Source organism: Mesorhizobium sp. M0052 (assembly GCF_040323255.1).
Taxonomy (GTDB): Bacteria; Pseudomonadota; Alphaproteobacteria; order Rhizobiales; family Rhizobiaceae; genus Mesorhizobium.
Map to the genome: position 1 here is coordinate 1 of NZ_JAMYUS010000032.1, position 54,952 is coordinate 54,952.

General features: G+C 62.7%; 57 protein-coding genes, 1 other RNA gene and 1 pseudogene (1 of these 59 cut by a window edge). 23 read left to right on the forward strand and 36 right to left on the reverse strand.

Translation table 11 applies throughout. The features are described from left to right. On the forward strand, window positions 1–695 hold a 695-nt coding region (locus NKJ77_RS29480; protein ID WP_352536191.1), incomplete at its 5' end, for an integrase core domain-containing protein. 202 nt (window positions 696–897) lie between these two features. On the opposite strand, the gene NKJ77_RS29485 is transcribed toward NKJ77_RS29480, so the two are convergent. The 7 genes from NKJ77_RS29485 to NKJ77_RS29515 all read right to left on the reverse strand — a co-directional run bounded on the left by NKJ77_RS29485 (window position 898) and on the right by NKJ77_RS29515 (window position 8,925). After that, on the reverse strand, window positions 898–1,245 hold the full coding sequence (locus tag NKJ77_RS29485) for a nitrile hydratase accessory protein (protein WP_031196003.1): 348 nt from the start codon (window positions 1,243–1,245) through the stop codon (window positions 898–900). Beyond that, entirely contained in the window at window positions 1,232–1,891 is a 660-nt protein-coding gene (nthB, locus tag NKJ77_RS29490) for a nitrile hydratase subunit beta (protein WP_031196002.1), read from the reverse strand. Before nthB ends, NKJ77_RS29485 begins: the two co-directional genes overlap by 14 nt. Next, window positions 1,888–2,511 carry a nitrile hydratase subunit alpha gene (gene nthA, locus NKJ77_RS29495; RefSeq protein ID WP_023832901.1) on the reverse strand — a complete coding sequence of 208 codons (624 nt, stop codon included), beginning with the start codon at window positions 2,509–2,511 and terminating at the stop codon, window positions 1,888–1,890. Before nthA ends, nthB begins: the two co-directional genes overlap by 4 nt. A 64-nt stretch (window positions 2,512–2,575) precedes the next feature. Then, on the reverse strand, window positions 2,576–5,737 hold the full coding sequence (locus NKJ77_RS29500) for an efflux RND transporter permease subunit (protein WP_023832900.1): 3,162 nt from the start codon (window positions 5,735–5,737) through the stop codon (window positions 2,576–2,578). After that, window positions 5,734–7,023 carry an efflux RND transporter periplasmic adaptor subunit gene (locus tag NKJ77_RS29505; protein ID WP_023832899.1) on the reverse strand — a complete coding sequence of 430 codons (1,290 nt, stop codon included), beginning with the start codon at window positions 7,021–7,023 and terminating at the stop codon, window positions 5,734–5,736. Before NKJ77_RS29505 ends, NKJ77_RS29500 begins: the two co-directional genes overlap by 4 nt. A 225-nt stretch (window positions 7,024–7,248) precedes the next feature. Then, on the reverse strand, window positions 7,249–7,845 hold the full coding sequence (locus NKJ77_RS29510) for a LysE family translocator (RefSeq protein ID WP_023682076.1): 597 nt from the start codon (window positions 7,843–7,845) through the stop codon (window positions 7,249–7,251). A gap of 123 nt (window positions 7,846–7,968) precedes the next feature. Continuing rightward, the gene (locus tag NKJ77_RS29515; RefSeq protein ID WP_023832897.1) at window positions 7,969–8,925 is read right to left on the reverse strand and encodes an acyl-CoA desaturase; all 957 of its coding nucleotides are present in this window, start codon (window positions 8,923–8,925) and stop codon (window positions 7,969–7,971) included. Window positions 8,926–9,081: 156 nt separating this feature from the next. Between NKJ77_RS29515 and NKJ77_RS29520 the strand changes: the two genes are divergently transcribed. After that, entirely contained in the window at window positions 9,082–9,462 is a 381-nt protein-coding gene (locus NKJ77_RS29520; RefSeq protein ID WP_023702997.1) for a metalloregulator ArsR/SmtB family transcription factor, read from the forward strand. An 11-nt stretch (window positions 9,463–9,473) separates the two neighbouring features. Here the strand turns inward: NKJ77_RS29520 and ilvN are convergent, their stop codons facing one another. From ilvN to NKJ77_RS29535, 3 genes are all read right to left on the reverse strand, one after another. Further along, the gene (gene ilvN, locus NKJ77_RS29525) at window positions 9,474–10,046 is read right to left on the reverse strand and encodes an acetolactate synthase small subunit (protein WP_023668352.1); all 573 of its coding nucleotides are present in this window, start codon (window positions 10,044–10,046) and stop codon (window positions 9,474–9,476) included. Window positions 10,047–10,127: 81 nt separating this feature from the next. Beyond that, window positions 10,128–11,924 carry an acetolactate synthase 3 large subunit gene (locus tag NKJ77_RS29530; RefSeq protein ID WP_023668351.1) on the reverse strand — a complete coding sequence of 599 codons (1,797 nt, stop codon included), beginning with the start codon at window positions 11,922–11,924 and terminating at the stop codon, window positions 10,128–10,130. A gap of 331 nt (window positions 11,925–12,255) precedes the next feature. Then, window positions 12,256–13,218, reverse strand: coding sequence for a DUF1236 domain-containing protein (locus NKJ77_RS29535; RefSeq protein ID WP_023668350.1), 963 nt, complete (start codon window positions 13,216–13,218; stop codon window positions 12,256–12,258). 583 nt (window positions 13,219–13,801) lie between these two features. Here NKJ77_RS29535 and NKJ77_RS29540 point away from each other — a divergent pair. From NKJ77_RS29540 to NKJ77_RS29550, 3 genes are all read left to right on the forward strand, one after another. Beyond that, window positions 13,802–14,104 (forward strand): DUF1236 domain-containing protein, encoded by a 303-nt coding sequence (locus NKJ77_RS29540; RefSeq protein ID WP_023731684.1) that lies wholly within the window; start codon window positions 13,802–13,804, stop codon window positions 14,102–14,104. A gap of 162 nt (window positions 14,105–14,266) precedes the next feature. Further along, a complete protein-coding gene (locus NKJ77_RS29545) occupies window positions 14,267–15,658 on the forward strand; it encodes a sensor histidine kinase (protein WP_023690914.1) in 1,392 nt (463 codons plus the stop codon). Then, window positions 15,655–16,302, forward strand: a complete 648-nt coding sequence (locus NKJ77_RS29550) for a LuxR C-terminal-related transcriptional regulator (protein ID WP_023682079.1) — start codon at window positions 15,655–15,657, stop codon at window positions 16,300–16,302. Before NKJ77_RS29545 ends, NKJ77_RS29550 begins: the two co-directional genes overlap by 4 nt. A 49-nt stretch (window positions 16,303–16,351) precedes the next feature. On the opposite strand, the gene NKJ77_RS29555 is transcribed toward NKJ77_RS29550, so the two are convergent. From NKJ77_RS29555 to tmpA, 3 genes are all read right to left on the reverse strand, one after another. Beyond that, complete coding sequence (locus tag NKJ77_RS29555; RefSeq protein WP_023699032.1) at window positions 16,352–16,780, reverse strand: hypothetical protein; 429 nt, start codon at window positions 16,778–16,780, stop codon at window positions 16,352–16,354. A 392-nt stretch (window positions 16,781–17,172) separates the two neighbouring features. Next, complete coding sequence (gene tmpB, locus NKJ77_RS29560) at window positions 17,173–17,757, reverse strand: (R)-1-hydroxy-2-trimethylaminoethylphosphonate oxygenase (protein ID WP_023832895.1); 585 nt, start codon at window positions 17,755–17,757, stop codon at window positions 17,173–17,175. Continuing rightward, window positions 17,754–18,905, reverse strand: coding sequence for a 2-trimethylaminoethylphosphonate dioxygenase (gene tmpA / locus NKJ77_RS29565; protein ID WP_023682082.1), 1,152 nt, complete (start codon window positions 18,903–18,905; stop codon window positions 17,754–17,756). Before tmpA ends, tmpB begins: the two co-directional genes overlap by 4 nt. A 121-nt stretch (window positions 18,906–19,026) precedes the next feature. Here tmpA and NKJ77_RS29570 point away from each other — a divergent pair, with 121 nt between their 5' ends. Both NKJ77_RS29570 and NKJ77_RS29575 read left to right on the forward strand, forming a co-directional pair. Continuing rightward, window positions 19,027–19,917: a LysR family transcriptional regulator gene (locus NKJ77_RS29570; protein WP_023712476.1), complete on the forward strand. Its 891-nt coding sequence runs from the start codon at window positions 19,027–19,029 to the stop codon at window positions 19,915–19,917. Between the two features lie 138 nt (window positions 19,918–20,055). Then, entirely contained in the window at window positions 20,056–21,858 is a 1,803-nt protein-coding gene (locus NKJ77_RS29575) for an NAD(P)/FAD-dependent oxidoreductase (RefSeq protein ID WP_352536192.1), read from the forward strand. On the opposite strand, the gene NKJ77_RS29580 is transcribed toward NKJ77_RS29575, so the two are convergent. From NKJ77_RS29580 to NKJ77_RS29590, 3 genes are read right to left on the reverse strand one after another with little or no spacing between them, the layout of a single operon-like run. Further along, window positions 21,855–22,376 (reverse strand): GNAT family N-acetyltransferase, encoded by a 522-nt coding sequence (locus tag NKJ77_RS29580; RefSeq protein ID WP_352536193.1) that lies wholly within the window; start codon window positions 22,374–22,376, stop codon window positions 21,855–21,857. The two genes, NKJ77_RS29575 and NKJ77_RS29580, sit on opposite strands and share 4 nt — an antisense overlap. 15 nt (window positions 22,377–22,391) lie before the next feature. Then, window positions 22,392–22,700: a hypothetical protein gene (locus NKJ77_RS29585; RefSeq protein WP_352536194.1), complete on the reverse strand. Its 309-nt coding sequence runs from the start codon at window positions 22,698–22,700 to the stop codon at window positions 22,392–22,394. 4 nt (window positions 22,701–22,704) lie between these two features. Continuing rightward, window positions 22,705–23,271, reverse strand: a complete 567-nt coding sequence (locus tag NKJ77_RS29590) for a helix-turn-helix domain-containing protein (RefSeq protein WP_352536195.1) — start codon at window positions 23,269–23,271, stop codon at window positions 22,705–22,707. A gap of 151 nt (window positions 23,272–23,422) precedes the next feature. Between NKJ77_RS29590 and NKJ77_RS29595 the strand changes: the two genes are divergently transcribed. Then, entirely contained in the window at window positions 23,423–25,255 is a 1,833-nt protein-coding gene (locus NKJ77_RS29595; protein ID WP_352536196.1) for an ATP-binding protein, read from the forward strand. A gap of 287 nt (window positions 25,256–25,542) precedes the next feature. Here NKJ77_RS29595 and NKJ77_RS29600 read toward each other — a convergent pair whose 3' ends face one another. Then, a complete protein-coding gene (locus tag NKJ77_RS29600; RefSeq protein ID WP_352536197.1) occupies window positions 25,543–26,334 on the reverse strand; it encodes a GGDEF domain-containing protein in 792 nt (263 codons plus the stop codon). A 131-nt stretch (window positions 26,335–26,465) separates the two neighbouring features. Further along, window positions 26,466–27,449 (reverse strand): tRNA (adenosine(37)-N6)-dimethylallyltransferase MiaA, encoded by a 984-nt coding sequence (miaA, locus tag NKJ77_RS29605; protein WP_352536198.1) that lies wholly within the window; start codon window positions 27,447–27,449, stop codon window positions 26,466–26,468. On the opposite strand from miaA, the gene serB reads away from it, so the two are divergent. Together serB and NKJ77_RS29615 are read left to right on the forward strand one after the other, a co-directional pair. Continuing rightward, window positions 27,439–28,326 (forward strand): phosphoserine phosphatase SerB, encoded by an 888-nt coding sequence (gene serB / locus NKJ77_RS29610; RefSeq protein WP_352536199.1) that lies wholly within the window; start codon window positions 27,439–27,441, stop codon window positions 28,324–28,326. The two genes, miaA and serB, sit on opposite strands and share 11 nt — an antisense overlap. Next, on the forward strand, window positions 28,323–28,892 hold the full coding sequence (locus tag NKJ77_RS29615) for a GNAT family N-acetyltransferase (protein ID WP_023707730.1): 570 nt from the start codon (window positions 28,323–28,325) through the stop codon (window positions 28,890–28,892). Before serB ends, NKJ77_RS29615 begins: the two co-directional genes overlap by 4 nt. Window positions 28,893–28,942: 50 nt before the next feature. Here the strand turns inward: NKJ77_RS29615 and NKJ77_RS29620 are convergent, their stop codons facing one another. The 6 genes from NKJ77_RS29620 to NKJ77_RS29645 form a co-directional block, all read right to left on the reverse strand. After that, the gene (locus NKJ77_RS29620) at window positions 28,943–30,460 is read right to left on the reverse strand and encodes a DegQ family serine endoprotease (protein WP_352536200.1); all 1,518 of its coding nucleotides are present in this window, start codon (window positions 30,458–30,460) and stop codon (window positions 28,943–28,945) included. A gap of 231 nt (window positions 30,461–30,691) precedes the next feature. Continuing rightward, window positions 30,692–30,877, reverse strand: coding sequence for a DUF2065 domain-containing protein (locus tag NKJ77_RS29625; RefSeq protein WP_023668333.1), 186 nt, complete (start codon window positions 30,875–30,877; stop codon window positions 30,692–30,694). A gap of 4 nt (window positions 30,878–30,881) precedes the next feature. Next, a complete protein-coding gene (gene hflC / locus NKJ77_RS29630; protein WP_023668332.1) occupies window positions 30,882–31,859 on the reverse strand; it encodes a protease modulator HflC in 978 nt (325 codons plus the stop codon). Then, complete coding sequence (gene hflK / locus NKJ77_RS29635; protein WP_352536201.1) at window positions 31,859–32,974, reverse strand: FtsH protease activity modulator HflK; 1,116 nt, start codon at window positions 32,972–32,974, stop codon at window positions 31,859–31,861. Before hflK ends, hflC begins: the two co-directional genes overlap by 1 nt. 145 nt (window positions 32,975–33,119) lie before the next feature. Then, a complete protein-coding gene (locus tag NKJ77_RS29640; RefSeq protein ID WP_352536202.1) occupies window positions 33,120–33,638 on the reverse strand; it encodes a dihydrofolate reductase in 519 nt (172 codons plus the stop codon). Next, window positions 33,638–34,654: a DUF4424 domain-containing protein gene (locus NKJ77_RS29645; RefSeq protein WP_352536203.1), complete on the reverse strand. Its 1,017-nt coding sequence runs from the start codon at window positions 34,652–34,654 to the stop codon at window positions 33,638–33,640. The genes NKJ77_RS29640 and NKJ77_RS29645 overlap by 1 nt, the downstream gene beginning before the upstream one ends. 147 nt (window positions 34,655–34,801) lie before the next feature. On the opposite strand from NKJ77_RS29645, the gene cobF reads away from it, so the two are divergent. After that, window positions 34,802–35,563: a precorrin-6A synthase (deacetylating) gene (gene cobF / locus NKJ77_RS29650; RefSeq protein WP_023827573.1), complete on the forward strand. Its 762-nt coding sequence runs from the start codon at window positions 34,802–34,804 to the stop codon at window positions 35,561–35,563. A 50-nt stretch (window positions 35,564–35,613) separates the two neighbouring features. On the opposite strand, the gene NKJ77_RS29655 is transcribed toward cobF, so the two are convergent. From NKJ77_RS29655 to modA, 4 genes are all read right to left on the reverse strand, one after another. Further along, a complete protein-coding gene (locus tag NKJ77_RS29655) occupies window positions 35,614–35,955 on the reverse strand; it encodes a winged helix-turn-helix domain-containing protein (protein WP_023827574.1) in 342 nt (113 codons plus the stop codon). A gap of 69 nt (window positions 35,956–36,024) precedes the next feature. Continuing rightward, window positions 36,025–37,137 (reverse strand): molybdenum ABC transporter ATP-binding protein, encoded by a 1,113-nt coding sequence (gene modC / locus NKJ77_RS29660; RefSeq protein ID WP_023668327.1) that lies wholly within the window; start codon window positions 37,135–37,137, stop codon window positions 36,025–36,027. Next, window positions 37,134–37,838 (reverse strand): molybdate ABC transporter permease subunit, encoded by a 705-nt coding sequence (modB, locus tag NKJ77_RS29665; protein WP_023667413.1) that lies wholly within the window; start codon window positions 37,836–37,838, stop codon window positions 37,134–37,136. Before modB ends, modC begins: the two co-directional genes overlap by 4 nt. Before the next feature lie 15 nt (window positions 37,839–37,853). After that, on the reverse strand, window positions 37,854–38,648 hold the full coding sequence (gene modA / locus NKJ77_RS29670; protein ID WP_155922541.1) for a molybdate ABC transporter substrate-binding protein: 795 nt from the start codon (window positions 38,646–38,648) through the stop codon (window positions 37,854–37,856). Window positions 38,649–38,805: 157 nt separating this feature from the next. On the opposite strand from modA, the pseudogene NKJ77_RS29675 reads away from it, so the two are divergent. Further along, window positions 38,806–39,003 (forward strand): annotated as a pseudogene (locus NKJ77_RS29675) (TOBE domain-containing protein). Between the two features lie 28 nt (window positions 39,004–39,031). Here the strand turns inward: NKJ77_RS29675 and NKJ77_RS29680 are convergent. Together NKJ77_RS29680 and NKJ77_RS29685 are read right to left on the reverse strand one after the other, a co-directional pair. Beyond that, complete coding sequence (locus NKJ77_RS29680; RefSeq protein WP_023827576.1) at window positions 39,032–39,826, reverse strand: thymidylate synthase; 795 nt, start codon at window positions 39,824–39,826, stop codon at window positions 39,032–39,034. A gap of 341 nt (window positions 39,827–40,167) precedes the next feature. After that, window positions 40,168–40,479: a DUF2853 family protein gene (locus NKJ77_RS29685; RefSeq protein WP_023668323.1), complete on the reverse strand. Its 312-nt coding sequence runs from the start codon at window positions 40,477–40,479 to the stop codon at window positions 40,168–40,170. 168 nt (window positions 40,480–40,647) lie between these two features. Here NKJ77_RS29685 and ssrA point away from each other — a divergent pair. Beyond that, window positions 40,648–41,006: a transfer-messenger RNA gene (gene ssrA / locus NKJ77_RS29690) on the forward strand. Between the two features lie 212 nt (window positions 41,007–41,218). Here the strand turns inward: ssrA and NKJ77_RS29695 are convergent. Beyond that, window positions 41,219–42,424 (reverse strand): multidrug effflux MFS transporter, encoded by a 1,206-nt coding sequence (locus NKJ77_RS29695; protein WP_023712465.1) that lies wholly within the window; start codon window positions 42,422–42,424, stop codon window positions 41,219–41,221. Between the two features lie 187 nt (window positions 42,425–42,611). Here NKJ77_RS29695 and NKJ77_RS29700 point away from each other — a divergent pair, with 187 nt between their 5' ends. From NKJ77_RS29700 to NKJ77_RS29715, 4 genes are all read left to right on the forward strand, one after another. Then, window positions 42,612–43,295, forward strand: a complete 684-nt coding sequence (locus NKJ77_RS29700; RefSeq protein WP_023832881.1) for a TetR/AcrR family transcriptional regulator — start codon at window positions 42,612–42,614, stop codon at window positions 43,293–43,295. Between the two features lie 130 nt (window positions 43,296–43,425). Continuing rightward, on the forward strand, window positions 43,426–43,971 hold the full coding sequence (locus NKJ77_RS29705; protein ID WP_023667419.1) for an SspB family protein: 546 nt from the start codon (window positions 43,426–43,428) through the stop codon (window positions 43,969–43,971). An 18-nt stretch (window positions 43,972–43,989) separates the two neighbouring features. Continuing rightward, window positions 43,990–44,184, forward strand: a complete 195-nt coding sequence (locus NKJ77_RS29710) for a DUF4169 family protein (RefSeq protein ID WP_023667420.1) — start codon at window positions 43,990–43,992, stop codon at window positions 44,182–44,184. Between the two features lie 13 nt (window positions 44,185–44,197). After that, complete coding sequence (locus NKJ77_RS29715) at window positions 44,198–44,419, forward strand: ribbon-helix-helix domain-containing protein (RefSeq protein WP_023668319.1); 222 nt, start codon at window positions 44,198–44,200, stop codon at window positions 44,417–44,419. A 7-nt stretch (window positions 44,420–44,426) separates the two neighbouring features. Here the strand turns inward: NKJ77_RS29715 and NKJ77_RS29720 are convergent, their stop codons facing one another. From NKJ77_RS29720 to NKJ77_RS29730, 3 genes are all read right to left on the reverse strand, one after another. Continuing rightward, window positions 44,427–48,368: an AsmA family protein gene (locus NKJ77_RS29720; RefSeq protein ID WP_023832880.1), complete on the reverse strand. Its 3,942-nt coding sequence runs from the start codon at window positions 48,366–48,368 to the stop codon at window positions 44,427–44,429. Between the two features lie 157 nt (window positions 48,369–48,525). After that, on the reverse strand, window positions 48,526–49,005 hold the full coding sequence (locus NKJ77_RS29725) for a hypothetical protein (RefSeq protein ID WP_023667425.1): 480 nt from the start codon (window positions 49,003–49,005) through the stop codon (window positions 48,526–48,528). Between the two features lie 20 nt (window positions 49,006–49,025). Continuing rightward, entirely contained in the window at window positions 49,026–50,435 is a 1,410-nt protein-coding gene (locus NKJ77_RS29730) for an FAD-binding oxidoreductase (protein ID WP_023725338.1), read from the reverse strand. A gap of 102 nt (window positions 50,436–50,537) precedes the next feature. Between NKJ77_RS29730 and NKJ77_RS29735 the strand changes: the two genes are divergently transcribed. From NKJ77_RS29735 to NKJ77_RS29755, 5 genes are all read left to right on the forward strand, one after another. Further along, on the forward strand, window positions 50,538–51,023 hold the full coding sequence (locus NKJ77_RS29735; protein WP_023699589.1) for a thioesterase family protein: 486 nt from the start codon (window positions 50,538–50,540) through the stop codon (window positions 51,021–51,023). 146 nt (window positions 51,024–51,169) lie between these two features. Then, window positions 51,170–51,367 (forward strand): hypothetical protein, encoded by a 198-nt coding sequence (locus NKJ77_RS29740; protein WP_013531006.1) that lies wholly within the window; start codon window positions 51,170–51,172, stop codon window positions 51,365–51,367. Next, window positions 51,354–51,572 carry a hypothetical protein gene (locus NKJ77_RS29745; protein WP_155929625.1) on the forward strand — a complete coding sequence of 73 codons (219 nt, stop codon included), beginning with the start codon at window positions 51,354–51,356 and terminating at the stop codon, window positions 51,570–51,572. Before NKJ77_RS29740 ends, NKJ77_RS29745 begins: the two co-directional genes overlap by 14 nt. 55 nt (window positions 51,573–51,627) lie before the next feature. Continuing rightward, a complete protein-coding gene (locus NKJ77_RS29750) occupies window positions 51,628–52,776 on the forward strand; it encodes a histidine kinase dimerization/phosphoacceptor domain -containing protein (RefSeq protein WP_023682107.1) in 1,149 nt (382 codons plus the stop codon). Continuing rightward, window positions 52,773–53,222 (forward strand): response regulator, encoded by a 450-nt coding sequence (locus tag NKJ77_RS29755; RefSeq protein ID WP_023668313.1) that lies wholly within the window; start codon window positions 52,773–52,775, stop codon window positions 53,220–53,222. Before NKJ77_RS29750 ends, NKJ77_RS29755 begins: the two co-directional genes overlap by 4 nt. A gap of 3 nt (window positions 53,223–53,225) precedes the next feature. Here NKJ77_RS29755 and NKJ77_RS29760 read toward each other — a convergent pair whose 3' ends face one another. Beyond that, window positions 53,226–54,131 carry a dienelactone hydrolase family protein gene (locus tag NKJ77_RS29760; protein ID WP_023682108.1) on the reverse strand — a complete coding sequence of 302 codons (906 nt, stop codon included), beginning with the start codon at window positions 54,129–54,131 and terminating at the stop codon, window positions 53,226–53,228. A 135-nt stretch (window positions 54,132–54,266) separates the two neighbouring features. Between NKJ77_RS29760 and NKJ77_RS29765 the strand changes: the two genes are divergently transcribed. Further along, window positions 54,267–54,767: a hypothetical protein gene (locus NKJ77_RS29765; protein ID WP_155923825.1), complete on the forward strand. Its 501-nt coding sequence runs from the start codon at window positions 54,267–54,269 to the stop codon at window positions 54,765–54,767. 12 nt (window positions 54,768–54,779) lie between these two features. Here NKJ77_RS29765 and NKJ77_RS29770 read toward each other — a convergent pair whose 3' ends face one another. Continuing rightward, window positions 54,780–54,952 carry the final stretch of a glucose/quinate/shikimate family membrane-bound PQQ-dependent dehydrogenase gene (locus NKJ77_RS29770; RefSeq protein ID WP_352536204.1) on the reverse strand. It continues 2,140 nt past the right edge of the window, so the window shows 173 of its 2,313 coding nt (coding positions 2,141–2,313); its start codon lies beyond the right edge, outside the window; its stop codon occupies window positions 54,780–54,782.

Genomic DNA, 54,952 nt, shown 5'->3' on the forward strand with positions numbered 1-54,952 from the left:
TGACGGTGATGGATGCGTCGAGCCGCTATCTTCTGGCGCTCGAAGCGACGGGGTCGACGGCCGATAGCGAAGCCTGGCCGGTGTTTGAGCGGCTGTTTGAACAGCATGGCCTGCCGGATCGCTTCAGAAGCGACAATGGCCCGCCCTTCGCATCAGCCGGCGTCAGCGGGCTGACGCCGCTTGTCGTGCGCTTCATCAAGCTTGGCATCACGCTGGAGCGGATCGCACCCGGCAGGCCACAGCAGAACGGACGTCACGAGCGCTTTCACCTGACCATGCTGCCGATGGCCGAGGCACCGGAAGCCGACCGAACGGCACAGGGCCAGGCCTTCGAGACCTTCCGGCAAAGCTACAATGAGGAACGTCCCCATGAGGCGCTGGGCATGGATACGCCCGCCCAGCACTACCGGTCCTCACAGCGCGCCATGCCCAGGACACCACCCGAGCCCGTCTATCCGGCCGAGGCCTCGGTCCGCCGCGTGCGCCACAATGGCGAGATCCGATGGAATGGCGGCTTCATATATGTCTCGCAAGCGCTGGCGGGCGAACCGGTCGCTGCGTTGGAGACCGAAGACGGACAATGGACACTCTCATTCCATGCCCACCCGCTCGGCATCATCGACACACGGCACATGAAGCTTGTCCGCCGCAGCGCCGCGCCAACCAATCCGCTTGGCGCTGCGGCGGACGCATAGGGGGAGAGAAGTGTCACCTATGTATCCGGTTCAAAGTGTTACCCATCTATCGGCTGGACAGCTGGCCGCAGCCTCGGCGCCATCATGAGATGCTTGAGATTGGCGAAACCATGGACGCGAGCGACCCCTCTCCCCGTCGTACGGGGAGAGGATGCCGGCAGGCAGGTGAGGGGCGGCGCAAACATCGCGAGGACTTCATCCCTCACCAATCCACGGGATCGTTCTCCAACAAAATCGGCTTGCCGTGCGGGGTTGCATGCGCGGCGCGTTCCCAGGCGGCGGCGAGCGTGTCGACATCGTTTTTGCCGGCGACGCCCTTGGCCGCCAGCAGCGTTTCCAGCGCCGCCAGCCAATGCTCGTAGTAGTCGTGGCCGTCGCTTGCGGCGCCCGGCTTCTTCACTTGCGCCGACAGCGCATCGGCCCATTCGCTCCACGAAAACAGGCCCTTGTCATGCAGCGCCACCGTCATGGCGAAGGCTTCGGCCTGCCAGGGTTCGGCGAATACCGGTTCGTCCAGACCCGCCGGCAATGCACCTTCAGGCCGGCTCAAGATAGCTCTCCCAGGCATCGATCGAGACGGTCAGCGTCGAGTCGGCGCCCTCGCCCCAGATTTCCGAGCCATCGAAGACCACGGTATAGACCCATTGCGGGTTTTCACCGTTGCCATGCGCGTTGCTGTCGGGGAACACAAAACCGTCACGCACGGCCTCGATAACTCCGTGCTTGCCGCGCGCATAACGCGGTAGCCTTGTGTGGCCGGTGGGATTGAAATTCTTTGTCCGCACCGGGTCGCCGGCCTTGAAGCGCGGCGCCGTCTCAACCGGCCGGTCGCAGGGACTGCCCTTGGCCAGTACCGCCGGCACGTCTTCGGCCTTCAACACCCTTTTGGGCGTCGCCGCCGGATCGACCGCCCGACCTTCCGTCAGATCGCGCTCGCTGACGAAGCCATGGCGCTTCAGCAGCACCTCGAGCGCTTTGATCCATATCTGGTAGTAGCTTGAGGAATAATAGACGGCCGGATGCAGCGATTCCCTGGCGTGCCGGCTCTCGTCGATGTTCCACGCGCCCATGGCGCCGGCAGTCAGCGTCACGCCGAGCGCCCGCCTCTCCCAATCCGCATGGAAGTAAGGCTCGTTCCTTTCGGGCGCGACCGGCCCGAAACCCATCTGTCCACCTAGATCCTGCGGCCCGTTCATGCCGGTACCTTCTTTGTCCCGGGTTCTTTGGCCACCGCCGTGCCGATCATGGCATCGCGGCTGACCAGTTCGGCGAGTTGGTCCTCGCTCCAGCCTTCGGTACCGCCAGGCCGCATCGGCACCACGAGATAGCGCAGTTCGGCAGTCGAATCCCAGACGCGGATGTTTTTCTCCGCCGGTAAGGTCAGCCCGAACTCCTCCAGCACGCCGCGCGGATCGATCACGGCGCGCGAGCGATAGGGCGGCGCCTTGTACCAGACCGGCGGCAGCCCGAGCACCGACCACGGATAGCAGGAGCACAGCGTGCAGACGACGAGGTTGTGCGTCTCGTCCGTGTTGAACACGGCCTGCATGTGCTCGCCCTGGCGGCCGCTATAGCTCAGCGACGCGATCGCTTCCGTCGCGTCGCGCTTCAGCCACTCGGCAAAGGCCGGATCGCTCCAGGCTTTCGCCACCACCCTGGCGCCGTTGCGCGGCCCGATCTTGGTCTCGTAGGTGTCGACGATGACGTCGATCGCCGCCGGATCGATCAGGCCTTTTTCGGTGAGGATAGTTTCCAGCGCGCGCACGCGCGCCGCAAACGAGTCGAGTTCGTTGTCGTGGTCATGATCATGGGACATGACCTCAGATTAGGATCGGCGGCACGCGGCCGCAAGCATGACAGCTTGGGCCACGGGCCATCGCCTATTCGGCGGCGGCCCTTTGCGGCTCGAGCCGATCCTCGGGAGCGAACAGCGAGGCCTGCTCGCCGCTCTCGACCGCATGCAGCTCCGGCCTGTTCTTTTTCGAAGAGAAGAAGCTCATCAGCCAGCCGGAGAAATTCTCGAAATAGACATAGATGACAGGGGTGACGAACAGCGTCAGCGCCTGGGAAGCGAGCAGCCCGCCGACGACCGCGACACCGAGCGGTTGGCGCAGCTCAGCACTGGCGCCGGTGCCGAGCGCGATCGGGAACGTGCCCATCAGCGCCGCCAACGTCGTCATCATGATCGGCCTGAAACGCATCAGGCACGCCTTGTGTATGGACTCCTTGGCCGACATGCCTTCTCGTCGCAGCTCCAGCGCGACGTCGACCATCATGATGCCGTTCTTCTTGACGATGCCGATCAGCATCAGGATGCCGATCACCGCGATCACCGACAGGTCCATGCCGGCAAAGCGCAGCGCGACCACCGCGCCCAGCACCGCCGAAGGCAGGCCGGTCAGGATGGTGAGCGGATGAATGAAGCTCTCATAGAGGATGCCGAGCACGATATAGATGGTCAGAATGGCGCCGCCGATCAGCAGGCCCTGATTGGCGAGCGAATCCTGGAAGGTCTTGGCGGTGCCGGCAAAGCTGGTCGAAATCGCCGGCGGCATGCCGATCTGCTCCTTCAGCGCGGCGATGCGGGCCGTGCTGTCGCCCAGCGCCACGCCTTGCGGCAGATTATAGGAGATGGTGACCGCCGGCAGCTGGCCGAGCTGGTTGACCGTCAGCGCGCCGGCGGTGCGGTCGACGCGGGCAAAGGCGCCGAGCGGCACCAGGCTGCCGCTTGCCGTCCTGACCTGGATGGCCAGCATGCGCTCGGGCGACCATTCGATGTTGGGATCGAGCTCCATGATGACTTCGTAGCTGTCGGCCGAGCCGAAGATCGTCGAGACCTGCTCCGTGCCGAAGCCGCCATAGAGACTGGAGCGCAGCGTGTCGGTGTCGATGCCGAGCGACGCCGCCTTGTCGCGATCGACCACCAGCGTCGCCTGCAATGAATTGTTCTGCAGATCGCTGGTGACGTCGGTGAAATTCGCATGATCGGCCGCCATCGCATCGTTGAGCTTTTGCGCCCATGTGTCGGTCAGGCCGGTATCGAGGCCCTGAACGACGAGCTGGTAGGCGCTGGCGGAAGAACGCGCGCCAAGTCGCAGGTTCTGCACCGGCTGCATATAGGCATCGATCCCCGGCACGACGGCCAGCTGCCGCCGCAGATCCGACAGCACCTTATCGATGTCGGGGCGCTGGCTCTTGTCCTTCAGCTGCACATAGAGCTGGCCCTGGTTCAGCGCATTGTTGCCGCCGCCGGCTGACCAGGCCACATGCGAGACATAGGGCGAACGCGAGAAGACACTTGCCGCCTGGTTCTGCAGCTTGACCATGGCGTCGTAGGAGATGTCCTGCCTGGCGATCGTCGTCACCGAGATCTGGCCGATATCCTCTTGCGGGAAAAAGCCTTTCGGCGAGACCTCGATCAGCCAGACCGACCCTGCCGCCGTGCCGACGAAGACGAGGAACACCAGAAAAGTGTGGCGCAGGCAGAAGGTCAAAAGCCGGTCATAGCCGCGGGTGACGATATCGTGCTTGTGGCCGGGGGCATGCTTGTCGCGATCGGCCTTGGTCACCGACAGCAAGCGCGAACACAGCATCGGCGTCAGTGTCAGCGACACGAACATCGAAGCCAGGATGGCGACCGTCACCACGACGGCGAATTCGTTGAAGATGCGGCCTATGACGCCGCCCATCAAAAGCACGGGGATGAACACCGCCACCAGCGAGATCGAGATCGAGATGATGGTGAAGCCGATCTCGCGCGCGCCTTTCAGCGAGGCATCGAAGGCCGAGAGACCGTCCTCCTCCATGTGGCGAAAGATGTTTTCCAGCATGACGATGGCGTCGTCGACGACGAGGCCGACTGCGAGCGTCAGGCCCATCAGCGAGATGTTGTCGATGGAAAAGCCGAACAGGAACATGGCGCCGAGCGTCGCGATCAGCGAGATCGGCACCGCCACGGCCGGAATGATGGTTGCGGTCACCCGGCGCAGGAAGACGAAGATCACCGTCACCACCAAAGCGATCGTCAGAAGCAGCGTGAACTGGACGTCGTCGACGGCCTGGCGGATCGAGGTCGAACGGTCGTTGAGCAGCTTGATGTCGGCGGCGGCCGGCATTTGGTCCTTGAACGACGGCAGCATCGCCTTGACCTTGTCGACGACGTCGACCGTGTTGGCGTCGGGCTGGCGCTGCACCGCCAGGATGATGGCGCGCGTGCCGTCGTACCAGCTTGCGGTCGTCGTGGTCTCGACCGAGTCGATGACGCGCGTCACCTCGCCCAGCCGCACCGGATGGCCGTTCTTGGTGGCGATGATGAGGTTGGAGAACCCGGCGGCATTGGTGAGCTGCGTGTTGGCCGTGATGGTCAGCTGCTGCTTGTCGTTCTGCAAGACCCCGAGCGGCGTGTTGGAATTGGCCGAGGCGATCGCCGTCTGCAGCTGGTCGATCGAAATGCCGCGCGCCGCCAGCGCCGTCGGGTCGATCTGCACGCGCACCGCATATTTCTGCTGGCCGAAGATCGACACCTGCGCCACGCCGTCGATGGTCGACAGCGAGGGCGAGATGACGTTTTCGGCGAAGGCGTCGAGGTCGGTGAGCGGAACCGTGTCGCTGACCAGCGACATCAGAAGGATCGGCGCGTCGGCCGGATTGACCTTGCGATAGCTCGGCGGCGACGTCATCTCCGGCGGCAACTGCCGCTGCGTGCGCGCGATCGCCGCCTGCACGTCGGCGGCCGCCGCGTCGATATCCCGGTTGAGCACGAACTGGATGGCAATGGACGTGCGTCCCAGCGAATTGCTGGTCGAGATCGAATCGATGCCGGCGATGGTGGCGAACTGCTTGATCAGCGGCGTCGCCACCGAAGTGGCCATGGTTTCGGGCGAAGCGCCGGCCAGGGTGGCCGAGACGTTGACGACCGGGAATTCGGCGCTCGGCAGCGCCGCCACCGGCAGGAACTTGTAGGCAAACAGCCCGCCCAGCACGAGGGCGAACGACATCAGCAGCGTGGCGACAGGCCTGCGTATGCAGAATTCGGAAATCATTGGGCAGCCGCCTTGCCGGCCTCGGCGACCTTGGGAGCAGCTTGATCACCGCTGGCCGCCTTGCCTTCGTGAATGGCGGCGCCGTCCTTCAGCCTGGTCTGGCCCTCGACCACCACCTTCTCGCCTGATTTGACGCCCTCGCTGATGGCGCTGTTTTCGCCTTCGGTCAGCGCCACCTGCACCGGTCGCATCTCGACCGTGTTGTCGGGCTTGACGACATAGACGAACGGTCCCTTTTGGCTAGGCTGCACGGCCACGGTCGGGATGGATGTCATCTGCGGCATGATGCCGGCGTCGAGCACGACATTCACATATTGCCCGGGCCACAGCGAAAGATCGGCGTTGGGGATGCTCGCCCGTGTCGCGATGGTGCCGGAAGCGGTGTCGACGCTGGAATCGACGAAGTCGAGCGTGCCTCTGCCGATCGGCGTCGGGTCGCCGTCCTTGGTCAGCGTGACTGCCCCCTGCTGCGGGTTGGCCAGCGCCTTGTGCAGCAGCGCCAGGTTGCTCTCCGGCAGGTTGAAGTTGACTTGCAGCGGATCCATCTCGGTGATCGTCACCAGCGGCGTGGCCGTGCTCGAGTTGCCGTTGCTCAAGGTGACGAGGTCACCGACCGAAACGTTGACCGCCCCCAGCCGGCCGGCAATCGGCGCCTTGATGCTGGCAAAGCCGAGCTGGACATTGTCGGCGTCGATCGTCGCCTTGTCGGCATCGACCGTCGCCGCGGCAGCCTTTTGCGCCGCCACCGCCTGATCGTAGGTCTGCTGCGTGCCGGCCTGCTTGGCGACGAGATCCTTGGCGCGCTGGAGGTCGGAGCCCGAACTGGTCAGCAGGGCCTGGTCCTTGGCGAGCGTCGCCTGATCCTTGGCAAGCTGCGCCTTGAGCGCCCTGTCGTCGAGCGAGAACAGCAGGTCGCCGGCCTTCACCATCTGGCCGTCCTTGACGTCGATCGATACGATCTGGCTGGACACGCGGGCGTTGATGTTGACCACGGCCGGCGAAGACACGAAGCCGATGGCGTAACGGCGGATTGGAAAATCGGCCATTGTCGCAGTGGCCGAGACGATCGAGGCCGAACGGGCGGCATTACCGCCGGCGCCGGATTTGCCCCCAGCCTTGTCGGCCGAAGCCTTGTCCGATCCAGCCGGCTTGTCCGTTGCTGCCGCCTGCCTGGCGCCCGGCAGCATCTGCTGCAGACTGCTCATTGCCGCCGGCGAAAAATAGACCCATGCCGCGGCGACACAGGCCGCTGCCACCACCACCGCCAGAACGACTTTTCCGCGCATCGACTAAAAGCCCTATGATCCGACACGCCGAACCCGGTGGTCTCATTCTACCCAATCACGGCGCCTTGCCGCGATCTCGCCGAAGTAGATAGGACGCACATTTGTCGGAAAAGGGCCAAAACACGGCATTACGAAGATTTAATGTGCACTGCACAATGACTATGCAGCCGGCTCAGCAGTCGGAAAACCAGCCAGGATGCGGTTGAGATTTCAGGCCGGATGCGTCTATTTCAGCATCGGCCAGAGCGTCGCCGCCAGGAGCACGCCCATGGCGATGTTGAACCATTTCAGCCGCACCGGATCCGACAGGAATCCGCGCAGCGCCGTGCCGAAGCCGGCCCACACCGAGACGCTCGGCAGGTTGACGACGGTGAAGGCGATCGCGATCAGCGCCACCGACAGGAACGGGTGGTCCGGATTGGAGTAGACGGCCATGGCGGTGATCGCCATCACCCAGGCTTTCGCATTGACCCACTGGAATGCGGCTGCCTCGATGAAGCGCATCGGCCGTGCCTCCGTCTCACCCTTGCTGGACAGCGAGCGCGACATGGCGATCTTCCAGGCGAGATAGAGCAGATAGGCAGCGCCGGCGATCTTCAATCCGGTGTGCAAGGCCGGAAACGCCGTAAGCACCGCGCCCAGGCCAAAGCCGACAGCAAGCAACAGCACCAGGAAACCCATGCTGATGCCCAGCATATGCGGAATGGTTCTGACCAGGCCGAAATTCACGCCCGACGCCAAGAGCATGAGGTTGTTCGGCCCCGGCGTGATCGAGGTCACGAAGGCGTAGACCAAAAGGGCAAGGAAAGCGTCGAGGGTCATGACGGCTCACAAAGGTCAGCAATGCTGACTTAAATCGACAGAGCGCTGGACGCAACCTCATTCCATTGGTCCAAAGCGCTCCGCCGTGATCCGTCTATCCCGAGCCAGCCAGGCCGGCACAGTCTACCTGCCGTGGGCCCGCGCCGACAACAGGCTGGGAGCGGCGGCCGCCTCCTGACGGCCAGCCACACGCCGCAGGCCTTTGCGCCTCGGCGTGTTCCCGGGAAGCTTCACGCCATGCGCGAGGCCGAGGGCAGCCAGGATGCGGATGAAGAGCCAGCCGAGATCGATCTGCCCGAGTTCCAGGCCGAGCTTTGCGGATTCGGGAAACGCATGGTGATTGCCGTGGAAACTCTCGCCAAAGGTCACCAGGCCGAAACGCGGCAGGTTGTAGCCCTGCACGGCAACGCCATCGACGCGCCAGCCCTGCTGCCCGCTGCGATGTGCGAAATGCCCGACCAGCCAATGCCCGGTCAGCGACACGGAGATACGCACCGCAATGCCCCAGACCACCCAGCTCCACCCGCCGAGGAGCAAGAAAAGGATCGCCCACGGCAGTTGCTGCAGCATCCAGGTCCGCTCGACGAATTTGTAGAAGCGGTCGTTTCTGATCGACGGCTCGATGACGAAGTCAGGCGGATTGCGCAACGCTACGGCGCAATGCATTTGCCAGAAAGCGTCGGTGAAGAAAGGCCGGCGGTGGGCGTGCAGGTCGTGACAAGCCGTCTGGCGCTGCGCCCAGTCTCGTATGTCATGCGCATAGATCATGCCGAACGGACCGGCCATGCCGACGAGCGTCCCGAGATAGACCAGCGCGTGTTCGAGCCAGATGTGAACCTTGAACGAGCGATGGATGAGCAGGCGATGCATGCCGACCGAGTGTCCGGCGCAGATCGTCACCGCCGTCGTCGCTACGAACAGGGCGAAAGCGCTCCAGCTGAAGGTCAGCGGCCCGAACACCAACGCAATCAGCGTCATCGCACCGACCCAGATCGACTTGGCCGGCATCCAGACGACCTCGCCATCTTCGGCATCGCTCAAGGGCTGCGAGATCATTCTGCCTGTGGATATGGTCTTCATCGGCACCCCTCCTCTGCAGGAAACATTTCCGGACCAAAGAGCCTTGCCTTCCGGCGCGCCGGCGCTTATTTAGGCAATAAGCTAACTATCTACTATTCCGATTTAGGTATTTAGGCAATAGACTAAATACCGGAAGCGAAACGACAGAGGCAGGCGGTGATCGAAGACAATGCAGCGGATGGCGACACGGCTATCGGGGCAAGCAGCGCCATACAGCGCGTGTTCGAGGCGCTCTCATCGCAGCCGAGGCGCAAGATCCTCGCCTATCTCGCCCACTCCTCGCTGACCGCGGGCGAGATCGCGGCGCGCTTCGACATGTCGAAGCCGTCGATCTCGCAGCATCTGAGCATCCTGGAGACGGCCGGCCTCATCGCCAGGGAGCGGCAGGGACAATTCATCCGCTACTCGCTGGTCCAGAACAATCTGGTTAACACGCTGAACGGCTTCGTCCAGGACGTCTGTCCGGTATCGCGCCCGATCAAAAGGGAGAGTAAGAATCTGGCGAGCGGCAAGGTCGATCCCAAGCCGGTAAAATAGTTGGACTGAGACTACATCCCTTGCGGGCCGCGGTTCATCGCCGCCACGCCGGTGCGGCAGATCTCGACCAGGCCGAGCGGCTTCATGATGGCGATGAACTGGTCGAGCTTCGAACCCTTGCCGGTAATCTCGAAGATGAAGTGCTCGGTGTTGGCGTCGATGACCGAAGCGCGAAAAGCGTCCGCCAGACGCAGCGCCTCGACGCGGGCTTCGCCGGTGCCGGCGACCTTGACCAGCGCCAACTCGCGTTCCAGCGGCCGCTCCTGGCCGAACTCGTGCGAGCGCACGGTGAGATCGACGACGCGATGCACCGGTACGATGCGTTCGAGCTGGTGCTTGATCTGCTCCAGCACATGCGGCGTGCCGCGCGTCACGATGGTGATGCGCGACAGGTGCTTCTCGTGTTCGGTCTCGGAGACGGTGAGGCTCTCGATGTTATAACCGCGGCCGGAAAAGAGGCCGATGACCCGGGCAAGCACACCGGGCTCATTGTCGACCAGCACGGAGAGCGTGTGGTTCTCCGGCTTTTCCGTTTCCTTGGCGATGAAATAGGCGGAGCCGGTCGGTTGAAGCTGTGCGTTCATGACATGAATCTCGATTTCAGACTTTGAGCTAATTCTCTGTTTGCGCACGGCTTCTCGCGACAGCCCTGCCCCGGCTTGGACCTAGACCAGTTCCCTGCCCTTGGCGTCGATGGCGTTGGCCACGGCTTCGTCGGTCGCCTCGTCGGGCAGGAGCATTTCATTATGCGCCTTGCCCGACGGGATCATCGGGAAGCAGTTGGCGAGCGTCGCCACCCGGCAATCGAACAGCACCGGCTTCTTCACCGCGATCATCTCCTTGATCGCATCGTCCAGCTCGTCCGGTTTCTCGCAGCGAATGCCATGACCGCCATATGCGTCGGCCAGCTTGACGAAGTCGGGCATCGCTTCGGTGTAGGAATGCGACAGACGGTTGCCGTGCAGCAGCTGCTGCCACTGGCGCACCATGCCCATATACTGGTTGTTGAGGATGAAGATCTTGATCGGCGCATTGTGCTGCACCGCCGCGCTCATCTCCTGCATCGTCATCTGCACCGAGGCATCGCCTGCGATGTCGATGACCAGCGCATCCGGGTGCGCGATCTGCACGCCGAGCGCCGCCGGCAGGCCGTATCCCATCGTGCCCAACCCGCCCGACGTCATCCAGCGGTTCGGTTTCTCGAAATGATAGTGCTGCGCCGCCCACATCTGGTGCTGGCCGACCTCGGTGGTGATGTAGGTGTCCATGTCCTTGGTCAGTTCGTAGAGCCGCTGGATGGCATATTGCGGCATGATCACATCGTGGTTCATCTTGAACGCGAGCGAGTCACGCGCGCGCCATTTGGCGATCTGCTCCCACCAGGGATGGAGCGCCTTCTTGTCGGCCTTGGCGCTCGCCCGCCACAGCCGCACCATGTCCTCCAGCACCCGGCCGACATCGCCGATGATGGGCACTTCCGTGTGCACGTTCTTGTTGATCGACGATGGATCGATGTCGATGTGGATCTTCTTCGAGTTGGGCGAGAAGGCGGTCAGCCGTCCGGTGATGCGGTCGTCGAAGCGCGCGCCGATGCAGATCATCACGTCGCAATCATGCATCGCCATATTGGCTTCATAAGTGCCGTGCATGCCCAGCATGCCCATCCAGTTCTTGCCCGATGCCGGATACGCGCCGAGGCCCATCAGCGTCGAGGTGATCGGGAAGCCGGTGAGGTCGACCAGTTCGCGCAGCAGATGGCTGGCCTCCGGACCGGAGTTGATGACGCCGCCGCCCGAATAGATGATCGGCTTCTTGGCGCTGGCCATCAGTTCGACGGCGGCCTTGATCTTTTCCAGGTCGCCCTGGACCTTCGGCTGGTAGCTGGTGCGCGGCGCCGCCTGCGGCGGCACATAGATGCCTTTGGCGAACTGCACATCCTTCGGAATGTCGACCACCACCGGGCCGGGGCGGCCGGTCGTCGCGACATGGAAGGCCTCATGGATGGTGGCGGCCAATTCGTTGACGTCCTTCACCAGCCAGTTGTGCTTGGTGCAGGGGCGCGTGATGCCGACCGTGTCGCACTCCTGGAACGCGTCGGAGCCGATCAGCGAAGTCGGCACCTGCCCGGTCAGGCAGACCAGCGGGATCGAATCCATCAGCGCATCCTGCAGCGGCGTCACCGCATTGGTGGCGCCCGGGCCGGAGGTCACCAGCATGACGCCGGCCTTGCCGGTCGAGCGGGCATAGCCTTCGGCCGCATGCCCTGCGCCTTGCTCGTGGCGGACGAGGATGTGCTCGACCTCGTCCTGCTGGAAGATTTCGTCATAGATCGGAAGCACCGCGCCGCCGGGATAACCGAAGACATGCTTGACGCCATTGTCCTTCAGCGCCTGCACCACCATTTCGGCGCCAGTCATTTCCCTGTTTGGCATTTCGCGCCGTTCGTTCTGTCCGTTGCTCATCGGTCTGGTCCCGTACTTCTAGCCATGAGGCGATTGCTGGTCGTTTAGTCGTGTTTCGGGCAATAAAAAAGGCCCCCGATGGGAGCCTGTGTGTTGCGCATGGGAGGTTTTCGCCCGGCGGTTACACCGCCTTGCCCACGCGCTTTCCTACGAGAATGAGTGCCTTTTTCATCGTGGCGGACACTACGAGGGTGAAAGGCAGGGTGTCAACGGGAAAAACGCGCGATGCGAAAGACAAAGCAAGTGGCCCGCCGCCTCTGGTCGGCGGGCCACCGCGGCGCATACGATACCCCTCAATCGCACCGCGCCGGGAACAAGAGTCACTGCCGTGTCACGTCAGGATCAGCACGATCTTGTACGTATCCGGGTCGACGATGACGATGCGCCCGTCGGCCAGCACGAAGTACTCATAGGATTCGTAGGCCGGGACGATCTTGACAATGCGCGCCGGCAGACGGTGCAGGCGCACTTTGTGCCGCGGCACCTCGATGCCGACCGAAATGTCGAAGTCTACGTTCTTCACCGGCTCAACCCTGGTCTCGTGGATGATCTGCGTGACCTGCGTCTTCTGCTCGACGGTCACGTTGTTGATCGAGGCCGTATTGCCCTGGTCGGTCTGAACGTTTGTGTTGCCCTGAGCGTTCTGCTCGGTGGTGGTCCCGGCCTTGCCCTGGGCCTGCTGGTCCGTGCTGGTGCCGGTCTGGCCCTGAGCGTTCTGCTCGGTGCTGGTCCCGGCTTTGCCCTGAGCCTGCTTCTCGGTGCTGGTGCCGGTCTGGCCCTGAGCGTTCTGCTCGGTGCTGGTCCCGGCCTTGCCTTGGGCCTGTTCATCCGTCTTGAGCTTGGCCTTGCCCTGAGCCTGCTTCTCGGTGCTGGTGCCGGTCTGGCCCTGAGCATTCTGCTCGGTGCTGGTCCCGGCCTTGCCCTGGGCCTGTTCATCCGTCTTGAGCTTGGCCTTGCCCTGAGCCTGCTGATCGGTCGTGGCGCCGGCCTGACCCTGAGCATTCTGCTCGGTACTGGTCCCGGCCTTGCCCTGTGCCTGTTCATCCGTCTTGAGCTTGGCTTTGCCCTGAGCCTGCTGATCGGTCGTGGCGCCAGCCTGGCCCTGTGCATTCTGATCGGTCTGTGACTTCATCTTGCCTTGCGCCTGTTCGCCGGCCTTGCCGCCCTTCTGGCAATCGGCCGCGCCGGCGGCGCAGTTGTCGCCACCGCTCGGCTGCACGGCCTGGGTCTGGGCGATCGCGGCGCCGCACCCGACGCCAAGCGCAATCATGCTCGTGATCAACACATGTTTCATCTGCTTTCTCCTTTAAAGAGTCGGTCCCTCAGCCTAGCCAACTCTGCCAAAAATACTTTGTTCCACATTTTGTGAATAAAATCGGGCTTCTAAGAAGACCAATGAATGTTGGCAGTAATTTTGCAACAATCACCTACAAATTGCATCAAACAATTAATGCAACGCAACATTTTGTTTTTTCCTGAGCTTGTGATCCCATAGCGATGACACCAGCCTCACAAGCTTAGAAGTACTCCCGTCGTCATGACCAGGATGGCTACCCCGAAAACAGGCAAGAGCAACCATCGTGCCTGATGGACGCTGTTGTCCATTAACGCCTCCCACAAGTGCTGATCTCAACGATGCCGAGAACCCTGTGTTCCGCCCTGAGGAGGCTCTAGGACCTCTACAGCCTGGCACCAGACTTTGGTCCCTCCCCCTATCGTCCATTGGCCCGATGACGCCCGGACCGAAGCCCCACGCGGGAACGCAGCCGCGAAAAGCCCGTTCGGCTCCCGGTGTGCATCAACCTCATCAACACCCCCCGTATCGGAATCGAGCTCGCGCAAGATGCATGAGCGTTGCTCGCATGAAGGAGAGAATCATGACGACCATGTACCAGTCGACCGCAATTGCCGGATTCTTGCTGCTCGCGAGCGCGGGCGTAGTTGCCGCTCAAGACGTCATCATCGCGCCGGAGCAGGAAACGGTTGTGCGCGAATACGTGAAAAAGCAGCCCCTTGCGTCGGTGAAGATTCCAGGTGTCGAATTGAACGTGGGGACCGCCATTCCCGACACGGTGGAACTGCATGAAGTGCCGAGCGTCAAGTATCGCTACGTTGTGGTCGACGGGCGAACCGTGCTGGTCGACCCCGGCACGCGGAAGATCGTCAAGATCATACAGTAACGCTGATCCCACCGCCGTTCCCCGCGGGTGGCGGTGGGATCATGCCCTGAAATTGCGGTTTCCCCGGCATTCAACCTAGCGCTTGCTCGCACCATCGACCGTTCTAGATGTAGGATGGCTTAGGCATTTTGGCACGGCCAAAGTCGCGGGGTCGGTTGAGACGTGCGCTACATTGATAGTCTCTATCAAAACTGGAACAGGCTATCGTTGGCTTGGCAGTTCATCATAGTCGGAAGCATTGGGCTGCTGTCGCTGATGCTGGTCGTCGGCCTATGGGTCACCTCGCAAATACGAGATGGAGTGATCCGCAACTCTGCAAGCACGACCGCGCTTTACGTCGACAGTGTCATCGCGCCAATCCTGCCGGATATGCGCAAAAGCCAGCAGCTCAGCGACACCGTTAAACGGGCACTCGATGAAACCCTGGACCAGGGTGCTCTCGGAAAAAAACTGGCGTCGTTCGTGCTTTGGCGGCGTGATGGCAAGGTGCTGTACGCCAAAGACGCGGCTCTTATTGGCCAGACCTTCGAGCCAAATGCGAACTTGCTGCATGCGTTCGGCGGAAACGTGGTGGCGCAATTCAATGATCTGGACGAAAATGAAAGGAAGGAACGCAAGAGCCCCACCGCCTCGCTGCTCGAGATCTACAATCCGGTTCGAGAGCCGTGGTCGGGCGATGTTGTGGCCGTTTCCGAGTTCTACGAGATAGCCGACGATCTTCAGGGCACTTTAAACTCGGCACTATGGTCGAGCTGGCTGCTCGTGGCTGGCGCGACCGCGGTCGCCTTGGCGATGCTCTCGGGAATCGTGCTTCGCGGCAGCAGCACTATCGAAACGCAGCGTTCAGCGCTTGAGACACAAGTGGCGGAGCTTCAGTTGCTTTTGGAGCAGAATTCCGCTTTGCGGGAGCGCGTCCAGCAGGCGTCGCGCCGCGCAACGGCAATCAACGAACGTTACTTGCGTCGCATCGGGTCTGATTTGCATGACGGTCCAGCTCAGCTCGTCGCACTGGCTGCGCTGCGCATGGACAGCCCTCTACTGCTCGATCCCGCCGCATCCCCAAGCCACCGCAAGACCGAGATCGCCGATATCCATCATACGTTGGATGAGGCGATGCGGGAGATCCGCGCCATCTGCACCGGCCTCGTGCTGCCACAGATCGAAGCTTCGACAGTCGCGGAGATATTGCGGCTTGCGGTTGCCGAACATGAACGCCGTACAGCCTCTTCCGTATCGCTTTCACTGCCATCTCGCCTGCCCGACCTGGGGACGTCCGAGAAAATAAGCATCTTTCGCTTCGCGCAGGAGGGGCTAAACAATGCCTGGCGACACGGTCTGGGCAAGGGGCAGGCTGTCAAGGCGAGAGTGACGCAGGGCAAGCTCCTCATTCAAGTGCTTGATCACGGCCCTGGATTCCAGTCGGGATCGTGTGAAGGACTTGGACTCGCCGGTATGAGGGAACGTATCGAAAGTATCGGAGGTCACTTCGAGACCTTTTCGAGCCCCAGGGGGACCCGGCTGACCATAACGCTCAACATCGAGGACCAGAAATGACCGCTCCCATAAGGATTGCCATTGTTGATGATCATCCGCTGTTTCGCGAGGGTGTGGCTCGCAGCCTCGCCGAAATCGGCGGCTTCGAAGTCGTTGGTGCGGGCGAAACCGCGGCGGATGCCGAACAGCTTGCGGCCTTGGCAAATCCCGACATATTGCTGCTCGACATCAGTTTGCCGGGAGGGGGTCTGGCGGCAGCGGAAAATATTCTTGCAACTCAGCCTGACTGCAAGATCGTCATGCTCACCGTCTCGGAGGCGAACGCCGATTTGGCGACGGCGCTCAGGCTGGGCGTACGCGGATATGTGCTGAAAGGGATTGGGGCGGCATCGCTGGCCGAGGTGCTGACTTATATAGCCGCAGGAAAAAAATATGTTTCGCCGACCCTGTCAGCGCAGCTTTTGAATGAACTGATCCGGCCGGAAAAGCGCACAACCGATCTCGTTGCCAATCTCTCGGGACGCGAGCTTGGGATAATCTCCTTGGTAGGCGAAGGACTGAGCAATAAAGAAGTCGCCAAACGTCTCAACCTGCAGGAGAAAACGGTAAAACACCACATGACTCGGATATTTCAAAAGCTAAAGGTGCGAAACCGCACCGAAGCAGCCATTCTTATGCACGCGCCCAAAACGGGTCTTGTATAGGGAGATCGGGGCTTGTCTGAAGGTCGGATGCTGGTTGGCGAACCAACAGTTACAGCCCTTTCAGACGAGCAATGTCGGAGGCCCTTACGGCGCGTTCGACAATTGTCCTTCCAAGCGGATCCTTCATAGTGAAGCGGCCGGCCTCGATGCTTTCGCTGAATCCATCGCGATGCACGACCTGGATTTTGGCGCCCTGTACCGTCACCGTGTCGCCAGCGGCATTGACTTGGCTACTGGGAGCTTGGCTACCGGGGGCGTTGTCGCCGGCACCATTTTTTCCCTTTCCGTTGGCGTTGCCATTCCCGGCGTTGCCGCCTGAGCCATTACCATTACCACTACCGTTGCCACCACCGTTACCATTGCCATTGTTTCCGCTCTTGGCGCTGGCAGCGGCGAATTCGATCTTGTAGCCGTCGACATGGCTCAACCGCAGACCAAGCACCGGCATCGTCACCGCAACCGCCGCGAATACGCGCAAGCTAAAGTACGCCCAGCGACGCACGGATGAAAACAGGGGCTGCCTTTCTCCATTCATGCCACCATCACATCATGATGTGTCACGGTATTCAAGAATGAACAGCCCAAAATTGCGGCTTACAAACGCTGAGGAAACTCTCCTTTCGTGCTTTCAGCTCGATTCTCAGACCTTCGTCTGAGTCAAATATACACCGAAGTCTGACCTACTGATCTTGGCCGCGCCGACGGATGTCGCAATAAAATCCGCGGTGACAAGGCTCGTCACCGGTAGGGATCGGCAGCGAGGCGCGAGCGCCTGCGGCACGCAGACGCTTGCGGCAGGTCTCCGGCATACGGTTAGCGCATGCTCGCCGTCGAAGCAGGAGCACATGCCGTTTCTTCCCCGGATTATGATCAGGCGCGATTGGCGAAGTCGCGGACAACCCGTTGCAACAGCGGCACGTAGTCGCGAAATGCCCGGGTCTTCATATTGCCGATCTTGCCGGCCTCGTCCCAGATGCGAACCCGCACCGCTTCCTCGTGGAACGGGTTCTTGCGGAACTCGGCCACCTCTTCGGCATTCATCGGCCCGCCTTGCAGCGACAGCGTGTGGACCGAGGCCTGCGACAGCCTGCCGAAATAGGTGGGGTCGGTAGCGCAGAGGTAGCGCTTGGCCGCGACATGCAGCCTGACGCATTCGACGATCACCGGTGGAAAGAACGGCGCCAGCACCTCGCCGCCGGCTTCGTCATGATGCTTGTCCTCGACATCGTCGGGCGAATAGGTGCCGAACTCGCTGGTGTAGTGGCCGATATCGTGCAGCAGTGCTGCCGCCACCAGCACATCGGGCGCGCCGTCCTTTTCGGCGAACCAGGCGCCCTGCAACATGTGCTCCGACATGGTGACGGGTTCGCCGAGATAGGATTCAGCCCCTCGGCGTTCGAAAATATCGGCGATGAATTCGACGATGTTGCTCGCGTTCAAATCCTGGCTGCTCATTCCGCTGCTTCCTTGAATTCGTGTTCGATCGCCGACAGCGTCGACAAAAGGCCATCCTTGTCGGCGTAGCAGCCCTGCAGCCAGCGCTTGCCGGCGCCGGAGAACTGCTTGCGGGCATGCATGACGCGGGTGTTGTCGACGATGAAGGCCTGGCCCGCCTCGAGCTTGAAGGTCACTTCGAAGGACGGATCCTCGATCAGTTCGGCAAACCGGCGATAGGCGGCGTAGTAGGCCTCCATCTCCGCGAACGGCACATCGACGGTCGGCGCCAGCGAGCGGTTGTTGAAGCGGATGGCGATGAGTTCGCCATCCGGCCCGAGCTCGATCATCGGCCGCTTGGCCTGCAATCGCACGCCCGACGAGCCGGCATATTCGAAGCGCGCCGGGTATGAACTCAACAGCCGGAAGCCTTCGGGGTTTTCGGCCTGCAGCGCGGCCGCCACGGCAAAACCATCGACGACGCTGGATTCGCCGCCCTCGACCGTGTTTTCGATACACGACAGGATCTGCAAGGTCGGCACCGGATCACGATAGGGGTTGTCGGTATGCGCCTGCAGGCCAAGATTGGTGTAGGCCAGATTGGTTGGATTGACCTCGGCGCGCACCTCGAACCAGCGGCCGTAATTGGTCTCCCTGATATAGCCGAACAGATCGGACACTTTGCACAGCGCCCCGGATTCGGCCGGCAGATCGTCCATCACCGCGAAGCCGTAGGTCTTCACCGCCGACAGCCATTGCCGCAAGACGGCGCGGTCGCGGCTGGCCGCGACATAGCCGGCGCGCGGCACCGAATTCTGCATAGAGGCCCTGGTCCATCGCACGGTGCCCTCGCCTGTCCAGCCGGGCTGTCGGGCGGCATCGCGGTCATAGGCATTGGCGCTCAGCCATGCCGCAGGAAAGCGCACCGTCTTTCCCTCCGGTTCGAAACTGACTTCAAGCGCATCGCCCTTGATCGCGGCTGCGCCGATCCGCGTTTGCGCCGGAATGTCGAGAATGGTGATCAGCCGCTGGCCGTTGCCGGCGCTGCGCGTCTTGTCGTCGAGCGCATTGTCGCGCAACCACATGGCGTGAAAGCGAGTGCGCGCGCCGTCCTTCCAACCGAGGTCGATCGTTCTTCCTTCGTCGCCGATCAGCGCCTGGGTAAGCATGGAGATCCGTTCCTGTCCGCTGCGCCCCGCAGCCAACTCCGCAGGGTTTCCGATTGCATCGTGATGATGTCGAAGGCATAACTCAAATTATCATTTTGCAGCCAAAGGCCCTAAACGGTTTATGACTGAAACAACCCTGCCCTTGCCCCCGCTTGACTGGCTGCGGAGTTTCGAGGCCGCCGCGCGGCTGTCGAATTTCACCGCCGCCGCGGCCGAGCTTGGCCTGACCCAGGCTGCGGTCAGCCAGCACATCCGTTCTCTCGAAGAGCGGTTGAAGCAGCCGCTGTTCATCCGCCTGGCGCGCGGCGTCGAATTGACGCCGGAGGGTGCCGCCTACCTGCCGCATCTGCAATCGGCCTTCGCCGTGATCGCCAACAGCACGCGCGAGCTGTTTGAACCCAAGACCGTCCAGAGCGTGACGATCCGCTCGCCGATTTCCTTTGCCGTGCTGATGATCGCGCCGAAGCTGCCGCAAATGGCCAAGGACCTGCCCTTCGTCCAGCTGCAGATCGAGACCATCCACACACCGGCCGATTACGGCGAGCGCTTTGTGGGTCTCGACATCCGTTTCGGCATTGGCTCCGGCTCCTTTGCCGGACGGCAGGCCGACCGCCTCACCCGCGAAACCTTGACGCCGATGGCATCGCCACATCTCGCCAACGTCAAGGATTGGACGGGATTGCCGAGACTTACAGTGGTCGGCGCACGGGAAATGTGGGGCGAATGGTTCGCCGTCGCCCGGATGAAGCCGGCGCTCGGGCCGACGCACAAATTCGACAGTTTCGTTACCGCACTGGAGGCGGCGAAGCACGGCGCCGGCATGGTGCTGGGATCGCGACCGTTGGCCGACGCGGCACTGCGCGAAGGATCTCTCGTCACCCTGTCCGGCTTTACGCTGTCGAGCGGTGCCGGCCACTATCTGACCGCACCTTCGGGCGCGCATCTGAGCCCGGCCGAGGAAGCGGTCCGCCGCTGGTTCGTGACGGTCTTCGGCGTCCCGATTTCCCGATAAGCCCCTGAATACGCGGCAAACTATTGGACGACGTGACGCGGCGCATAATTTGCCGCGATACTGCGCCAGGCCGGACGTCAAGCTTCGGCAGGGTTCCGTTCGCTACGGGCGGCCAGGAAAAATCGCGGAGGAAATTCAATGCTCGACAAGGCCCCCAACAAGAAGCTTTCCGACCTGCTCGATCGCTTCGGCGCGGCACTCACCGCCGGCGACATCGACAAGGCGGTCGCCTGCTTCCAGGAGGATTGTTACTGGCGCGATCTCGTCACCTTCACCTGGAACATCAAGACGATGGAAGGCCGCGATCAGGTGCGCGACATGCTGGTCAGCCAGTTGGCCAGGACCAAACCGTCGAACTGGGCGATCGCCAGGGGCGAGGGTGCCACGGAAAGCGACGGCGTGGTCGACGGCTGGATCAGTTTCGAGACGTCCGTGGCGCGCGGCTTCGGCCACATCCGGCTGAAGGACGGCAAGATCTGGACGCTGCTCACCACCATGGTCGAACTCAAGGGCCATGAGGAGCCGGCCGGCTTCGACCGCCCGCTCGGCGCCAAGCACGGGCATGGCAAGAACCGCCCGACCTGGAAGGAGGAGCGCGAGAAGGAGGCTGCCGAACTCGGCTTCAAGACGCAGCCCTATACGCTGATCATCGGCGGCGGCCAGGGCGGCATCGCGCTCGGCGCCCGGCTGCGGCAACTCGGCGTGCCCACCATCATCGTCGAGAAGAACGAACGGGCCGGTGATAGCTGGCGCAAGCGCTACAAGTCGCTCTGCCTGCACGACCCCGTCTGGTACGACCATCTGCCCTATATCGACTTTCCCAGGAACTGGCCGGTCTTCGCGCCCAAGGACAAGATCGGCGACTGGCTGGAAATGTACGCCAAGGTAATGGAGCTGAACTACTGGTCGTCGACCGAGGCCATGAGCGCTGTCTATGACGAAGGGAAGAAGGAATGGACGGTGGTGGTGCGCCGCGACGGCAAGGACATCACGCTGAAGCCGAAACAATTGGTGCTGGCCACGGGGCAATCCGGCAAGGCCAACATGCCGAACTTCAAGGGCATGGACACATTCAAGGGCGACCAGCATCACTCCTCGAAGCATCCGGGACCCGATGCCTATGTCGGCAGACAAGCTGTCGTCATCGGCTCGAACAACTCCGCCCACGACATTGCAGCAGCCCTTTGGGAGGCCGGCGCCGACGTCACCATGGTGCAGCGCTCGACCACGCACATCGTCAAGTCGGACACGCTGATGGAGATCGGCCTGGGCTCGCTCTATTCGGAAAAGGCGGTCGCGAGCGGTATGACCACAGCCAAGGCCGACCTCGTCTTTGCCTCCCTGCCCTACAAGATCCTGCACGAATTCCAGATCCCGGCCTATGCCGAGATGAAGAAGCGCGACGACAAATTCTACAAGGGCCTTGAGAAGGCGGGCTTCATGCTCGACTGGGGCGACGATGGCTCCGGCCTGTTCATGAAGTATCTGAGACGCGGCTCGGGCTATTACATCGATGTCGGCGCCTCCGACCTGATCATCGACGGCTCGATCAAATTGAAGAGCGGCGTCGAGGTGAAGGAGATCAAGGAGCATTCGGTCCTGCTCAGCGATGGCTCGGAACTGCCGGCCGATCTCATCGTCTACGCCACCGGCTATGGCTCGATGAATGGCTGGGCGGCCGATTTGATCTCACGGGAGGTCGCCGACAAGGTCGGCAAATGCTGGGGCCTCGGCTCCAACACCACCAAGGACCCAGGCCCCTGGGAAGGCGAGCTGCGCAACATGTGGAAGCCGACGCAGCAGGAGGCGCTGTGGTTCCATGGCGGCAATTTGCACCAGTCACGCCACTATTCCCAGTTCCTGGCGCTGCAGCTGAAGGCGCGCATGGAAGGCATCGCGACGCCGGTCTACGCGCTGCAACAGGTTCATCACAAGGCTTAGGCAGCGCCGCCGATGCGCTTCCAGTAGATGAGCGTGCCGGTCAGCCCGCCATGCGGTTTCAGGGCAAAGTCCGTTATTTCGCCAGTGAGCGTGAAGCCGAGTTTTTCGTAAAGGCCGGAAGCGCCCTCCTCGGTTGCGGTGTCCAGCACCAGAAGCGTGCGGCCTTTCTCGACGGCGAGCGTTTCGGCCGCCCGCATCAGCCGGCTCGCTATGCCCTTGCCGCGGTGTTCGACGCGGGTCATGAGCTTGGCGATCTCGGCCCGGTGCGGCTGATTATCAGGAAAGTCGAGCAGCAAGGTGACGGTGCCGACCAACGCGTCGCCATACCAAGCGCCCAGCACCGCTCTTTCGCCTCTCTCTGCTGCCATCAACGAGTTGCTCCAGAAAGTTTCCGCCGCTTGCCTGGATAAGGGATGCATGAAGCTGACGGAGCCGCCGGCCGCGACCGTCTCGATCAGGAGGTCGGCCAGCCTGTCGCATGTTTCCGCAGTCAGCGACCTGATTTCGATGGGACTCACCTGCACTTTCCCTTGCTAATCCAGACGCGCGACGCGGGGCCGCTTTCGTCTCGCCTTGATCGCGGCGATGCGATCGGTGTCTTTCGGCTGCAGATGCAGCCCGCGTTCGAGGATTTCGAGCGTGTATTCCTCATAGGTCAGGCCAAGCCGCTCGGCCTTTTCCATGCGCATCAGCATCACGTCACGGCTTGGCGCCTTCCACGCCTTGGCATGCGCTGCCTGCCAGGCCAGGAAGATGTAGGGATCGCCCTTGCCCCATGGTGGGCCCTTGTAATCATCGAGCGGCGGTCCGCCATTGTCGGAGCGCTTGGGACGTCTTGCCACGATTTCAGCCCCTGACCAGCGCGACCAGATAGTCGGCGGGCAGCTGCCCGACGGCATGGAACGTGCAGTCCGACGGCGCGCCGAGCGCCAGGCAGTCGCCGGGCTCGAGCCTGTGCACGACATCGCCCTCGGTGAACTCAAGTCGCCCGGAGATCAGCCACATCTGCTGCTTGATGAAGGCATAGGACGCCGCCGGGAAACTCACACTGGCGCCCGCCGGCAACTGCACCCGGATCAATTCGAGCGGCATGTCGGAGACCGGCGACAGATGCCGGCGGACATAGCCCGTACCGGGGTCGCTCCAGACCGGTTGCTCACTCTCGCGCAGCAGGCCGCCACCTTGCTGCTCGGCGCGTGCAATCAGCGTCGACAGCGTCATGCCGAAAGCAGCGGCGATGCGCACCAGCAGCGCGGCCGTCGGGCTGGTCATGCCGCGCTCGATAGTGCTGAGCATGGCTTTGGAGACGCCGGAGCGGTTCGCCAGGTCGGCCAACGACCAGTCCCGCAAGGCTCTTTCGGCGTGGATTCGTCTGCCTATCGTGGCCGACATGTCATTCGCTATATCAGTCATTCGTCCAATATATCGAATCTTCGGACTGGGGGAAGAGGACGGCCGGTTGAATTTTCGCTGACGGGTTAACCCCTGCTACACCATCCCGCATCACGCCACCTTAACCCCGTCTGTGTAGGATCGAGGCTCCACGGGAATGGGATCGGATCGTATGTTTGTCGAGCGCGAAGCCTCCGTCGGCGAACCGACCTCGCAGGAGCGCCGCCGCGCAGAGCAGAGCGACAAGCGCATTCTCGGCAACGTCGTGCAGTGCGACGGTGCGCGCGCCACCATCAGCGCCTATGCCGACGACATCGAAGGAGCGGTCACCGGCCTGTGGACCGTCGGCAAGATGATCTCCATCAATCTCGGGACATCGCGCACCGTTGGTCTGGTCTACGAAATCGGCAAGTCGGATCGCGCCTGGAGCAATGAGGGACAAAATCCCATCGAGGTCAGCGTCGAACTGATCGGCGAAGTGCGCGACGGCGCGGAGCCCGGCGCCAAACCGGTGTTCGACCGCGGCATCACCACCTATCCTCATATCGGCGCCATAGCGCACCGCATCCGTACCCGTGACCTGCAGGCGGTCTACGATCTCGCCGGGCGTCATTCGATCACCATCGGCACGCTGTCGCAGGATGAGTCGATCGACGCCAACATCGCCATCGACGACACGCTGGCGCGCCATTTTGCCGTTGTCGGCACAACCGGCGTCGGCAAATCCACCGCCATCTCGCTGCTGCTGCGCAAATCGATCGCCGCCCGGCCCGATCTGCGAATCCTCATTCTCGATCCGCACAATGAATTCGCGGCATCCCTGCCTGAGTTCTGCGTCCGGGTCGATTCCAAGACGCTTGACCTGCCGTTCTGGATGTTCAGGCTTGAAGAATTCGCCGAAGTGCTGTTTCGCGGCCGAGAGGTCGTGCCGGAAGAAGTCGATGTCCTGCGCGACCTGATCCCCGCCGCCAAGAACCTCTATCGCAATCCCAATTCAGGCTCTTACGTGCGCCGCGGCAGCGATGCGCTGACCGCCGACACGCCGGTGCCCTACCGCATGGTCGATCTCATCAAGCAGATCGACGAGCGCATGGGCCTCCTGGAAAGCAAGAACGACCGCCCGACGCTGAAATCGCTGAAGACGCGCATCGAGTCCGCCGCGTCCGACCCGCGCTATCGCTTCATGTTCAATTCGCGGCTGATCGAGGACACGATCCACGAGACGATCGGCAATATTTTCCGTGTGCAGCATCATGGCCGCCCGGTGACCTGTTTCGAGATGGCCGGCATGCCGTCCGAAGTGGTCAACTCCGTCTGTTCGGTGCTGGCGCGCCTGGCCTTCGACCTTGCGCTGTGGAGCGAGGGCCGGCTGAAGCTTTTGCTGCTGTGCGAGGAAGCGCACCGCTATATGCCGGCCGATCCGCGCCTCGGCTTCGCCCCGACAAGGCATGCATTGTCGCGCATCGCCAAGGAAGGCCGCAAATATGGCTGCTATCTCGGCGTCGTCACCCAGCGCCCGGGTGAACTCGATCCGACCATCCTGTCGCAATGCTCGACCTTCTTCGCCATGCGGCTGGCCAACGAGCAGGACCAGGCAATCATCCGCTCGGCGATCGCCGATTCCTCCGCCTCGACGCTGGCCTTTCTGTCCTCCATGGGCCAGCGCGAAGCCATCGCCTTCGGTGAAGGCGTGGCGACGACCATGCGGCTGAAGTTCGAGAAACTGGCGGAGAACCTGATCCCCGGCACCGCCAAGCGAGAGCAGGACGAGTTCTCGCAGGACGGCAACGACGTCGATCTCGCCGCCATCGTCGAGCGGCTGCGCAACGTCCCGAAACCGCAGCAGCAGATGGCCTTCGCCGAGGTCGTGGACTCCGGCCGCCAGGCCGGCGATCCCGATTACCGCAAGCCGGCCACCGCCCAGCGCGTCCAGCCCGACGACGATTTCGACCTGCGCTACGGCCTCAAGCCCACAACCTTCGGCATGCGCCCGCAGAACGATTGACCTTCAGCGTAGCGACTTTTTTGCCGGCCAATTGAGAAGCCGCCGGAGCGCCAGGGCTCGGCTTCGTTGGCCGCTTGGGTAAATCACGCCAGAAAATTCGTCAGGCTGAGTCGGTTGGTGTCGACTTCGAGAACCGGAGCGGAGCGGGCATTGAGTCCGTGAGCACCGGCCTACGCCGGCCGTAGCCATAGCTGCCGCCATCACCTCATGAGTGCTTCGGCCGGCGAAGGCCGGAAGCGCAGAAGACGGCATCAAACGGCCAGCCTCACGGATTTAATGCCGGCATTTTAGGCGCAGACGCGGTTGCGGCCTTGCCTCTTCGCCTCGTAGAGCTGGCGGTCGGCGCGGCGGTAGAATTCCTCGGCCGTTTCCTTCCGATCCCAGACGGCAAGACCGACGCTGGTGGTGATCTTGAGGCGGACATTGCCCGACAGCACCGACATGTTGGCAATCGCCTTGCGGATGCGTTCGGCGAACTTCCCCAACAACTCCGCGTCCATGTTGGGGGTGACAACGGCGAACTCTTCGCCGCCGAGCCGCGCCACCACGTCGTGATAGCGCGTCATGCTTTTGAGGCAATTGGCGACTGCCCTCAGCACCTCGTCGCCGACATCGTGGCCATGCGTGTCGTTGACCTGCTTGAAATGATCGAGGTCGAGGATCATCAGCCCGACGGGCTTTTCGATGCGGCGGAATTCCTCGAGATATTCCTTCAGCGCATCGTCGAAATAGCGCCGGTTCTGCATGCCGGTAAGGCCGTCGGTCAATGCCGCATGCTGCAGCGTTTCCGAGCGGGCGCTGAGCGAAACCGTCATGGCGCGCAGCTTGCCCTCTTCCGTCGCCTGCCTACGGATCAACGGGTAGATGAAGAACACGCCGAAGAACAGCGCTGTCGCCAGCAGCACCCCGGTGACAAACAGCAGCGTGTTGAGATAAGCGATCCTCTCGACTCGGGAAGTCGTATCGTGACCGACCGCGATGGACTGCAATTGACCATAGGCATAAAGCGTCACCAGGCCTGCGGCCAGGATCACGAAAATAAAGACGAAAAATGCGGATTCCGCCTTGTGGAAACGCATCTGCTCCCCGTTGGAAAAGTACCCCCCGGATCTATGGCATGCCGGCGCCTTACGGACGGTTAATCCAGACAACCGGAGCGGGAATGTTCATTCCTACTTCTGTTTCTTTAATTGTATTAGCAGCACGAAAATCAAATCACGGCTTGCAGGCCGTCGCCGGGCTGCAATCTCAGCCATTCCGGTCCCAGCTGATGGCGAAACCACGTCGTTTGCCGTTTGGCATATTGCCGCGTCGCTGCCTTGCAGCGCTCGATGGCCTGAGGAAAGCTGATGTCACCGGCCATGGCGGCCGAAAGTTCGCGAACGCCGATCGCCTTCATCGCCGGCAGCTCGGGATCGAGGCCAAGCGCCGCAAGCCGTTTGACCTCATCGAGCGCGCCGAGATCGAGCATGCGGTCGAACCTTGTTTCGATCCGCTCGACAAGGGCGGCGCGGTCCGGCTCGATAACGAAGAACCGAGCGCTGTCGCGGTCGATCAGCGGCCGGCCGCGCGCTGCCTGCCATTCGAGGATGGAGCGGCCGGATGCATCGAGCACCTCCAGCGCCCGCACGATGCGCTGGCCGTCGGTCGGCTTCAGCTGCATGGCGACCGCCGAATCCTCATGCATCAGGATGCGGTGCAGCTTGGCTGCGCCTTGCTCCTTTAACTCGTAGCGCCAGCGGTCGCGTACCTGCTGCGGAATGTCGGGCATTTCCGAAATGCCCTCGGCAAGTGCGCGAAAATAGAGCCCGGTGCCGCCGACGAAAATCACCGGACGTTCAAAGCCGGCGTCATCGGGCTGTCGGGCGAGCGTGCCGTCATCGATCAGCTTCATCACGTCGCGCAGCCAGGCGCCGGTGGAATAGGCGGTGGAGGGATGCACGTGGCCATAGAGAAAGTGCGGCGCGCGGGCGAGGTCGGCGGCGCTCGGCCGCGCCGTCAGCACATCGAGCACCGAATAGCCCTGCATGGAATCGGTGTTGACGATGACGCCGCCCTTGCGCTCGGCGAGATCGAGCGCCAGCGCCGACTTGCCGCTGGCGGTCGGCCCGGCTATCAGGATCGCGTTCTTCACGCGGCCCTCGCCCGCCTGCCCGCCCTCGCCTAGCTGCTTGGAAGTCTCGATGCCGCTCATTGCCACGCTTGTGTCTCACCCCGTCCGCCGCGCGATGTCGGCCTCGCTTGCGAATATGGCCTCACGGTCGGTCGGCGCAAGCGCTGTTCGCTGGCTGGGCGAAGGCGTCGCCTGCGACCTGGTGTTGCCCGAGGGGGCAGAAGCCGCTGAGGCAAGTGCGGCCTTGCGCACAGCACTTGGTTCAGAGCCGGTCGACGTGATCGTTCAGCAGGCCGAAAGCCGCCGCAAGACAATCCTGCTTGCCGATATGGATTCAACCATGATCGACCAGGAATGCATCGACGAACTCGCCGACGAGATCGGCGTCAAGGACCGCGTTGCCGCCATCACGGCACGCTCGATGAACGGCGAGATCGCTTTCGAGCCGGCGCTGCGTGAACGCGTGGCGCTGCTGAAAGGCCTCGATGCCGCCGTCGTCGGCCGCATCATCGCGAACCGCCTGACGCTGGCGTCGGGCGGCCGCGCCCTGGTGCGGACGATGCGCGCCAATGGCGCCTGGACGGCGCTTGTCTCGGGCGGCTTCGACGTCTTCACCAGCCGTGTCGCCGCCATGCTCGGCTTCCAGGAAAACCGTGCCAACCGCCTGATCGAGGAGAACGGGCGCTTTGCCGGCCTTGTCGCCGAGCCGATCCTCGGCCGTGCCGCCAAGGCCGATGCGCTGAACGAGATCTCGGCCCGCCTCGGCCTGACGCCATTCGATGCGATTGCGGTCGGCGACGGCGCCAACGACCTCGACATGATCCGCCTGGCCGGCACCGGTGTCGCCCTCCACGCCAAGCCGGCCGTTGCTGCCGAAGCCAAGGTCCGCATCGACCATGGCGATCTCACCGCGCTGCTTTATCTCCAGGGCTACCGCCAGGAAGAGTTCGCCCAATGAAACCGATGCGCACCGAGCGCCTGATCCTGCGCAATTGGGAAGACCGTGATCGCGAACTCTTCCACCGCATCAATTCGGACGAGCGGGTGATGGAGTTCTTTCCATTTCGCCGCGACCGCGCCGAGACGGATGCCAAGATGGACGAGTTTCAGGGCTGGATCGCCGAGGACGGCTTTGGTTTTGCCGCCGCCGAGATCGCCGCGACTGGGGAATGCATCGGTTTCGTCGGCCTCTTAAAGACCGATCACGTGCCGTCCCTGCCCTCCGATACGATCGAGATCGGCTGGCGGTTGGCGCCCGAGTTCTGGGGCAAGGGCTACGTCACCGAGGCAGCCGAGGCATGGCTTTCTTATGGCTTCGAGACGCTTGACCGGGACGAGATCGTCTCCTTCGCCGTCGCGGCCAACCGCCGCTCGACGGCCGTCATGGAGCGTCTTGGCATGAGCCCTGACCCGGCTCGCGATTTCGACCACCCATCCATCCCTGACAGCCACCCGCACCTCAAGCGGCATGTCCTCTACACCCTGTCGCGCAAGGACTGGCAGGCAAGAAAAAAGGGCGGCTAACTAGCCGCCCTTTTCATTTCGAAATCAGATCGTTGCAGGCCTGACCGGACTCAATCCATCCGGATCGTCACGAAGCGCAACTCGCCTGTCTTGGACGCCAGCATCAAGAGCGCATTCTTGCGGCCCTGCTCCTTCAGCGCGCCGATCCGGTCCATCACGTCCTTCGGGGTCGCGACCGATTCCTGGGCGATTTCGGTGATCACCTCGCCGGCCTGGATGCCGCGCTCGGCGGCGGCCGAATCCTTGGTGACGTCGGTGATGACGACGCCGGAGACGTCGGCCGCGATGCCGAATTTTTTCCGTGTGTCGTCATTGAGCTCGCCGACGGTCATGCCGAGCACCGAGGCCGTGGAGACCGCGGGCGCCTTGTCGCCGCCCTTGTCCTCATCGGTAGTGCCGTCCTCACCGGCAGCGACCTTCTCGCCGTCCTCAAGCCGGCCGAGCGTCACCTTCACCGTCTGCTCGACGCCCTTGCGCACGATGATCACGTCGACCGCCTTGCCGACCGGGCTTTCCGCCACGACGCGCGGCAGGTCGCGCATTTCATGGATGTCCTTGCCATCGAACTTGATGATGACGTCGCCGGCGAGAATTGTGCCGTTGTCGACCGGTCCGCCCTTGATGACGCCGGCCACCAGCGCGCCCTTGGCGGTGGCCATGCCGAGGCTCTCGGCGATGTCGTCGGTCACCGGCTGGATGCGCACGCCGAGCCAGCCGCGACGGGTCTCGCCGAACTGGCGCAGCTGGTCGACGACGCCCGAGGCAAGCTGCGAGGGGATGGAGAAACCGATGCCTATCGAGCCGCCCGACGGCGAGATGATCGCCGTGTTGATACCGATGACCTCGCCCAGGCTGTTGAACAGCGGTCCGCCGGAATTGCCGCGGTTGATGGCGGCGTCGGTCTGGATGAAGTCGTCATAGGGGCCGGAATTGATGTCACGGTTGCGGGCCGAGACGATGCCGACCGTCACCGTGCCGCCAAGGCCGAACGGATTGCCGATCGCCATCACCCAGTCGCCGACGCGCATCTTGTTGGAATCGCCGAACTTCACCGCCGTCAGCTTGTGGCCCTTCGGGTCGACCTTGAGCACCGCCACATCGGTCTTGGTGTCGGTGCCGACCAGCGTCGCCTTGAGCGTCACGCCGTCGGAGAAATTCACCTCGATATCGTCTGCATCGGCGATGACGTGGTTGTTGGTGACGACAATGCCTTGCTCGGCGTCGACCACGAAGCCGGAGCCCAGCGACTGCACCTTTTGCGCGCCGCCATCCTTGTCGCCGCCACGGTTCTTGAAGAAGTCGTCGAAGAAATCCTGGAACGGCGAACCCTCCGGCAGCTGCGGCATCGGCACCGCGCCCGGACCTTCCGTGCCCTTCACGGTCTGCGAGGTCGAGATGTTGACCACCGCACCGAGCAGGCCTTCGGCGAGGTCGGCAACCGAAGCCGGTCCGTCCGCGGCCACCGTCGGCGTCACCAAAGCCGGAACGGCAAGCGCGCAGACCATAAGTGCCGCAGCACCTGCGATGAACGTCCGCCGCGCCGCGCGCAGAAGGGTGTTGGATGTCATCGAAAGCCTCCCGGAAAGAAAAAGCGCTTCGGCAAAACGCCGCGTCGCGTCATGTTGGCAAGAAATACGGCACGTTTGCGGCTATGGCCACATCAGGAGGATAAATCCTCCGTTACACCTTAGAGCGGTTCGCCGTTTCGCGGAAACGGCGAACCGTTCAATCCCTTTGCTTTTACGCAATTCCGGACGGAAAACCGCTCACACTTTCCTGGAATTGCAGATCAGCGGTCCTCAGCCACGCACCAACCAGACGATGCCGACGCCGATGGCGATCGCCACCAGCCCGACGATGCGCAGCGCAATTTCCGGCGTCGACAGCACTTCGCCGGCAAGACGTTTGGCAAGGCCGGGAAAGCCGCCATAGACCAGACCCTCTACGACGAGGACCAGGCCTATGGCCGCAAGGAAATCCTGCACCGCCCTACTGGGCGGGTGCAGGTTGTGCAGCCGGCGCGGCAGGTGCCGTCGCCGGCGCGGCAGGTGCCGTCGCCGGAGCCGCAGGTGTCGCCGGCTTCGCGTCCGTACCGTCCGGATTGCGGAAGAAGCGGAAGAACTCCGAGTTCGGCGAAAGCACCATCGTCGTCCCGGAGTTGTCCAGCGCCGTGCCATAGGCATTCATCGACCGGTAGAAGTCGAAGAACGCCGGATCGCGTTTGTAGGCGTCGGCAAAGGTCGCACTGCGCTGGGCTTCACCTTCACCACGCAGGATTTCCGATTCCTTGCGCGCTTCGGCGACGATTTCCACCACTTCGCGGTCGGCGCGGGCGGTGATGCGCTGCGCGGCCTCTTTGCCGCGTGCCCTCAGCCGTTCGGCCTCGGCCAAACGTTCGGCCTTCATGCGGTCGAAGGTCTGCTGCGAAACCTCGGCCGTCAGATCGGTTCGGCGGATGCGCACATCCTCGATCTGCAGGCCGAGCGAGGTGGCGTCGGGCCGAAGCTGATCGCGCACTTCGCGCATCATCACGGCCCGCTCTTCCGAAAGCGCCGCCTCGAAGTCGCGCAGACCGTAGACACGGCGCAGCGCCGCATCGAGACGCGTCCTCAGTCGTGCTTCGGCCAGTGTGATCTGGCCGGACACGGCTGAGCGGAACACCCGCGGATCCGAGATGCGGTACGCGATGAAAGCGTCGACCTCGTAGAACTTGCCGCCCGAAACCTGGACGCGGATGTTGTCGAGATCGAAGCGCAGCACCCTGTTTTCGATCAATTGCACGCTGTCGGCGTCGAAGAAGGCGAAAGGCGCCTTGAAATAGATGCCGGGTTCATTCTTCACGTCGACGATCTCGCCGAACCGCAGCACGAGCGCCTGCTGGCGCGCGTTGACCACGAAGACCGAGGAGTAGAGCAGGAACAGAAGCACGGCCGCGATGACCGCGATGATGGGAAGACGATTGGCCATCACTGGGCTCCTCCCGTGGTCGCAGGCGGCAGCGCCTTCGGCTGCAGTGCCGGCAGCGGCAGATAGGGAACGACCCCTTGCCCATTGCCCTGTTCGACGATGACCTTGTTGGAATCCTTCAGCACCTTCTCCATCGTTTCCAGATAAAGCCGGCGGCGCGTCACGTCGGGCGCCTTGGCGTATTCGTCATAGACCGAGATGAAGCGCTGCGCCTCACCTTCGGCTTCCTGGACGACACGGTTCTTGTAGGCTGCCGCGTCCTCGCGGATCTGCGCCGCGGCGCCACGCGCCTGGCCGAGCTTCTGGTTGGAATACTGGTTGGCCTGCTCGACGAACTTGTCTTCGTCCTGCTCGGCGCGCTGCACTTCGTCGAAGGCATCGGCAACTTCACGCGGCGGGGCCGCGTCCTCGATCGAAACCGCGTTGACATTCAGGCCGGCCTTGTAGCCGTCCAGCGTCGTCTGGATGATTTCACGCACCGACGCGGCGATGCCCTGACGGTCGTCGCGGAAGATGTCCTGCGCCGGTCGCCGGCCAACCGCTTCGCGCATGGCGCTCTCTGCGACCTGCTGCAGCATGCCTTCGGGATCGGAGACGTCGAACAGATAGGCCCGGGGATCGGAGACCTGATAGGCCACCGAAAACTGGACGTTGACGATGTTCTGGTCGCCGGTAAGCATCAGCCCCGACGAGTTGCCGCTCGTCGCGCCGCCACCACCGATATCGACGAGCTGTTCGGCGATGTTGGCCGTCTCGACGGTTTCGACGGGCCACCAATGGAAATGCAGACCTGGCTGCGACAGCTCCGCCTTCGGCTTGCCGAAGCGCAGCTCGACCGCAACCTCGTCCGGCTGCACGGTGTAGACCGCCTTGAACGCCCACAGCACGATCAGAGCCGCTGCGATCAGCGCAAACACGGCCGGGCTGGCGCCGCCGCCACCGGGCAGCGCGCGCCGCAGCCGGTCCTGGCCGCGGCGGATGATGTCTTCGAGATCGGGAGGTGACCCCGGCGGGCCGCTAGGCCCCTTCGGTCCCTGCCCCCAGGGTCCCTGATTGTTGCCGCCGCCGCCACCCCATGGGCCGCCGCCACCGCCGCTCTTGTCGTTCCAGGGCATGAATGTCCTTTCGCTTGGAATTCCCTCGGCGCCGGCGTTGCGGCGCAAAATCCAGTTGTTCTTCTATAGGGATGCCGCGATGCGCTTTCAACGCGATCCGCTGCCGAGCATGTCCGTTTTGGACGTTCGCGACCCTTTTATCGTCTCAATGCACGCCGCGGCGTCGCTCGTAAACCGAATAGCGCGTCGCATGGCTGTCCTTTTCACCGGCCGGAACGTCCTGAGCGCTGACAAGGCGCCACAAATCCGGATCGATGTCGGGAAAATGCGCGTCGCCATCGACCGCCGCCAGCACATGGGTGACGTGCAGCCGGTCTGCCAGCGGCAGCGCCTGCGCATAGATCTCGCCGCCGCCGATGATGCAGATTTCGTCGACGCCGGCCATGCAACGCCCGCGCACCGTGGCCAGCTGGATCGCTGCCTCCAGCGAGTGCGCCACCTCTATGCCCTCGGCGCGCCAGGCCTCGTCGCGGGTCACCACGATGTTCAATCGGCCCGGCAGCGGCCGGCCGATGCCTTCATAAGTCTTGCGGCCCATGATGACGGGCTTGCCCATCGTATCGGCCTTGAAGCGCTTGAGATCGGTGGACAGCCGCCACGGTAAGCCGCCGTCGCGCCCGATGACGCCGTTCTGCGCAATGGCGACATAGATCGCGACGTCCATCAGTTGGCTCCCCCGGCGCCGTCATCCGACGGCTCCAAAAGCAATATGTCGATGTTGTGCTCGGGATAGAGATCCTGCGCCGCCGTCTCGAAGGTCGTCGGCCAGACCTTCTTGACATTGTCGCCGCAAAACGAGATCAGCGCTTTCGGATTGCCCTTGTCGACGGTTAGCTTGAACTTGCCGATGCTGCCATTGGCCCAGTTGCCGCCGGTGGTCAGGATATAGGCTATGCGGTTCTCGTAAAAATGCGGATAACCGTCGGCCTTGGCGGCCTGCCGCACCGCATTCTCGAAGCTGTTGTCCATGCAGTAGCGGGTCTTGTAGGTCGTGTACTGGCTGCCCTCGGTGAACTTGCCGTCATAGAAGAAATTCACCGATGACGTGCCGCCGACGCTCGGTTTGTAGCGGTGCGAGACGTGGACATCCTTGTTGGCCGGAAATATCGCGCGCCACCAATAGGTCGAGCGCAACTGCCACCACGGCGTATAGACCTTGTTCGCCTCGGTACCGTCGCTGCCCGTATCCTCGATGATGATGCCGCGGTTTTCCCAATCCTCGGCGACCGTTTTCGGCAGCTTCGCCAGGGCCGCCTTGGCCGCATCGCCGAACGGATTGAACGGCACGTTCTGCGCCTTCAGATCGGCGCCGATATCGATGCCGACAGCGAACACTTTCTGCTCGAGCTGCGGCTTTGCCGGCGCTCCGTCGATCGTCACCTCGAAGCCAAGGAAATTGTCGCTCTGGTTTTCCGGGATGGCCGGCATTTCCTCCGGATTGCCTTCGATGTCCGGCAGCGGAAAAGCGACGATGGCATTTACATCCTTGTCGGTGTTGTTGTGGAAGACGTAGTCGACCGTGATCTTTTCCGGCGAGATATAGAGGTCCTCGCTTTGCATCGACACCGCGTCGCTACGCGACAGGATCAGGCCACCTGTGCCGAGTTCGGCGGTCGTATCATTGGCCAGCGCGGGCGCTGCTGAAAGCGCCAGCGCTACGGTCAGAACATATTGCAACATCGAAGCCCCTCGCCAAGAATGCCGCGACCCTAGCCGTTTCAGTGTGGCGTTTCAAAGCCTTCCGTCTCCCAACAGGACGCCACAGTGTCTGGACACGCCAATCGGCGGTCTGGACTAACAGGTTTCGATCGGGCAGGAGTTCGCGTCATGCGCAAGCTTCTCGTCATCGGCATCGGCGCCGGCAATCCCGATCATATGACCGTGCAGGCGATTGATGGCCTGAACCGGGCGGACGTCCTGTTTATTCCCGACAAAGGGGCGAAGAAGAACGACCTTGCCGAATTGCGCCGCCAGATCTGCGACCGTTTCGTCAGCAATCCGAAATCGCGCCGCGTCGAGTTCGACGTGCCGGTGCGCGCCGAGCCGGCGCCTTCCTATCGCTCGACCGTCGATGACTGGCACGAGGCCATCGCCCAGATCTATGAGAGCCTGGTCCGCGACGAACTTGCCGAGGACGGCTGCGGCGCCTTCCTGATCTGGGGCGACCCCTCGCTCTATGACAGCGCGCTGCGCATCCTCGCGCGCGTACGACTGAGGGGCAATGTCGCATTCGAACTGGAGGTCATTCCCGGCATCACCGCCGTCCAGGCGCTAGCCGCCGGCCACAAGATGGCGCTGAACCGCATCGGCGACCCCGTGCTGATCACCACCGGCCGCCGCCTCGCCGAACAAGGCATGCCGCACAATGCCGGCAGCGCCGTGGTCATGCTCGACGGCAAATGCGCCTTCAACACGCTGGCAGACAAGGATCTGATCATCCACTGGGGCGCCTATCTCGGCACACCCGATGAGATCCTCGTTTCCGGTCGCCTGGGTGATGTTGGCGAAGAGATTGAGAGGACGAGAGAAGAAGCCCGGAAAAGAAAGGGCTGGATCATGGATACGTATCTGCTGCGAAAGCGGGAGTAGGCAGTAAGGTTCTTCAGTTCTTCAGTTCTTCAGTTCTTCATTTCCTCCCCTCACCCAGCATCAATCTCGGCCTGCAAGGCGTCCATATGCGTGGCCGCCGCTGCCGCCGCAGCGCGCTCGATAGCGCGAAAACGGCTGACGACTGCAAGGCCAACTGATGTCAGCTGCGCGCCGCCGCCCTTTTTGCCGCCGGTCTGCGCCGCGACCAGCGGCTTGCCGAACACACGGTTCATATCTTCCACCAGATCCCAAGCGTGCTTGTAGGACATCTCCATGCCGCGTGCCGCAGCCGAGATCGAGCCGAAAGTGGCGATCTGCTCCAGCAATTTGATCTTGCCCGGACCTATGCGCCCGTCCGGATCGAGATTTATCCGCAGGCTCAGCGACGGCATCTCTTGTCCTCCACGGTCACACTAGCCCCTCTCGACCCATAGCGCTATTCCAAAACGATATAGCGGCTATCAGCCATCCGCTTCGGCCGGCAGCCCGGCGCCGGTGTTGGCGCGGTCGAAACTGACCGTCTTGATCACCGCGAACACCTTGCCGCCGAGTTGAAGGTTCAGTACCTGCCTGGATTGTTCGGTAATGCGCGCAAGCACGGTTGCGCCATTGCAGTCGATGCCGATTTCGACCGTCGGCCCCTCGCCCGAGCCGATTGCGACGATGGCGCCCGGCAGGATGTTGAGCGCACTGAGACCTTTCGGCTGTTCGGTGGCGATCATCACGTCGCGGGCGCGGATTCGGATGCGCACAGGCGCGCCGACCGAGACCGCCAATTGCGGCACCCGGATTTCGCCCGCCGCCGAGCCGAGCACGGTCATCCCGAAGATCTCATCATGGCGCAGCACCTTGGTGTCGAGAACCGCGCCGCCCTCGCCGCGTTCCTCCGCCGGCAGCAATTCGAGCCGTTGCATGATCGCGCCGGTCGGGCCTGAGGCAGCGACCTTGCCTTGCGCCATCACCACCACGTCGCTGGCCAGCCGCGCCACCTCGGCGACGGAGTGGCTGACATATACGATGGGCAGCTTGGTCTCGTCGCGCAGCCGCTCGATATAGGGCAGGATCTCGGCTTTGCGCGCATCGTCGAGCGAGGCCAGCGGCTCGTCCATCAACAGCAGTTTCGGGCTGGCAAGCAGCGCCCGGCCGATCGCCACGCGCTGCTTCTCGCCGCCCGAGAGCTTTGCCGGTCGCCGGTCGAGCAGAGGACCGATGCCGAGCAGTTCGACGACCGCGTCGATATCCGCATAGCGCTCCGCCGGTGGCGTGAACCAGCGGCCATAGCGCAGATTGCCGGCCACGCTCATATGCGGAAACAGCCGCGCGTCCTGGAACACCATGCCGATCCGGCGCTTGTGCTTCGGCACGAAAATGCCGGCATCGGTGTCGACCAGCACACAGCCGTCGACCGCGATACGGCCCTTGGTCGGCCGGATCAGGCCGGCGATCACGTTGATCAGCGTCGTCTTGCCGGAGCCCGATGGCCCGAACAGCGCCGTCAGCCGCCCGGCGCTTTCGAAACGCGCGTCGACGGCGAAACCGCCGAGCCGATGGCTGATGTCCACCAGCACGCTCATTCGATGTCCATCCGCCGGCCGACGCGCCGCGCCAGCACTTCCGAGGCGACCAATGCGGCCATCGAGATGACGATGGAGATCAGCGTCAGCCTGAGCGCCCCGTCATCGCCGCCAGGCACCTGCGTGAAGGTGTAGATCGCCGAAGGCAGCGTCTGCGTCTCGTTGGGAATGTTGGAGACGAAGGTGATGGTGGCGCCGAACTCGCCCATCGCCTTGGCGAAGGACAGGATCGAGCCGGCGATCAGCCCGGGCAGGATCAGCGGCAGCGTGATGGTGGCGAAGACCCAAATCGGGTTGGCGCCGAGCGTTCCCGCCGCTGCCTCCATTTTGCGGTCGACCGCCTCGATCGACAGCCGGATCGCCCGCACCATCAGGGGAAAGCCCATGATACCGCAGGCCAGTGCGGCGCCGGTCCAGCGAAACGAGAAGACGATGCCGAAATGCTCGGCCAGGAACGCTCCCGCCGGCCCGCGCCGGCCGAAGGTAAGCAGCAAGAGATAACCTGTCACCACCGGCGGCAGGATCAACGGCAGGTGAACCACGCCGTTGAGCAGCGTCTTGCCCCAGAATTTTCCGCGGGCCAGCAAAAGCGCCATCAAGATGCCCGGCGGCAGGCTGAACAGCATCGCCACCGTCGCCACCTTGATCGACAGCCGGACCGCATTCCATTCGTCGGGAGTGAGGTCCAGCAGCCAGTTCATGCGTCAGCCGCTACCTTAATTGCTCGGCGTGAGCACGGTGAAACCCTGATCCCTAAACAGCTCCACCGCCTTGGCGGACTGCAGGCACTTCAGGAAAGCCGGGGTATCCTTGTCCTTCGAATCGGTGGTCTGGGCAACCGGATAGATGATCGGCGGGTGCGAATCCTCCGGGAAGGTGCCGACCACCTTGACTCCCTTGTCGGCATGCGCGTCGGTGGCATAGACGATGCCGAGCGCGGCCTCGCCCGTTGAAACCAGCTTGAGCGCGGCGCGCACATTCTCGGCCTGCGCCACCTTGCCTTCGACCGACGACCAGACGCCGAGCGATTCAAGTGCCGCCTTGCCGTATTTGCCGGCCGGCACCGCCTTGACGTCGCCCATGGCAAGCCTGCCGTCGCCAACCAGCTTGGCCAGGTCGAAGCCTTTCTCGATCCTGGTCTCAACCTTGGAATCCTGTGGCGCCACCAGCACGATCTGGTTGCCGAGCAGTTTCACCTCGGTTTCCGGCTTGGTCAGTCTCTTGTCGGAGAGGTACTTCATCCAGTCGAGATCGGCCGAAATGAACACATCGGCGGGCGCCCCGAGTTCGATCTGCTTGGCCAGCGCCGAGCTCGCGGCGTAGGAGACGGTCGCCGCTTCACCGACATCGGCTTCGCAGGCCTTGGTGACGGCGTCGAGCCCGTCCTTGAGGCTGGCTGCGGCAAACACGATCACCTTGTCTCCCGCGTGAGCCGCCGGCATCACGGCCATCAGAGCTACGGCAAAGCCGCCAATCGCGATTGCCCTCATACCAAAACCTTTGTGCCCCAACATGAAAACTCTCCCGGCTTGAAATCTGCTGGCTCGACTCCTGCCGACCGATATATCTGGATGAATATAACAAGGGAAGGCCGCCTCCTGCGAAAGCGTATGTTCGGCATCGATTGTTCTGGTTTGGACGTGCACCGAAACCCGGAAAGGAACTCCGATGAAGATCAGCGCCCGCAACATCCTCAAGGGAACGATCGTCGAGATCGTCAAAGCACCTCGCCTGTCCGCGGTGATGTCGGCGGCTCCGTCGTCACGCTTCGATCACCAACGAGGCCGTTGCCGATCTCAAGCTCGAAAAAGGCAAGCAGCCTATGCCATGATCAAGGCAACCGACGTCATGGTCGACATCGATTGAGGGTCGGAATTGATTGACGGTGGACGGATCAGACCGCGATCGGCGCCTTGATCGACGCGTCGGCAAAATAGTTTTCCAGCCGGAAATCCTCGAAGCGGAAGGCGAACAGGTCCTTCACCTCCGGATTGATCCACAGCGTCGGCAGCGCCTTGGGTGTGCGCCGCAATTGCTCGCGCGCCTGCTCGAAATGGTTGGAATAGAGATGCGCATCGCCCAGCGTATGGACGAACTCGCCGGGCTTCAGCCCGGTCACCTGCGCCACCATCAGGGTCAGCAGCGCGTAGGAAGCGATGTTGAAGGGTACGCCGAGAAAAATGTCGGCCGAGCGCTGGTAGAGCTGGCAGGACAGCTTGCCGTCCGAGACGTAGAACTGGAACAGGCAGTGGCAGGGCGGCAGCGCCATCGCCTCCACTTCGGCCGGGTTCCACGCCGAAACGATCAGCCGGCGTGAATTCGGATTCCTGCGTATCTCCTTCAGAACATTGGCAATCTGGTCGATCGACCCGCCACGGCCATCCGGCCAGGAGCGCCACTGCTTGCCATAGACCGGGCCGAGATCGCCATTCTCGTCGGCCCATTCGTCCCAGATCGAAACGCCATGATCTCTAAGGTATTTGATGTTGGTGTCGCCGGCCAGGAACCACAGGAGTTCATGGATGATCGACTTCAGATGCAGCTTCTTGGTGGTGGTGACGGGAAAGCCGCACGACAGGTCGAAGCGCATCTGGTACCCGAACACCCCACGCGTGCCGGTGCCCGTGCGGTCGCCACGGTCGGCGCCATTGTCCAGCACATGCTGCAAAAGGTCGAGATACTGGCGCATCGGCTTCGCCTCGATTCGGGGTTACCGCCATCATAACCGACTGGCCGCCGGCCGAACACAGCAAAAGGGACCAGAACGCGGCTTGCCCATCACTCTTCAAGGGTTAGCGCTGCCCCTCACCTGCCTGCCGGCATCCTCTCCCCGTATAGGGACGGGGAGAGGGGCGCTGTGATCAGCGGTTTCGCCAATCACAAGCGTTCGAGAGAGAGAGCCAAGGCTGCGGTCAGCCATTTCTCCCCGTCACTATACGGGGAGAAATGCCCGGCAGGGCAATGAGGGGCGGTGCCGACCTCCGGTGAGGAGCAAAATCAAACGCGCGCTCTGCCTATCGGCAATAATCTCTACAAAGAGCCGAGCTTGCCCAGATCCTTGGCGACCAGATAGTAGAAAGTCACGCGGCTCTTGGAGCTGTCGGCGGCCAACGCCTTGCAGGTCTTCTCGATCGCTGAGTCGGCTTTCGCCCCGTCGGTCACGCCGAGTTTCTTGGCAACCCAGTTGGTCTTGACGCGCTCCAATTCCTTGGGGTCGGTGCAGGATACCAGCGAGGAATCGCGGTTGCGCAGCGCGATGCCCAGATGTTTCACAATCTTGGCAACCACATCGGCATTTGCGGCGGCGTCGTATTTCTTCACGTCTGCGAGATAATCGGCCATCAAATTTCCCCATGTCGGCGCCACGGGATCCGATCGATGAGGGCTGTGGCGCGCTGCCGCAACTTGTGCGCTCGGTCGATACTCCTCACCATCGCAAAGCTTCGGTTGAGACCGCGCGCGAGTCAACCCTCGGCGCCGCAGTTTGGTGCGGCCAAGAAGTGTCATTGCGGCCTTTCATTTTGTGCGCCCGCCCCCTATATTCGTTTTGTCGGCTTGACCGACTATGGCGATAAATGGGCGATGTAATAAGCCGTTCGGACCCGGGGGCGGTACCCGGCGCCTCCACCAAGAACCGCTCTGTGATCAGAGCGGCTGTTGCTGGGGGCGAAATAGGATCGACGAAGGTGTAAAGATCGTACTTTTGCCCGGCATGGTACCACCGTCATCGGGCTAAACCTGTAGTTGCAAATGACAACTATGCGGAAGCACGTCTCGCCGCGTAAGCGGTGCGATAGCTTCAAATCAAGTCCTAGAGGTTCGCACTTCTAGGCGGGGTTCGGAGGTACCTGGCAACAGAAACCTCCACTTCTCCCCTCCTCGATATCGTACGCTCAATGCCGGCTGCCGCTGGCCGGATTTCGCATGACGATGGGCCGCGAAGCCTACACCAAATTGAGCCATGAGCTGGTGCAATTTGCCGCCGGCGTCGGTCGAAGGCCGTGGTTCTGGCCGGGGCCGGATTACCCCAGACGTGAAAAAGGCCGGGATGACCCGGCCTTTCCGGTCGATTGCGGTCAGCTTACTCGGCCGGCGCTTCAACGGCTTCGCGCGAGCGGCCAAGCGTCAGTTTGGCCAGCGTGAACGAGATCACCGCGCAGAGCGTGATGCCGGCCACCATGGGCAGCGGGGTGCCGTCGAAGAAGATGCCGGCGACGCCCATCGCCAGCGCACCGATGGCGAAGTGCAGCGTGCCCATCAGCGCCGAGGCCGTGCCCGCGATCTCGCCATGCTCTTCCATGGCCAGCACCGACGTCGTCGGGATGACCAGGCCAAGGAAGCCGTAGCCGACGAACAGCAGTGCCGCCATAACATCGAGCCGGTCGACGCCGGTCGCCATGACTGCGAACAGCACAACCATCGTCGTGGCATAGCCGGTTACCGCCACCCAGACGACGCGCTTCAGCCCGAAGCGCTCCGACAGCATCCCCGTCAGTTGCGACATGCCGATGAAGGCCACCGCATTGATCGAGAAGAACACGCTGTAGACGGAAGGCGACAGCCCGTAATGGTCGATCAGGATGAAGGACGAACTCGAGAGGTAGACGAAGAAGCTGGCGATGCCGAAGCCGGCGATCGCCACCAGGCCGAGGAAATTGCGGTCACCCATGAGGAAGCGATAGCCGGCGAGTGCGGTTCCGAAGGAGGAACCGACGCGTTCTTCCGCCGGCCGCGTCTCCTTCAGCGAGGTCGCCAGCAGAATGGTGGCCAGCAGGGCCGCGCCCGTCACCGTCCAGAACACGGCGCGCCAGCCGAGATTCTCGATGATCTGGCTGCCGGTCAGCGGCGCCAGGATCGGCGACACCGAAAACACCAGCATCAGCAGCGACATCAGCTTGGCGGCCTCGGTGCCGGTGTGCAGGTCGCGCACGATGGCGCGCGGCACCGCCATGCCGGCGCTGGCGCCCAGTCCCTGCAGGAAGCGGAAGGCGATCAGCCATTCGATGGTCGGGCTCATGGCCGAACCGATACCGCCGACCATGAACAGCGCAAGGCCGCCGTAAAGCGGCAGCTTGCGGCCGACCATGTCGGAGATCGGTCCGACGACGATCTGGCCGAAGCCCATCGACAGGAAGAAGATCAAAAGGCTCATCTGAACGGCGGCGGTGCCGGCATGCAGATCCTCGCCGATCGAAGGCAACGCCGGCAGATACATGTCGATAGCGAAGGGGCCGATAGCGGACAACAGGCCGAGCACGACCGCGATGCGGAGGAATTTGGGACTCATGATAAAGGCTTCTTTCAAGTCTGGTTGGCGCCGCCAACGCGACGACTAACCCTAGGACGTTCCATCCCGTTGAAATCCGACGGCTCAGAGCGAGATTATTCGTCTCTACGGAGCGAATTCCCATTTATTGTGTCCACAAATTTAGACAGCCTTGTCTAATTCGTCAATCACCTCTATATAGATTTCTATGAAGCTTGCCGTTTCTCCTGACATTTTCTCGCCACGCGGCCACGAGGCCAAGCGTATGTCGATTATCGATGCGGCGGCTTCGGTCTTCTGCCGGGAAGGCTTTGCCGGCGCCAATATCGACCTGATCGCGGTGGAGGCGGGCGTGTCGCGCCAGACCATCTACAATCACCACCGCGACAAGGAAAGGCTCTTCATGGCTGTGGTGCGGGATCTGACGGAGCGCTGCAATGCCGGCATCTTCGCCACCTTCGCCTCTTTCCCAGACCAGCCGAAGGATCTGGAAGCCGACCTGATCGGCTTTGCCGTGCGCCTGAATCAGAACTGCATCTGCAACCGCGACGGACGCTTCCTGCGCAAGCTGATCCAGACCGAAGGCGAGCGCTATCCCGAGCTCTTCGCAGAATGGCGCGACCAGGGGCCGGGCCGGACCTGGCCCGCACTTGCCGCCCGTTTTGCCCGCCTCGCCCATGCCGGCCATCTCGCGGTCGACGATCCCGATGTCGCCGCGCGCCAGTTCCTGGCGCTAGCCAACGCCGAACTGCAGACCACCTTCATGCTAGGCGGCATGCCGTCGGAAGACGAAGTGTTGCAATCCGCCACCCACGGCGTGCGCACCTTCCTGCGCGCTTTTGGCAAGCGCAGATCCGCGGCAGCGGTGGAAAAACAGCTGGCCAGCGCCTGAACGTCAAAGCCGGCGATCAAATCGTTCGTCACGGGCTTCGCTTCGGCGCATCAGCGATCTATATCCGGTTTACGCCGCGCTCAAGCTTGATTACAGCTATGCGGACGATTCAACGGAACCCGACCAGCACATGGCCGACGACCACATCCGCTACGACATTCTGGCCCAGGAGGCATTGCGCGGCGTCATGCGCAAGGTCCTGGCCGAAGTCGCGCGCACCGGCCTTCCCGGCAATCATCATTTCTTCATCACATTCCTGACCGGCGCGCCGGGCGTGCGGGTGTCCTCCAGGCTGCGCGAGCGCTATCCCGAACAGATGACCATCGTCATCCAGTTCCAGTATTGGGACCTCAAGGTGACCGATACCGGCTTCGAGGTCGGGCTGTCCTTCTCCGACGTGCCGGAGAAGCTGGAAATCCCGTTCTCGGCCGTACGCGGCTTCTACGACCCATCGGTCAATTTCGAACTCGAATTCGACGTCAAGACCGACGTCCCGGCGGAAGACGATGCAGCCGCCCAGCCGGCTGCCGAGCCTTTGGCTATCGTCTCCGAGAAAAAGCCAAAGGCCGAGAAGAAGGCAGCTGCCACTGAGGCGGAGAAAAAGCCCGCCGTGGCCGATGCCGCCGCCGGCAAGGGCGCCGACGTCGTGTCGCTCGACGCCTTCCGCAAGAAGTAGCGGGACGGTCGGCGCGACATGGGCGAAATCGTCAACCTTCGCCAGGTCCGCAAGCAGAAGGCGCGCACCGAAAAGGAAAAGCTCGCCGGCGAGAACCGCGCTCTGCACGGCCGTTCCAAAGCCGAAAGAACTCGTGACCGTCTGACATCGGACAAGGCCGAAAAATTCGTCGCCGGCCACCGCCGCGAACGCCCGGAAGACCAGGGCGATTGATGGACCGCCTGCGGTGAGCCCGGTCGAAAAACGCTCCGTGACCATCCGCGGCCATCGCACCAGCTATTCCCTCGAAAAACCCTTTTATGACGATCTCGTCGCCATCGCCGCCGCGCGCAAGCTGACCCTTGCTGCCCTGGTCGCGGAGATCGACGAGACAAGACCGCGCGATGCCAATCTGTCCTCGGCGCTCAGGCTCCACGTGCTGGACTGGGCCAAGCGCGGCGCGGTCTGAATGGTTCTTAATTGCCCAGCGACTTCAGCAAATTGTCGACGGAGAACGGATTTGTCCTGGGCTTCGGCGGCGCCGGGGCCGAACCGTCGTTGACACCGGGAAGTGAGCGGTCGACCTTCGGCGCCTGCTCCTGAGCCTTGCGCTCGGCCTCCAGCCTGGCTTTTTCCTGCGAAGCGGTCCGCATCGCCTGCTCAGCCTTCTTCCGTTCGTCCTCGGCCTTTGCGGCGTCTTCGGCAGCCTGCTCTTCGGCCTGCGCCTTCGCGTCCGCATCCGCCTTGGCCTTGGCGTCAGCCTCTGCCTGCGCTTTCGCATCGGCATCGGCCTTTGCTTTGGCATCCGCCTTGGCCTTGGCATCCGCTTCGGCCTGTGCCTTTGCGTCGGCCTGTGCCTTCGCCTTGGCGTCGGCCTCGGCTTTGAGCCGTGCCGCTTCCTCCTGCTTGCGCAATTCCTCGGCCGCGTTGTCGCGCTCGGTCTGCAGGGCGGCGTAGTAGCGCACCTCGCGCCGCAGCCGCTGCTTCTCGAGCAGTGCTGCCTGCATCGCCTCGACCCGCTGCTGCTCCTTTTCCAGCGCGCGCTGGGTCAAAAATTGCGCCAGCGGCTCGCTGTCGAACTGCTTCTTCAGCGCCCCGAACGGCCCATCGACGCTGAAATTGACCGTCGGATCGGAGCCGACCAGCGCCTCGTCGCCAGGCTTGTAGGTGACCGCGCCCTTGGTGGCGACGGTGCCGGTGTTGAGGTCGGCCGTGATGTCGGCAGACAGCGTCGCCGCCTGGTTTTCGAATTTGATCGGTGGTGCCCGCAACGTGCCGCCGGCGACCGTGAAGGCGATGTCGGCATCGCCGGCAGCAAAGCTGCCGTCGCCAGCGATCTCAGGTGCAAAGCCCGCAGTCTTGGCCACGTCGATGTCGCGCCCGATCGCATCGGCCTTGGCAATCAACGCGCCGAAGGCATCGGGATTGACGCCGGCAATGGTGAGGCCTTTCAGCGCCGCCGTGCCCGAGCCGGAGAGTGCGGCAATCATCGCGTCGACCGATTTGCCGCTGGTCGACAGCCCTGTCGAAAAGTCGCCGCTGCCACTCAAGCCGGCAGCCGGCAGCACAGTCGCCAGGTCGGCGCCGGCAAGCCTCATCTGGCCGGAGAACAGCCCCGTGCCGTCCGTGTTCTTCAACTCGAACAATCCGGTGAGCGCGCCGCCGAGCAGTTTTGCCTTCAGGTCCGAAACGCGGATGCCTTCCTGGTCCAGTTTCAACGACAGCGACGCGTCATAGGCTGTCGCCAGCGGTCCGGCGGCAAGCGTCGCCGTCGCCAGGTCGAGATCGGCGCTGAACGGCAGGCTGGATTTCTGGCTGAATGGCGCCGTCGGCCAGTTCGCGTTGCTGCTGAGGAACGACTGGTCACCGAACAGCGCAACCGCAATCGGGTCGAGGTCCAGTTCGTCGAGCGCCAGCGCACCGGCAAAATGCGGCAGCCCCTGCTTCGCATCGATGTTGACGTCGCCCGAAATCTCCGACTCGTTGATGGATCCGCTGAGGCCGCTCAACACCAGCAGGCCGTTGCCGAAATCGGCATCCGCGCTGAGCGAGGTCGAGGTGCCCGTTCCCATACCCGGCAGGCCGGCGCCGGTCGTCATCAGCCAGGGCTCGATGTCGGAAGCGTCGAGGCCGATCTTGCCCTTGGCGGTGGCGCCTTGCGGCGTCTGAGCGACGGTGCCGTCGAACGTCGCCTTGAAGTCATCGGCGGCGAAATTGAAGCTCGTCGCCAGGCCGCCGCCGAGCGTGCCTTTGGCCGAAATATCGGTGCTTGCCTGGCCGAGCATGCCGAGCGGCAGCGCCGGCAGGCCGTAGAGCGCCAGCAGCACGGTGGCGTCGGGATTTTTGGCGTTGAAGGTCAGCGTCACCGGCGCGTCGAGCAACTGGCCGACGGCACCCTTGCCCGACAGCGACGCCGAAAAGGCCGAACCGCCGGCCTTGCCTTGTCCGCTCACCGCCAGCCCGGTCGTGCCGTCGCCATTGTCGGCGGCGCTCGCCACCAGATCGACGCGCGCGTCCTGGAACAGTTCAGGATAGGCGGCCGTGCGGCCAGCCAGTCCCTTCAGCATCAGATTGTCGGGATAGTGTTGCGCGGCAATGTCGATCAGCGGCTTCAGATCGACGGCGACCACCGAGGCATCGAGCTTGCCGGTCGGGCTTGCCGGAAAATCCTTGATCCGGCCGGTGGCGCTGATCGAGGCGCCGGCAAGGCCGCCAATCGACAGCCGGTCGATTTCGAGCAGCCCGTCGCGGAGCCGGAGCGCGGTATCGACCGTGTCGGCGGTGAGCCCGCCGGCATTGACCGGCCCTGCCTTGATCTGAAAATCGAGGTCACGGTCGGAAAAGCGGTTGGCGCCCTTGTCGCTGACGAAGATCGAGGCGAAGGCCGTCAGCCCGTCGACATCGAGTTCGCCGCCCTCGAGCCGCATCAGCACCGAGGACTTGGCGTCGTCGGGCTGGTTGGAATCGATGCGGCCGGTGAACTTCGACTTGCCGAGGATCAGTTCGAGATCGCTGAACGCCTGGCGCTTCTCCGACAGGTCCACCTTGGCCTTGAAGCCGGCGGCCGGCAGCCGGCGGATCGCCTCGTCGACATCTTTCGACAACCAGGCAGCAAAGCCGGAAGGCTGCGCCACCGCCAGCAGCATGGAGCCGCTGAAACGGAAATGATCTTCGACGCTGAGCATGCCGCTGGCTTCCAGCGTCGTGCGCCCGGGCAAGGTCGCGGCCAGCGATTTCACCGACCAGCCGCCCTCGACCGGCTCGGCCGAGAGATGCACGTCGCGCACCGTGGTGTCGCCAGCCACCACCGCCGGCAGCTTGACCTCGACAGTGCCGGGGATGCTCGGCTTCGGCAGGACGAGCAGCGCCTGCTCGATTCCGGCAATGCGCTGGTCCAGCGTCAGGCCGGCGCCCTTCTCAGCGCCCACCGCCTCGTCCAGTTGCACCTGCGCGCCATTGGCCTCGATGGCGAAGTTCGGCCTAAGGCCGAGATCGACCGAAGCCTTGCCGTCGGCTGTGTAGGGATTGTCGAGCGGCCCGGTCTCGAAGCGGAATTCGTCGACGCCAAGCTTCTGGTGGTCGAGCGAGAACTTGCCGTTCAGCCTGAACCCCGGATCGGGTTTGCCGGCTCTGATTTTGACGCTCTCGCCATCGCCGCCGCGCAGTTCGGCGCTGTTTTTGTCGTTGCCGGAAATCTTGAACTGGCCGGAATAGACGGCAGCCCCATTGACGATGCCGGCATTGCCGTCGGTTTCGATGACCAGTGGATAGGCATCGGGATCGACCTTGAGCCTCAGCCGCATCTGGCCGCTGCCTTCGGCCTTGCCGGTCGAAGCCGCAACCGTCGAACGCAGTCCGTCGAGCAGCAACGTTCCGTCCATGCGCCACGGCCCGGCCAGCGACTTGGCAGAGATGGTCGAATTGATCTCGGAAATCAGATGGCTGCGCCCGCCTGCGGCATGGCGGAGCGCAATTTCTCCCTCCGTCACCGTGAGCTTCTCGATCGAGATCTGGTTGAGATCGAAGGGCGAGGACGGCCGTATCGCCCAGTCGACCGTGCCGTTATCGGCGATGTCGATCGTCGCCTTCGGATGCACCAGCCGCATGTCGAAAATCAGCACTTCGCCGCGCAGGAACGGCGCCAGTTCCGCGTCCATCGAAAAGGTCTCGACGGTCATTGCCGGCTGGCCGCCGGGGCCGCCGGCGACCGTGACGTTTGAGAAGGTCACCGAGGGGAACGGCAACAGGCGCGCCGTGGCGTCGCCTTGCACCGTCACCTTGCGGCCGAGAATGGCGCTCGCCTCGCGCTCGAATTGGGCGCGGTACCCGGTCCAGTCGACAAAATACGGCACCACCAGCGCCGCAACCAGCACCAGCACAAACAAGCCACCGAAGATCACGAACAGGCGTGCGAGCATCAGCTCCGAACGGGTTGATTGAAAGTCAGCCGCACTCTACCCGCATCAGCGTGTCGATAAAGAGGCAATTCATCCAGAGTTGCTTGATCTCTGATGTATCTGGAAGAGCAGAGATTTTTGGACGCCTTTGACCGCGGTCCGGCCTGTGCGCAAGAGACTATCCTGCCATGGCCCGTCGGCGATATTCGTTCAGCAGCACCACCATCTCCTCGGGCGACAATGTCCAGCCCTGCGGTAATGCGGCTTCGGCGCCGAGGCTTTTGGTCACGCTGCCCATGACGGAGCTTTTCTTGACCCCCGGTGCGAAATTGTACCCGATCATATCGCCTATCCTGCGCCGGCGATGGACGACGAAGAAGCTTTCGATATTCTTCCAGGGGACCAGGTTGGGCGATCGAACAAGGCCTCCGCCGAGACTGAAACCTTGTCCGTTCAGCACCAGAATCTGCGGCCGCACAAGCTGCCAGGCAAACACCAACGCGACCAGCCCGAAAAAGGCCACGCACCACCAAAGGCCGGCGGTGTCGCCGTCCTCGGAGACATAAATCAGGAAAGCGCAGGCCAGGACAAAGAAGAGGCTGGCCGACAGCAGTAACAGTGTCTTGCCAAGCGATGCCCTTATAATCAGGGTATCCATTGCCGCTCCTCACATTTCGGCTATGCAGGTAATATCTTGCCCGGGTTCATGATGTCTTGCGGGTCGAGCGCTTTTTTTATGGAGCGCATGATGTCGACACCATGGCCGAGCTCATGGCGCAGGAAGCCGATCTTGCCCTGGCCGATGCCGTGTTCGCCGGTGCAGGTGCCGTCCATGGCGATCGCCCGCATGTTCAGCCGCGAGACGAATTTCTCCGCCAGCGCGATCTCTTTGGGGTCGTTGACGTCCATCAGCACCAGCACATGGAAATTGCCGTCGCCGGCATGGCCGACGATCGGCGCAACCAGGCCCATCTCGGCAATGTCGGCCTCGGTTTCGGCAACGCATTCGGCCAGCCGCGAGATCGGCACGCAGACATCGGTCGAAAGGCCCTTGGCGCCCGGCCGTAGCGTCAGCGACGCCCAATAAGCATCGTGCCTGGCTTTCCAGAGTTTCGTGCGCTCCTCGGCGACGCTGGTCCAAAGGAATGGCCCGCCGCCATTGTCTTCAGCAATGGCACCGAAGGTCTCGGCCTGTTCGGCGACGCCGGCATCGCTGCCGTGGAACTCGACGAACAGGCACGGGCTCTCGGGATAATCGAGCTTCGAGTAATTCTTCATCGCCCGCATCTGCAGTCCATTGACCAGTTCGATCCGCGCCACCGGAATGCCCATCTGGATGGTCGCGATGACCGCGTTGCAGGCCGCCTCGAGGTTTGGAAACGGGCAGACGCCGCCGGAGATCGCCTGCGGAATGCCTTGCAGCTTCAAGGTCAGCGAGGTGATGATGCCGAGCGTGCCTTCCGAGCCGACCAGAAGCCGCGTCAGATCGTAGCCGGCCGAACTCTTTTTCGCCCGCTTGCCGGTCGTCACCGTCTCGCCATCGGCCATGACGGCCGTCAGCGACAGCACGTTTTCACGCATCGTGCCGTAGCGCACCGCATTGGTGCCGGAGGCCCGCGTTGCCGCCATGCCGCCGAGCGAAGCATTGGCGCCGGGATCGATGGGGAAGAACAGGCCGGTATCGCGCAGGTGCCGATTCAAATCCTCGCGCGTTACGCCAGGCTCGACCGTGCAGTCGAGATCCTCGGGGTTGACCGACAGGATGCGGTTCATGCGCGAGGTGTCGACCGAGATGCCGCCACCCGGCGCGTTGGTGTGGCCCTCCAGCGAGGAACCGACGCCGAAGGCGATGACCGGCACGCGGTGCGCGGCGCAGGCACGTACGATCTCCTGCACCTCTTCTGTCGTCTCCGAGAACGCGACACCGTCAGGCGCCTGCGTCGGAATATAGGTGGTGGTATGCGCATGCTGCGAGCGGATCGCCGCGCCTGTCTGGAAGCGTTCGCCGAGCTGCTGCTTGAGAATGCCGAGCACGGCGGCGATGCCTTCCTCGTTGCGTTCGACCGGATTGAGGTCGCTCAGAGCCATGAATTCCTCCGCGAATGGACCAGCGTCCACGCTTGTTATGCGATTATGGATGCGTAGTCTCGACTGCCGCGCTCTGTCCAGCACCAGAACAAGGAACTTTCCATGCCTGTTCCCGCCCCCTTAGTTTCCAAACCGATGGACATCGAGAAGGACTGGATCGACTACAACGGCCATCTCAACATGGCCTATTACAACGTGTTGTTCGACCGCTGCTCGGATGAGGCGTTCGAGGCGATGGGCATGGGGCTGGACTATGTCGAAGAGCGGCGCCTGACCATCTACACGGCCGAAGTCCATGTTTGCTATGTCCAGGAACTGCACCTCGAACACAAGGTCGTCGTATCCTTCCAGCTGATCGATCACGACGACAAGCGGCTGAGGGCCTACCAGGAAATCCGCCATGTCGATGGCTGGCTTGCCGCCACCTCCGAAACCCTGTCGCTGCATGTCGACATGTCCGGGCCGAAAGTCGCGCCCTTCCCCGCCGATGTGCAGGCCAAGGTGGAAGCCATGCGCGCCGCCCATTCTGCACTGCCGATGCCCGAGCGCGCCGGCCGTTCGATCGGTATTCGCCGCAGGACCGCTTGAAGCGCTGCCGCGCCCGCGTTAACCTTACCAAGGTTTTAACGTGAACAACCCATTTGGGCCATTGAACGACTCAGCTGACCGTTTGAGAACGGTGCCATGCGAGTTGTGACGCGGGCGGCGGGCAACAGGCGGTTCGAGGAACGTGCATGAAAACCGACATCAAGGTCGAGGTGGACAGGCTGGCTGCCGATCCGCGCATCACCGACTATGATTTCTGGCGCTCGTTGAAGAACGTCAACAACGAGATCTTCCACATCGCCAACAACAACGAGCCTATCCCCTTCGACATGATCCGCTGGCGCGCCATCCTGAAGCAGGCGCGCATGAAGCGTGGCCACGCCTGATGTTTCCGCTGTTCTGAGAAAGCCGCCACCGGCGAGCGCCGCCACGGACCATTGCGACCTGATCATTTCCAAAGGTCTGCGCCAGCCCCGCTTTCAGCGAATCGGCTGCATCCGACAACCTTCAAAAACCGTTCATTTCGACAGTTTGCGCAACCGGCGATTCGGTTTCGCAAACGGCTGCCTGCGACAAGAAGATCAAGATTGAACCAATTCCACGTCTAAGCCGTTGTGACCCCTGAAAAACGGCTTGGAGTGAAAGCATGGACTGGAAAAGGACCAGGGAACCGGCCGACGCATGGCACATGACGGACAATCTGCATGCCGAGCACGGCAAGGGCGATCCGTTCGCGGCCGCCATCCGCGCCACCCGCATGTCGATGGTCATCACCGATCCCCGTCAGGCGGACAATCCGATCGTCTTTGCCAATGACGCGTTCCTGCGCCTGACCGGCTACGAGCGCGACGAGGTCATGGGCAAGAACTGCCGCTTCCTGCAGGGGCCAGAGACAGACAAGGCAGCTGTGGCTAGCGTGCGCGACGCGATAGCAGCGGGAACCGATATCGCCATCGATCTGTTGAACTACCGCAAGGACGGCTCGACATTCTGGAATGCGCTCTACATCAGCCCGGTTTCCAACGACAAAGGCGAACTCCTGTTCTTCTTTGCCTCACAGCTCGATGTCTCCGATCGCAAGCGCTCGGAGGATCGCATCACCGCCGACAAGAACCGCTTTGAAAAGGCTGTCAAGGAACGCACGCGCGAGCTTGAGGCCGCCCTTGAGGCGCAGACCACGCTGCTGCACGAGGTCGACCATCGGGTGAAAAACAACCTGCAGATGATCTCCTCGCTGATCATCATGCAAAGCCGGGCAATCAAGGATGAAGCGACAAAGCGATCGCTGGCCACCATGCTGGAGCGCATCGAGGCGCTGAGCACGGTGCATCGCCGTCTCTACCAGTCAAAGGATGTCAGCCGCTTCGATGTCTCGGATTTCGCCAGGGATCTGGTCACCGACCTGCTGACCGCATCCGGACGCGCCGAGATCAAGCCGACGCTGGACCTCGAACCCATCGTCATTCCGGCCGAAAAAGCCACGCCTGTTGCCTTGATGGTCAATGAGCTTGTCACCAACGCGCTGAAGCACGCCTTCAAGGCAAAGCCGGACGGCACCACCGCGGGGCGCATCGGCATCAAGATGAGCCAGCCCGACGGCCACTTCAACATCGAGGTTTCCGATGACGGCGTCGGCATGGCCGAGGCCAGTGGCGATGCTTCCTTCGGCATGCGGCTGATCAAGTCGCTTGCCCGGCAGTTGCATGCCGACATCGAATGGCGCGACGCCGGCCCGGGCACAAAGGTCGTCATCTCGATGCCGAACGAACCGCAGCAGAAAGGGAAGCTGTCATGAACGAACCGCTCAAGGTCCTGATCGTCGAGGACGAGGCGTTGCTGGCGATGGAACTGGAAAGCCTCGTCGAGGAAGCCGGCCACAGCGTTGTGGGTTGGGCGACATCCTTGGCCGAAGCAAGAGGTATGATTGATACCGCCGATGCCGATATTGCCTTTGTCGATATCCACCTCGCCGACGGACCAACCGGGGTCGAGGTTGCCGAGCATATCCGCGAGGGTAACCGTTCCATGGTGGTGTTCATGACCGCCAATCCAAAACGCATCCCCGACCATTTCGCCGGCGCGATCGGCGTCATCGCCAAGCCCTACACGATGAACGGACTGGTGTCGGCGTTGCGCTATCTGCAGGAGGGCGTGCGGCGCCCGCCCCCGGTCTCGGTGCTGCCGGCCGGTTTTACGCTGTCGCCGGCCTATGAAAGCGTATGGGCGTCGTCGGCGGCCTGAAGCCTACGCCAGCTTCTCCTTGAGGAAAGCGATCGTCCGTCCCCAGGCGAGATCGGCTGCCTTCTTGTCGTAGCGCGCGGCCGAGGTGTCGTTGTTGAAGGCATGGTTGACGCCGTCATAGACATAGAGCGTGTATTCGACATGGGCGGCGTCGAGCGCTTTCTTGTAGGCATCGATGCCGGCGTCGATGCGCTCGTCGAGCCCGGCATAGTGCAGCAACAGCGCCGCCTTGATCTTCGCCACATCCTCGGCCTTCGGCTGCATGCCGTAATAGGCGACGCCGACGGCGAGATCGGGCGCGTTGACCGCCAGATTGTTGACCGTGCCGCCGCCCCAGCAGAAGCCGACAGCACCGACCTTGCCGTTGCCGTCCTTCTCGCCCTTGAGATAGGCGATGGTCGCCAGGCCATCGGCGGTGACCTGGCTGGCGTCGAGCTTGGTGAACATGTCGCGCGCCTTGTCTTCGTCAGCGGGCGTGCCGCCGAGCGGCGACAGGAAATCCGGCGCCAGCGCCACGAACCCTTCCAGCGCAACGCGCCGCGCAACATCCTTGATATGCGGGTTGAGCCCCCTGTTCTCATGCACCACGATGACGGTGCCGAGCTTGCCGGACTGGTCCGCCGGCCTGACCAGATAGCCCTTCATCTCACCGCTGCTGCCGGAATAGGTGATATCTTCAGCCTTCACGCGCGGATCGTTGTCGGCGACGATTGCCGCCTGCGCCGAATTCGCCGCAAGCAGCGGCGCGATCGCGGCCGCCGCCGCGCCCGATCCGGCAAGCCTGGTCAGCTGTTCCATGAAGCGGCGGCGGTCGAGCGTCAGATGCGTGTATTCGTCATAGGCATCGATCATCGCCTGGGTGATGGCAGGTTTGGCAGGTTTGACGGCTTCGGCGGTGGGTTTCGTCATGGCGTGCTCCTCGTTAGGAGATGATCTCACGGTCACTCCGGGATGACCTCATGGTCACTCCGGGATGACCTCGCGGTCACTCCGGGATGACTCGCGGATCAAGATAGGGTGCAAGCTCGCACGGTCCAGTCTCGGATGGGTGACGCTTGCGCCATCGAACGATGCGGCCGCCCCGCCGAACGCGCCCATCACATTTTGGTCATTTCAGAGAATGTCGATGGTGCCGCCACAATATGGAAGGAAGCTGATGATGGTCTCGCTCGTAGCGGCGAGCCCGACGAGAAGGAACAACGCCATGACCTTGTCTACTCCGATCCTTGCAAGCGCGCTCGTGCTTGCTGTTGCTGCCTTGCTGGCAATGCGCTCCGCTGCTGCCGCAGCCGCCGCTCGGATGGTGAAGGTCCGCGTCGACCGGCGTCGGCCGGCACCACGCTGATCCAGCAGGCCGAAACAGGGCCGCAGCTAACCAATGAAGTACTGGGCTCCGTGCCCAGCCTCAAAGGCCATCTCTTACGCAAGCTGACCAAGGCTGCTGCTGCCCTCATCGCCCTGCCGGGCACTTCTCCCCGTATAGATGCCGGCAGGCAGATGAGGGGCGGCGCGACAGAATATCTGCCGGGCCGATCACTTACCTAAGTCACATCGCTGCTACTTCGGCAGCGTATAGGCCATCACATAGTCGCCGGGCTTGGTGCCGACCGAGCCATGGCCGCCGGCGACGATGACCACGAACTGGCGGCCGTCGGCGACGGTGTAGGTCATCGGCGTCGACTGCCCACCGGCCGGCAGCCTGGCCTGCCAAAGCTGCTTGCCCGATGTCA

What these genes read in the sequence shown, in the direction of transcription:
- nthB (WP_031196002.1), bottom strand. Translation starts at nt 1,891, where the DNA reads ATGAACGGGCCGCAGGATCTAGGTGGACAGATGGGTTTCGGGCCGGTC.
- nthA (WP_023832901.1), bottom strand. Translation starts at nt 2,511, where the DNA reads ATGTCCCATGATCATGACCACGACAACGAACTCGACTCGTTTGCGGCG.
- NKJ77_RS29500 (WP_023832900.1), bottom strand. Translation starts at nt 5,737, where the DNA reads ATGATTTCCGAATTCTGCATACGCAGGCCTGTCGCCACGCTGCTGATG.
- NKJ77_RS29505 (WP_023832899.1), bottom strand. Translation starts at nt 7,023, where the DNA reads ATGCGCGGAAAAGTCGTTCTGGCGGTGGTGGTGGCAGCGGCCTGTGTC.
- NKJ77_RS29510 (WP_023682076.1), bottom strand. Translation starts at nt 7,845, where the DNA reads ATGACCCTCGACGCTTTCCTTGCCCTTTTGGTCTACGCCTTCGTGACC.
- NKJ77_RS29515 (WP_023832897.1), bottom strand. Translation starts at nt 8,925, where the DNA reads ATGAAGACCATATCCACAGGCAGAATGATCTCGCAGCCCTTGAGCGAT.
- ilvN (WP_023668352.1), bottom strand. Translation starts at nt 10,046, where the DNA reads ATGAACGCACAGCTTCAACCGACCGGCTCCGCCTATTTCATCGCCAAG.
- NKJ77_RS29530 (WP_023668351.1), bottom strand. Translation starts at nt 11,924, where the DNA reads ATGAGCAACGGACAGAACGAACGGCGCGAAATGCCAAACAGGGAAATG.
- NKJ77_RS29535 (WP_023668350.1), bottom strand. Translation starts at nt 13,218, where the DNA reads ATGAAACATGTGTTGATCACGAGCATGATTGCGCTTGGCGTCGGGTGC.
- NKJ77_RS29540 (WP_023731684.1), top strand. Translation starts at nt 13,802, where the DNA reads ATGACGACCATGTACCAGTCGACCGCAATTGCCGGATTCTTGCTGCTC.
- NKJ77_RS29550 (WP_023682079.1), top strand. Translation starts at nt 15,655, where the DNA reads ATGACCGCTCCCATAAGGATTGCCATTGTTGATGATCATCCGCTGTTT.
- tmpB (WP_023832895.1), bottom strand. Translation starts at nt 17,757, where the DNA reads ATGAGCAGCCAGGATTTGAACGCGAGCAACATCGTCGAATTCATCGCC.
- tmpA (WP_023682082.1), bottom strand. Translation starts at nt 18,905, where the DNA reads ATGCTTACCCAGGCGCTGATCGGCGACGAAGGAAGAACGATCGACCTC.
- NKJ77_RS29570 (WP_023712476.1), top strand. Translation starts at nt 19,027, where the DNA reads ATGACTGAAACAACCCTGCCCTTGCCCCCGCTTGACTGGCTGCGGAGT.
- NKJ77_RS29575 (WP_352536192.1), top strand. Translation starts at nt 20,056, where the DNA reads ATGCTCGACAAGGCCCCCAACAAGAAGCTTTCCGACCTGCTCGATCGC.
- NKJ77_RS29590 (WP_352536195.1), bottom strand. Translation starts at nt 23,271, where the DNA reads ATGACTGATATAGCGAATGACATGTCGGCCACGATAGGCAGACGAATC.
- NKJ77_RS29595 (WP_352536196.1), top strand. Translation starts at nt 23,423, where the DNA reads ATGTTTGTCGAGCGCGAAGCCTCCGTCGGCGAACCGACCTCGCAGGAG.
- NKJ77_RS29600 (WP_352536197.1), bottom strand. Translation starts at nt 26,334, where the DNA reads ATGCGTTTCCACAAGGCGGAATCCGCATTTTTCGTCTTTATTTTCGTG.
- serB (WP_352536199.1), top strand. Translation starts at nt 27,439, where the DNA reads ATGCCGCTCATTGCCACGCTTGTGTCTCACCCCGTCCGCCGCGCGATG.
- miaA (WP_352536198.1), bottom strand. Translation starts at nt 27,449, where the DNA reads ATGAGCGGCATCGAGACTTCCAAGCAGCTAGGCGAGGGCGGGCAGGCG.
- NKJ77_RS29615 (WP_023707730.1), top strand. Translation starts at nt 28,323, where the DNA reads ATGAAACCGATGCGCACCGAGCGCCTGATCCTGCGCAATTGGGAAGAC.
- NKJ77_RS29620 (WP_352536200.1), bottom strand. Translation starts at nt 30,460, where the DNA reads ATGACATCCAACACCCTTCTGCGCGCGGCGCGGCGGACGTTCATCGCA.
- hflC (WP_023668332.1), bottom strand. Translation starts at nt 31,859, where the DNA reads ATGGCCAATCGTCTTCCCATCATCGCGGTCATCGCGGCCGTGCTTCTG.
- hflK (WP_352536201.1), bottom strand. Translation starts at nt 32,974, where the DNA reads ATGCCCTGGAACGACAAGAGCGGCGGTGGCGGCGGCCCATGGGGTGGC.
- NKJ77_RS29640 (WP_352536202.1), bottom strand. Translation starts at nt 33,638, where the DNA reads ATGGACGTCGCGATCTATGTCGCCATTGCGCAGAACGGCGTCATCGGG.
- NKJ77_RS29645 (WP_352536203.1), bottom strand. Translation starts at nt 34,654, where the DNA reads ATGTTGCAATATGTTCTGACCGTAGCGCTGGCGCTTTCAGCAGCGCCC.
- cobF (WP_023827573.1), top strand. Translation starts at nt 34,802, where the DNA reads ATGCGCAAGCTTCTCGTCATCGGCATCGGCGCCGGCAATCCCGATCAT.
- NKJ77_RS29655 (WP_023827574.1), bottom strand. Translation starts at nt 35,955, where the DNA reads ATGCCGTCGCTGAGCCTGCGGATAAATCTCGATCCGGACGGGCGCATA.
- modC (WP_023668327.1), bottom strand. Translation starts at nt 37,137, where the DNA reads ATGAGCGTGCTGGTGGACATCAGCCATCGGCTCGGCGGTTTCGCCGTC.
- modB (WP_023667413.1), bottom strand. Translation starts at nt 37,838, where the DNA reads ATGAACTGGCTGCTGGACCTCACTCCCGACGAATGGAATGCGGTCCGG.
- NKJ77_RS29680 (WP_023827576.1), bottom strand. Translation starts at nt 39,826, where the DNA reads ATGCGCCAGTATCTCGACCTTTTGCAGCATGTGCTGGACAATGGCGCC.
- NKJ77_RS29685 (WP_023668323.1), bottom strand. Translation starts at nt 40,479, where the DNA reads ATGGCCGATTATCTCGCAGACGTGAAGAAATACGACGCCGCCGCAAAT.
- NKJ77_RS29695 (WP_023712465.1), bottom strand. Translation starts at nt 42,424, where the DNA reads ATGAGTCCCAAATTCCTCCGCATCGCGGTCGTGCTCGGCCTGTTGTCC.
- NKJ77_RS29700 (WP_023832881.1), top strand. Translation starts at nt 42,612, where the DNA reads ATGAAGCTTGCCGTTTCTCCTGACATTTTCTCGCCACGCGGCCACGAG.
- NKJ77_RS29705 (WP_023667419.1), top strand. Translation starts at nt 43,426, where the DNA reads ATGGCCGACGACCACATCCGCTACGACATTCTGGCCCAGGAGGCATTG.
- NKJ77_RS29710 (WP_023667420.1), top strand. Translation starts at nt 43,990, where the DNA reads ATGGGCGAAATCGTCAACCTTCGCCAGGTCCGCAAGCAGAAGGCGCGC.
- NKJ77_RS29720 (WP_023832880.1), bottom strand. Translation starts at nt 48,368, where the DNA reads ATGCTCGCACGCCTGTTCGTGATCTTCGGTGGCTTGTTTGTGCTGGTG.
- NKJ77_RS29725 (WP_023667425.1), bottom strand. Translation starts at nt 49,005, where the DNA reads ATGGATACCCTGATTATAAGGGCATCGCTTGGCAAGACACTGTTACTG.
- NKJ77_RS29730 (WP_023725338.1), bottom strand. Translation starts at nt 50,435, where the DNA reads ATGGCTCTGAGCGACCTCAATCCGGTCGAACGCAACGAGGAAGGCATC.
- NKJ77_RS29735 (WP_023699589.1), top strand. Translation starts at nt 50,538, where the DNA reads ATGCCTGTTCCCGCCCCCTTAGTTTCCAAACCGATGGACATCGAGAAG.
- NKJ77_RS29740 (WP_013531006.1), top strand. Translation starts at nt 51,170, where the DNA reads ATGAAAACCGACATCAAGGTCGAGGTGGACAGGCTGGCTGCCGATCCG.
- NKJ77_RS29750 (WP_023682107.1), top strand. Translation starts at nt 51,628, where the DNA reads ATGGACTGGAAAAGGACCAGGGAACCGGCCGACGCATGGCACATGACG.
- NKJ77_RS29755 (WP_023668313.1), top strand. Translation starts at nt 52,773, where the DNA reads ATGAACGAACCGCTCAAGGTCCTGATCGTCGAGGACGAGGCGTTGCTG.
- NKJ77_RS29760 (WP_023682108.1), bottom strand. Translation starts at nt 54,131, where the DNA reads ATGACGAAACCCACCGCCGAAGCCGTCAAACCTGCCAAACCTGCCATC.
- NKJ77_RS29765 (WP_155923825.1), top strand. Translation starts at nt 54,267, where the DNA reads ATGGGTGACGCTTGCGCCATCGAACGATGCGGCCGCCCCGCCGAACGC.